We start from the raw sequence: 56,277 nt of genomic DNA, 5'->3' as shown, positions 1-56,277 counted from the left end.
CGTCCACGAACGCACGGGCGGTCCCGAAGTGCTCCGGCTCACCGAGCGGCCCGTTCCGGAGGTGCCCGCGGGCCATGTCCGGGTACGGGTGCACGTGTCCGGAGTGAACCCCACCGACCTGCGCAGCCGCAGCGGCCAGTCCTCGGGGATGAAGTTCGCCGAGCAGATCCCCCATCAGGACGGTGCGGGCGTGGTGGACGCGATCGCCGCGGATGTGACCGGGTTCGAAGCCGGGCAGCGAGTGTGGCTCTGGGATGCGGCGTTCGGCAGCCCGGCAGGCACCGCGGCGGATTATGTCGTCGTGCCTGCGAAACACGTGGTTCCGCTGCCGGACGGGGCGAGCTTCGAGCTCGGCGCCTCGCTCGGCATTCCCGCGCTGACCGCGCACCACGCGCTCACCTCGGGAACACAGCGGCTCGCCCCCGGCACGCTGACCGGGACGACGGTCCTGGTGCACGGCGGGGCGGGCGCGGTCGGGCACGCCGCGATCCAGCTGGCAGCGTGGGCGGGCGCGCGGGTGATCACCACGGTCAGCAGCCAGGACAAGGCCCGGCTCGCCGCGGCGGCCGGGGCCCATCACGTGCTCGACTACCGCGCCGAGGATGTGCCCGCACGCGTCGCCGAGCTCGCACCCGTTGGCGTTCACCACATCGTCGAGGTGGATCTCGCGGCCAATCTCGCCACGGACACCGCGGTGCTCGCGCCTGGCGGCAGCATCAACGTCTACACCTACCGGTCGGGCGAACTACTCCCGATCCCCTCGCTCGAACTGCTCGTCAAGAACGCCCGGCTGGGCTTCACGTACACCTACACGGTCGACGCCGCCGCGAAGGAAGACGCAATCGCCGCGGTCCGCGCCGCCGTGGCGGACGGGGTCATGGGGGTCGGCCCCGAACACGGGCTGCCGCTCGGGCGGTACGAGCTCGCCGAGACCCCGGCCGCGCACGCCGCACTGGAGCAGGGCTTCGTCGGGAAGGTGCTCATCTCGGTGGTGCCCGGAACGACGGAGTAGACTCATCGACGTTCGTCGAATATCGAAGGAGTCATCATGGAGTTCCTGGTCCGCGTCGATGCCTCGCGCGCCTATGAGTTGCCCGACGAGGAACGCGCCGACCTGATCGAGCGGGAACGCGCCCGCGGTCGTGAGCTGCTCGCCGACGGCACGATCCAACGGTTCTGGCGTGTTCCCGGTCGCCGCGGCAATGTCGGCATCTGGTCCACTCCCGATGCCGACACGCTCGCCACGGTGCTCGCCGAGCTGCCGGTCTATCCGTACGCCGACATCGAGGTCACCCCGCTCGCCACGCATCCGATGACGCACTAAGCCAGCCCGTCCAGGCGCGCGAAAGTGGCCGCGTCCAGCCGGATCCGCCCGGCGGCCAGGTTCTCCTCCAGGTGCACCGGATTCGCGGTGCCCGGGATGAGCAGGGTGTTCTCGTACTCGGCGAGCAGCCAGGCGAGACCGATCTGCGCCGGGTTCGCCCCGAGTTCCGCGGCCACCGCGCGCACCTCGGGGTGTTCGGTGACCTTCGGATGACCGGAAAACGCGGAGCCGAGCGGAAAGAACGGCACCCACGGAATCCCGTTCTCCCGGCAGATCCGCAGCAGCGCGGCACTCTCCCGAGACAGCAGGCTGTGCGCGTTCTGCACGCAGGCGATCCCGGCCGGAAGCGCGATACGCAGCCGTTCGGCATCGACGGCACTGAGCCCGATCGCGCCGATCTTGCCCTCGGTACGCAGGGCGATGAGTTCGGCGAGCTGATCCTCGATGCCCACCCGCTGATCTCCCTCGGCGACCAGGCCGGGCCCCACATCCAGGCGGCGCAGGTTCACCACGGGCAACCGCTCGATGCCCAGACTGGCGAGATTCGCCTCCACGCTCGCGCGCAGCTGCCCCGGTTTCTGCGCCGGGACGAGCCCATCGCGGTGTTCCGCACCGACCTTGCTCACCAGCACCAGATCCTCGGGATACGGATGCAGTGCCGCGCGGATCAACGCGTTGACCGCACCGTCGCCGTAGAACTCGGCGGTGTCGATGTGGTTCACCCCGTTGCCCACCGCCTTACGCAGCACCTCGGCGTCCTGCGCACCCAGCTGCATCGCGCCAAATCCGATCCGGGCCACCCGCCGACCGGCGAGCAGCGCCGTTCCACCTGGACTGTCCATCTCCGCACTCTCCTGACTCGGCCGACACGAAACGGAGGATCCTCCGCTCTGTCCAGAGTAGCAGAACTGGAGGACCCTCCGTTTTTGCTCGGGGTGCGGCGAGCCCTCAGATGCCGAACCCGGGGAACGGCGTGCATTTCGGCGGACCGGCATGCGCCGGATCCAGGGATCGCTCGATCTCGTCGAGCACGTTCGGATCGATCGCCTGTCCGAGGTGCCCGGCCGCGTCACTCGGACACCGGTCCTGCAGCACCACATTCGTGCTGTTGGGCGCGTCGATCAGGCCACTGGTGTACGGCGTGACCACCTCGTCGATCTTGCTGACGATATTGGTGTACGTGGGCCCGGGGACCGCGATGCCGCCCTTGCCGAGGTCTTCGAGGAACTGCGAACCGGGAAGAAAGTCATGGCAGGCGCCGCAGCCGATGTCCGCGAGCGGTTTGTCGATGCCGAGTTTCTTGGCGAGCGTGCCGAGCCCGTGCAGCGTGGTCCCCCGGTAGTTGGCGCCGAAACCGACGTAGTGCTTCACCTTGGCCGCACCGCCGAGCATCTTCATGTAGTAGGCGGGGACGGTGCTCCCTTCCGAATGGCCGACCAGGTCGACCTTCCCGGCACCGGTCTGTTCCCGGATCCGGTCCACGTACTGACCGAGCGCCCCGGCGCTGCCCGCGAGCGGATCGAGTCCGCCGATAAAGGGGCCGAGCGGTCCCGCGCCGTAGGTCGTGGAGAACACGCAGTACCCGGCATTGGAGAGCGCGGGCGCGATCGTGGCGAAATTGACCCGGTCATTGGCGAACATGCCGTGCACCAGGATGACCGGTTCCGGGTGTTCGGCACCGGGTTTGCAGTCGTTGTCGTTCCATCCGGAGGTTCGCGCCCCGGACTGTTGTGCCGCGTCCGCCGAAACCGTGCCGGCGAGGACCGCTGCGAGGCTCAGTACCAGGACGGCACCGAGACGTGCGAGACGAGCAAGCATCGCGACTCCTTTGTTCGCGCTGTTTGAGTCGGATCAGTAGAACACGATGCCATGTTATGAACAAGGTGCCTTGTTCATATTGCCCCGCGCGGAGGAGGGGCAATCTCTAGGATCGGTGGGATGAGCACGACCAAGCGGAACACGCGCACGGTGCGCGGGCGGGATGCCGAGCAGCGAAGGGCTCAACGGCACGCCGACTTGCGCGCGGCGGCACTCGACCTGTTCGCGGACCAGGGCTACTACGGGACCTCGATCGAGGAGATCTGCCAGCGCGCCTATGTCGGCACCAAAGGGTTCTACGAGCTTTTCGAGAACAAGGAGGCTTGTTACCTCGACCTGTTCCGCCATGTCACGGCGAACCTCTTCGAGCAGGTGCGCGCCGGACTGGAGACCATGGCCGCCGACCGGTTCGCGCTACCGGACCTGATCGCCACGTTCACCCGCGGCCTTGTCAGCGATGTACGGGTGCTCAAGGTGGCCTTCGGCGAAGCGGCGGCGATCTCGACCGCGGTGGAACGGGAACGCCGGAAGAACCGGCGCAACGCCGCCATCCTCGTGGAGGCCGCGTGGCAGCGGGCCGGGGTGGAACTCGACGAGCATCGGACCCGAACCGTCACGATCGGGCTGATCGGCGGCTTGTTCGACATCCTCGCCGATTGGCTGCACGAGCAGGAACCGGACGATCCCGAAGACATCGAGGAGTTGACCTCCTGCATGATCGGCTTCCACGACACGGTGCTGCGCGGGCTGACCGGCTAACTCGTCCACCCCTCGACGAGGTGCGCACTCGTCTCGGTGAACTGCCGCATCCGGGCCTGCACTTCGGGCGAGCGCTCGAGCACCCCGGAGACCAGCGCGTCCACCACGGCCATGGCGGGGATGATCGATTCGACGGCGGTCGGTACCGCGCTGCGCGAGGGCAGCACGACATCGGCCAGCTGGGCCACCGGGGACAGCGGCACATCGCTGAACAGGATCAGCTTGCAGCCCCGCTGCTTGGCGTCCGCGGCGAGCTGGCGGGTCATGCCCTCGTGCCGGGCGTAGTCGAACACGCACAGCACATCGCTGCCCTTGAGGTCCACGAGTATGCCGACCCTGGTGCGCGGATCGGGCTCGATGTGCCTGGTGTCCTTGCGAACCTGTTGCAGCAGCGCGATGAACGCCTGCGCGAGCAGATCGCTGAACCAGCCACCGACGGCGTACACCCGCCGTTTGCGGTCGGCGAGCAGTTCGATCGCCGCTTCGTACTGCCGCGCGGGCAGACCGGCGAGGGTGCTCGCGACGGCCTCGCTCAACTCCCCGGCGTAGGTGCGCAGCCGCTGCCCCGAATCGCCCTGCCCGCTCGGGGTGTAGCGCTGATACATCTCGGCGGGCGAGGCGATCCGCCCGGATACCGTGCCCCGCAAGACTTCCTGGAACTCGGCGTAGGTCTGGTGGCCGAGCCTGCGCACGAACCGGATCACGGTCGGCGCGGTCACCCCGATCGCCCGGGCGAGCTCTCCCGATGAGGTCAGCCCGAAGGTCTCCGCGTTGTCCAGCAGCGCGATCGCCACCCGCTTCTCGGCAGGGGAGAACTCACCGAGCCGGGCGCGGATCTCCTCGAACACGCCTGATTCACTTGTAACAGCATCTTCATTATCGCCTGATTTCTGCATGAAGTGATACAGTCTCTCTCGTGACGTCCTCTGTTCTGCCGGTGGCCAGCGTAGCCCCGGAGCACCCGCCGTACCCGCAGCTCGCCGAGGCCATCGGCACCCCGGCCTATGTGCTAGACCCGACCGCCATCGATGCCGCCGCCGATGCCGCCACCCGTGCGTTCGGCGAGCAGTGGATCCGTTCGTACTCGCTCAAGGCGAATCCCCTCCCTGAGGTCGTCTCCCGGCTGCACGCCAGGGGCTGGGGCGCGAACGTGGTCTCGCTCGGGGAATGGGAGGCCGCGCGCCGGGCCGGGGTACCGAACACGGAGACCACCATGGAGGGCATCGGCAAGACCGATACCGAACTGCGCGCGGCCATCGCGGCGGCCAGGGACGGGGATCCGCTGCGCTGGGTGAGCCTGGAAACCCTGGACGAGGCGCGCCGCTGCGCGCAACTGTGCGGGCCGGTTCCACTGGACGTGCTGCTGCGGATCAATCCCGCGGTGCGCCCGGAAACCCATGCCGGGCTCGCGGTCGGCAGCGCGGAGAGCAAATTCGGCCTGCGCGGGGCGGAATTGCGCACCCTGCTCCACACGGATCCGTTCGCGGGCACCGGAATCCGGGTGCGCGGGGTGCACGTGCACGTCGGCTCGCAGCTCGGCGAGGTCACCGCGTGGCGGGATGGCGCGCTCGCCGCACTGGAGACGCTCGATCTGGTGCGGGCCAAGCATTCCGGGGCGGACACGGTGGATTTCGGCGGCGGCTTCCCGTCCATCGACGCACCGTCCATCGACGCACCGTCCGAGGCCGGTCCATCGGCCGGGCACTTCGCCGCCGTGCTCGCGGACCGGACGCTACCCGCACGATGCGCCATCGAACCGGGAAGGACCTTGGTCGCCGAGGCCGGATCACTGCTCGCCTCGGTGTTGCACGTGCGCGATCTCGGTGGCACACAACAGGTCGTGCTGGACACCGGGATGACCGAACTCGTCCGGCCCGCCCTCTACGGCGCCCGGCATCCGGTGCGCGCGCTCACCGCACCGGACGCTCCCGTGCTCCCCACCGAGCTGCACGGCCCGGTCTGCGAATCCGCCGACCGGATCGGGCACTACGAACTGCCCTCGCTGCACCGGGGCGATCTGGTGCTCATCGGCATGGCCGGGGCCTACTCCTCGGTGCTGGAGACCACCTACAACGGACGGCCGCGCGCGCCGAAGGTGCTGCTCGACCCGGAAACGGGGCCGCGGGTGGTACAGGACCGTGAACGGCTGGCCGCGCTGCGTTTCTGAGTCATAATCCGACGATGTTGAGCAATGTGCGGTTGCGGGTCCTGCTCGAAGTGTTCCGCGCGGGCAGCATCGCGGGCGCGGCACGCGAACTGGAGCTCTCCCCGTCCGCGGTTTCGCACCAGCTGGCGAAACTCGAGCAGGAAACGGGCGTCGGCCTCGTCGAACGCGGCGCGCAGCGGCTGCGGTTCACCGAGGCGGGCGCCCAGCTCGCCAGGCGCGCCCAGGAAGTGCTCGATCTGGTCGCCTCGGCCGAGCAGGACCTGCGCGTGCAGGCCCGGGTGGACCAGGGACGGTTGCGCATCGGGTTCTTCGGCTCGGCGGGTTACCGGCTGGTGCCGCTCGCCCTTTCCCGGTTCAGCGAACGACATCCGGGAGTGGAACTGGACCTGCGCCTCGGTCAGCCGCACGAACTCCTCCCCGAACTGGCCGGTGGAACCCTCGATGCGCTGGTGGTCTTCGAACACGCGCTGGAACCCCGACACCTGCCCGATTCGGTCGAGGTGACCCCGTTGCTCACCGAGCCGCAGATGCTCGTGGTCCCGCAGGGACACCGGGTGGCGGGCCGCGCGAAGGTGCGGCTGTCCGAACTGTCCGGGGAAGCGTGGATCACCACCTTCGGCGCGGACACCTCGGTCTCGGTGTTCGAACGGGCCTGCGCGGTCGCCGGGTTCACCCCGCGGATCCGCTGCCGCAGCGACTACTACGACGTCACCATCGGACTGGTGCGCGCCGGCCTCGGGGTCGCGGTCGTGCCCTGCCTCGGCATGCAGGACGCGGCCGGGGTGCACACCTGTGCAATCGAGAACCGGGGACTCCAGCGCACGGTCGGGGTCGCCGTGCGGCCGACGAACCCGAACCCGGCGCTGCGCCCGTTCGCCGCGCACCTGCGGGCCAGCGCGGCCGCGATGCGCGACTCCCTGGAACGGCTGCTGCCCTGAGCCTGCGGACCCGCGGAAAACGACTTACCGGCAGACTGTTGACCATGGCAAACATCATTCAGGTGAAAGGCGTGTGATACGGGTCTCGTAGGCGATATTCAATCTCGAAACGGTAACTACTCGATTATGTTTCTATGACCAGGATAAATGTGCCCATCGCGTCACCCGTTTCACCGTTACCGTGACGACGGTTACATGGCCGGACCCCTTTCGTTTACCGATTCGTTGCGTACCGTCGCTTCTGGTCGGTCCGCTAGCAGCGGATACGGCCCCGAGTGTCCAAGCGCCACCCCTGCCCGATGGACACTCGGAATAAACCCCGAGCGATTGGCCGCTACCGGGCAGGGCGAGACGTACGCGCTCGATGGCGCGGTAGGTGATTGAGCAGAAATATGTCTACTCACCGCAAGCACTCTTCCGTGGTCAAGCACATCGCCAAGATCGGCATCGCCGCCGCCGTCATCGGCATTCCGTCGGTCGCCATTTCCGTCCCGGCGAGCGCGACCAACTGGGACTCGGTCGCGCAGTGCGAGAGCGGCGGCAACTGGAGCACGAACACCGGCAACGGTTTCTCCGGTGGTCTGCAGTTCACCCCGAGCACTTGGAAGGCCAACGGCGGCAGCGGAAGCCCGCAGGGCGCCTCGCGCTCCGAGCAGATCCGCGTGGCCGAGAACGTGAAGGCCTCCCAGGGGATGGGCGCCTGGCCGAACTGCGGCAGCAAGGGCGGCAGCTCCTCGAGCAGCTCCAGCTCCTCGTCGAGCTACAAGAGCAGCCACAGCTCCTCCTACAGCAGCAAGAAGTACAGCTCCTCCTCCAGCCACTCGTCGAGCTCCAGCTCCAGCTCCAGCAAGGCCAAGGCGAGCACGACGACCACCGTCAAGACCGGGCACGGCGACTACACGGTGGCCCCGGGCGACACCCTGTCCAAGATCGCCACGGAGAAGGGCGTCAAGGGCGGCTGGTCGCAGCTCTACAAGCTCAACAAGGACACGCTCACCAGTGCCAACAACTTGTTCCCCGGGCAGAAGCTCGAGACCAAGTAAGCGCGTTCTTCGCCTGCGGCGCCGCAACGGGAAACCGTTGCGGCGCCGTTCTGCGTCAGCCCACCCATCCCGCGGCGTGCCGGGCGATCGCGAGCCCGGTCTGGCGCGCCGCGGCCACCAATCCCGGCTCGGTGCCCGGTTCCCCGACGGCCAGCACCGCATAGGCGATGCGATTGGCACTGTGCATCACACCGACATCGGCACGCACCCCGTCATCGGTCCCGGTCTTGTTCGCGATCCAGATGATACCCGGGAACGGGCGCTCCTGGTACGGATCGTGCGGCAACAGCGCGGGAACGAGATCGTGATCGGTGTTCGTGCGCATCCAGCGCAGCAACCGCGCCGCTCCGGGGAACCCGTTCTCGGCCACCCGCGCGGCCAGCAGTGCCAGATCGGCCGCGGTACCGAGCGCGAAGGTCGGCGCGGTCCCCGGACCACGCACATCCCGGATCCGGTCCAGCAACCTGGTCGCGGTGAGCCCGAGCCGGTCCGCGGTCCGGTTCACCGCCTCGATACCGAGCACCCGCAGCAGCGCGTTGGTGGCGATGTTGTCGCTCACCGCTGCGGTGAACAGGGCGAGATCGCCGAGGCTGTACGTGTCCGCGGCGAGGTGCTGGAGCAGCCCGGTTCCCCCGCAGTGGTCCTCGGGTTCGATCGGTACCGGCGTGGTTTCCGCGCGCTCGCCCTGTTCGATCGTCCTGCCCAGCTCGGCGAGCAGAGCGAGTTTGCCCGCGCTCGCCAGCGGAAGCTCGGTGTGTTCGTGGTGCCCGTACCCGCGTTCACCGGGCCCGTGCACCGCGACCGCGAGCGTTTCCGGTCCGCGCCGTTCGATGGCCTGCACCGCCGTGTCCAGTCTGTCGAAGTCGGTGCTCATCCGGTGGCCCCGCTCCGCGAAACAGTATCCGATCCCTTATGGCGCATAATTTCCATTATTCGCTCGCGAGCACCCGCCCGGGCCGCGCTCCGGTGTCCGTTCCCGCGCGCAGCACCTCGGTTCCGCCGACCAGTACGTGGTGCACGCCGTCCGGGGCGAGCAGCGGATCGGTGTAGCTCGCCCGGTCGATGATGGTTTCCGGATCGAACACCATGAGATCCGCGTGCGCCCCTTCGGTGAGCACTCCCCGCCCGGCGAGCCCGAACCGAGCGGCGGTGGCCCCCGTCATCTTGTGCACGGCCGTTTCCAGGGAGAACAACCCGAGTTCGCGGTGATAATGCCCGAGCACTCGGGGAAAGGTCCCGGCCAGCCGCGGGTGCGGGTGGCCGGGTTTGGGCACCCCGTCCGAGCCGATCACCGACAGCGGACTGGCCAGCACCCGCTGCACATCGTCCTCGCGCATGGAATGACTGATCACCATCACCGCCCCGCCGTCGGCGCGCAGCAGGCTCGCCGCGACGGAAAGCGGATCGGTGCCCCGATGCGCGGCGAGCTCGGCGAGACTGGTCCCCTCGATTCCGGGTTCGCTTGGCGCGCAGGCGATATCCACCCGATCCCAGCCACCGTTTCCCACGGTGTTCTCCCAGCCGGGAACTCCGTTCTCGATGCCCGCGCGCATCCGGTCCAATTGTTCCGGATCACCGAGACGTTCGATCAGTGCCGCCGTTCCGCCCTCACTGGCCCATGGCGGAAGCATCGCGGCCAGCCCGGTGCTGCCCGCGGTGTACGGGTACACATCGCAGCTCACATCCAGGCCGCCCGCGCGCAGTTCGTCCAGCAGCGGCAGGGTTTTCCCGGTGCGGCCCCAGGCGAATTTCCCCGCCGTCTTGTGATGCGAGACGTGCAGCGCGGCACCGCTTCGTTCGGCGATCTCCACCGCTTCCGCGAGCGCGGTCTCCACCTGTGACATCTCGTCCCGCATATGGGTCACGTACGGTTTTCCGTGCCGTGCGGCGATTTCGGCCAGAGCGACCACCTCCCCGGTGTCCGCGTAGGTTCCCGGCGGGTAGATCAGCCCGGTGGACAGCCCGGCCGCACCGGCGCGCAGTGCCGCGTCCAGCGCGGCGCGCATCCGGTCGAGCTCATCGGCTTCGGCCGGGCGGTCGGCGTAACCGAGCACGCTCGCGCGCAGCGTGCCGTGCCCGACGAGTGAGCTCAGATTGGTGCTCCGCGGTACGCGCGCATGCCCCGCGGCGAACGCCGGGAAATCCGCGAACACCCCCACATCCCCGCCGAACTCCACCCGCGCCTGCGCACGCATCTGCCCGGCGGCCGGACCGCCGGCGGGGAACATGCCGAATCCGCAGTTGCCGCAGATCTCGGTGGTCACGCCCTGGCGCACCGGGGCGAGCGTGAGTTCGGGTCGCGCCGGATCGAGCAGGTTCGCCCCATCGGAATGGGTGTGCGCGTCGATGAAACCGGGTGCCACGGCCAGCCCGGGAACATCCAGCACCCGTTCGGCCTCCGCACCGGGACCAGGGAAACACAGCCGCCCGGCGCGCACCCCGATATCGGCCTCACGGGCCGGTGCCCCGGTGCCGTCCACGAGCAAACCACCGCGCAGCAACAGATCCAGCCGCATCACCCCACCTGCCCGAGGAAGGCCCTCGTCCGTGCCTCGCGCGGCTGTTCGAGCACCGCACGCGGATCGCCCTGTTCCACGATCACCCCGTCGTCCATGAACACGAGATGATCGCCCGCGTCTCTGGCGAAGCGCATCTCATGGGTCACCACCATCATCGTCATCCCCTCCCGGGCCAGATCCCGCATCACCGCGAGCACCTCGGCGACCAATTCCGGGTCGAGCGCGCTCGTCGGTTCGTCGAACAACATCACTTTCGGGCGCATGGCAAGGCTTCGCGCGATCGCCACCCGTTGCTGCTGGCCGCCGGACAGTTGCGCGGGATAGTGCTCCGCACGGTCGGCCAGCCCTACCCTTTCCAGCAGTTCACGCGCCTGCTCGATCGCCTCGGCGCGCGATTTTCCTTGCACCGTAACGGGTCCCTCGATGACGTTCTCCAGCGCGGTGCGGTTGCCGAACAGGTGAAAGCCCTGGAACACCATGCCGATCGCGGCGCGCTGGCGGCACAACTGCTTCTCCCCGAGCACCCGGAGGCCGTCGGTGTGCTCGGTGTACCCGATCAGTTCCCCGTCCACCCTGATCCGCCCGGAATCGATGGTCTCCAGCCGGTTCACACAGCGCAGCAGGGTGGATTTTCCCGATCCGGAGGGGCCGATGACGCACACCACGCTGTTGCGCGCCACATCCAGATCGATCCCCTTGAGTACCTCGAGATACCCGAATCGTTTGCGTACCTTCGAGATCCGCACCATCGGTGTCACGATTTCCTCCTTCGCACCACCGGGAGCAGATCGCGGCCGAGGCGCCTGCGCAGCGTGATCTGCCCGCGGTTGAACCGTTTCTCGATGAAATGCTGTCCGACACTGGCGATCGTGGTCAGCACCAGATACCAGATCGAGGCCACGATCAGCAGGGCGATCACCTCGAAGTTGTCCAGATAGATGTGCTGGGCGACGGTGAGCAGGTCGGCCCCAGCGATCACCGAGACCATCGAGGTCGTCTTGAGCATGGAGATGAACTGGTTCCCGGTCGGCGGGATGATCACCCGCATCGCCTGCGGGAGCACCACCCTGCGCAGCACCGCGCGGTTCGGCATGCCCAGCGCCTCGGCGGCTTCGCGCTGCCCGTGCGCGACCGAGGAGATCCCGGCGCGCACGATCTCGGCCATATAGGCGCCCTCGTTGATGGTCAGCCCGAGCAGACCCGCGACGAACGGAGTGATCAGCGCATTGGTCTGCCATTCCACGAGCTGCGGCCCGCCGAAGGGGACACCGAACCCGACCGTGGGAAAGATCAGCGCGAGGTTGAACCAGAAGATCAGCTGCACCAGCAGCGGGGTACCGCGGAAGAACCAGGTGTAGAGCCCGGCCGCGGCGCGCAGCACCGGATTCGCGGACAGTTGCATCACCGCGACGAGCACCCCGAGCACGATCCCGACGACCATCGAGGTCACCGCGAGCGCGATGGTGACCCCGAGCCCGGCAAGAATCCGGTGATCGAACTGCTGGTCCACCACGATGTCCCAGTGCAGGTTCGGGTTCACGATGATGGTGTAGGCCAGCCAGACCAGCACGAAACCGGCGAGCACGGCGGCGATCCAGCGCCCGGGCCGGGGCGGGTGTTTCGCGTTGATCGGCAGTTCCTCGGCCGCGCTCATTTGGTGTTCACCTTCGGCGTGGGGATCGCGTTCGCCTCGACCCCGTAACGACGCAGGATCGTGGCGTACCGGCCGTCGGCGATCAGTTCGCCGAGTGCTTTCTGCACCGCGTCGCGCAGTTCGTCGTTGTGTTTGCTCACCGCGATTCCCCACAGTCCGGCCGTGTGCTGGCCGCCGATCAGCTCGTATTTCCCGGTTTTCGCGTAGTCGATGCCCGCCGGATAATCCACGATGGTCGCGACCGTCCTTCCGGAGTCGATGGTGAGCAGCCCGCTCGGCGCGTCCACGCTCTGCGAGATCCGCATTCCATCCCGGCAGCGCGCGTTCTGCTCCTGGCCGATCTTCAGATTCGAGGATCCCTGCGCCAGCACGACGGATTTGCCGCACAGGTCACCGAGACCCCGGATGTGTTCCGGATTTCCCTTGCGCACCAGGATCACCCCGCCCGCACGGAAATAGTCCACGAAGTCGACCGCGGCCCGGCGCTTGGCCGAATCGCTGAGCGAACTGAGCGCGAGATCCCAGCGCTGCCCCTGTACGCCGGGCACGATCCCGTCGAAGGCCGCGTTGGACAGTTCGAGGCGCAGACCCAGTTCCTCGGCGATGGCGTGGGCCAGATCGGGGTCCACTCCGGTCAGTCGCGTCGTTCCGGGCGCGTACATCTCCATCGGTGGGTACCCGACCGAGGTCACCACCTTGAGCACGCCTTCCTCGCGATAGCGCCCGGGGAGCAGTTCCCGCGCGGTGTGCGCCGCATCGACCCGGGCATAGTTTCCGCCGCCCGGGCTCGAATCCGAGCGCCCGCATGCCGTGAGCGCGGCGGCCAGTACCACCACGATCACCAGCGCTCGCCGCATAGCCGGCCCCTTCCTGCCACATTGCCGGATCGCGGCGAAGCCTGCCCGAACCGGGCGGCGCACGCAGCACTCGTGCACGGTCTGCATGCCGAGCATCGAAACCCTCGATGCTCGACGGACGGGGGCGGATGAGCGCATCGGGAACCGCCGATTATCGTCATTCCCGATGTGGCAAGGGATGCCACATGAGGAGGTGTGCTGGAGTGCACAGGTTCATCGCCCTGCTCGCCGCTGCCGTGGTCGGCGCGACCTGTTTCGGAACCGCCCCCGCGGGCGCGCGGCCGTCCCCATCGCCCGGTTTCGCGGATGTGCTGAACCGGCAGGGAACACCGCAGAGCGCGCAGGTTCCGTCGGCGAACCCGGTCAACGTGTTCTCCGATGCCGGGGCCTGGCATGCGTACGCATTGCCCGTGAAGGGCGATACATCCGCTTACGGCGGGTTCACCGGGCCGCTGTACCTGGCCCAGGAAGGCCCCTGGTACCTGAGCAAGGCGTTCACCAAGATCGCACTCACCGATGAGAGCGGGCACACGATCCCGCTGCCCGCACCGAGCGTGCACTCCTATCCCGGCCGCCTCGGCCAGACCTACCGGTTGCCCGGCCTGGAACTCGACCTCGATCTGCGCTTCGTCTCCGCGCGCACCGCCCTGGTGCGCGCGCGAATGCACAACCACTCCCCGCGGCCGCGCACCCTCGGGGTGTCCTGGCAGGGGCGGCTACTGCGCCCGGACAGCGAGCCGATGCGCTCGGCGCCGAGCCTGCACCCCGGTCCGGACGGGGTTCGGGTGGACTTCGCGAAGGTGAACAAGCCCGAGAAGTTCGTGACCAGCGGCACCGAACAATTCCACGTCGGCCATCCGGAACCGGTTTCCACCCAGGTGCACGGGGATTCCTACCGCACGAACCGGCGCGCCCCGCTGCGCCTGGCGCCTGGCGGCAGCCAGGGACTGTCCTGGGGCGAGAGCTACACCTTCACCAAGGCCGAGCGGGACAAGGAAGCGAACGCCCTGCGATTCGCCACCCACCTGCCCGCGCTCGCCGCCGCGCGAGTGGACCAGCGCTGGGCCGATTACCTGCGGCGGGGACTGGCCGGGGTCGCGCCGGGGCAGCGGCGCACCGCGGTGAAGGCGATCGAAACGCTCACCACGAACTGGCGCGGTCCGGCCGGGGACCTGCACGATGCGGGAATCACCCCCTCGCTGACCGAGAGCGATTTCTCCGCGGGCTACTGGCCGTGGGACAGCTTCAAGGAGGCGGTCGGGGTCTCCCGGTTCGCCCCGGAACTGGCCGAATCGGTGCTGCGTTCGGTGTACCGGCACCAGTTCACCGCGAAAACCCCGAACCGGGGCCAGGACGCGGGCATGCTGCCCGATGTGGTCATGTACACCACGCCGAGCGAGGGCACCAACGAGCGCAACACCAAGCCACCGCTCGGCGCCTGGGCGGTGTGGCAGACTTTCCGGCAGAGCCACGACCGCGCCTTCCTGCGCGAGATGTTCCCGAAGCTGCTCGCCCAGCACGAGTGGTGGTACCGCAACCGGGATCACGATCACGACGGGCTCGCCGAGTACGGGGCGACCGTAGATCCGCGTAACGACACCGAAAAGGCTCAGGTCGAGGCAGCCGCCTGGGAGAGCGGCATGGACGACGCGCCGCGCTTCGACAAGGGCGCCGGGCTGCGGGTGCTGAAGAACCGGGACGCGCACGGCACGGTCGTCGGTTACTCGCTCAACCAGGAATCGGTCGATCTCAACGCTTATCTGGTCGCGGACAAGCGCTATCTCGCCGATATCGCCCGCACACTCGGCAAGGCCACGCAGGCGCACCGGTTCACCGAGCAGGCCGATTCGACCACGAAGCTGATCCGCGATCCCATGTACGACATGAAAACCGGGTTCTTCTACGACACCGACCTTGCCACTCGCCGCCCGCTCGTCGAGCGGGGCAAGGGAACCGAGTCGATCACTCCACTGTGGACCACGATCGCGACACCCGAGCAGGCCGCGCGGGTCCGGCAGAGCCTCACCGATCCACAGCAGTTCGACACCGCGATCCCGTTTCCCACCGTGGCGCGGAATTCGGCGAACTTCGACCCGAACGGCTACTGGCGTGGCACCACCTGGGTGGACCAGGTGTACTTCGGAGTGCGGGCATTGGAGAACTACGGTTACCGCGCCGATGCCCGCACCGCACGGTTGAAACTGCTCAGCAATGCGGCCGGGCTCACCGGGGACGCACCGATCAGGGAGAACTACAACTCGGTCACCGGGCAGGGCCGCAACGCCACCAACTTCAGCTGGTCGGCGGCGCTGCTGCTGGAGCTTCTGGCCGAGCCGTGACCGCACGATCGGTGATTCAGCGCAGCCGAGGAAACAGTCCCTCAGCGTTGCCACGGTTGATCGCCGCGAGCTGGCCGGGCCGATATCCCTGGTATTCGTCGAGTTTGGCATCGAAAACGCCACCCCACTGGTCCGGGGCGAAGGGCGCATCGCTGCCGTAGCACACGTGCCCCTCCTCGGCGAAGGCCAGCAGTGCGGGCAGCGCTGTCTCGCTCGCGGAAAGCGCGGTGTCGAAGTAGAACCGCCGCAGATCCGCGAACACCCCTTCCGGGGTGAGACCGGGGTCGACCAGCGCGGCGCCGGTGAACCGGTAGGCGGCGTACGGCAGGAATCCGCCGGCATGCGAGAGGATCACCTTCACCCGCGGATACCGGCCCATGATTCCGGAGGTGACCAGTTGCAGCGCGGTTCGCGTGGTGTCGAAGGGGAAATCGAGCAGCGGGCTCGGCAGCCCGTCGAGCATCGGCAGCGCGGGCGCGTCCGGGTGCACGAACACCGTCGCCTCGCGGGCGTTGAGTTCGGCCCACAGCGGCTCGAACTCCGGATCGCCGAGATAACGTCCCTCCACATTGGACAGCAGGACCACACCGTCCGCATCGAGCTCATCGAAGGCGTGGGCGAGTTCGGCGAGCGCGCCATCCACATCGGGCAGCGGCAGGCTCGCGAACATGCCGAACCGGTCCGGCCGGTCCTTGACCAGTTCCGCCGAGTACTCGTTGACCATGCGCGCCGTGTCCCGCGCGGCCGCGTTCTCGCCGAAGTAGACCCCGGGCGCGCTGACCGAGAGGATGCCGGTGGCGATCGAGCGGCCGTCCATCATGGCGATCGCGCCCGCCGCGTCCCAGTCCGGCATCGGCCAGCCACCCGCCGTCTTCCCGTTCCGGTCGAGCAGCTCGCGGTAGGCGGGCGGGATCAGGTGCTGGTGCACATCGATACGTCCGGACATGACCACTCCATTCATCGCTGAGTTCATTAGCTTGCTAATAATTACCGTGCTAATGTACTCCCATGGCGCGGCAAGGTAAACCGGATGATGCCGAGATCGAGGAACTCTCCCGGATGGCGGACGCCTTGTTCGCCGCGATGCGCCGGGCACGCTCGGCGCAGGCGGTGCACGGCGGCGGGCTCAGCCTCGCCCAGCTCGCGCTGCTCGAACCGCTCGCCGAGGAGACCGAGCTGCCCGTGCGGGTGCTCGCCGAACGGGCCGAGGTGAGCGTGCCGACCGCCACCCGCATGCTGCAGCAGCTCGACACCAAGGGCGTGGTGATCCGCGAACGTGGCGCCACGGACCAGCGCCAGGTGTTCGTGCGCCTGACCGGGCGTGGCGCGCGGCTGCTCGAGGAGATCAGCGCGCACCGCCGCGCCCAGCAAGCGCGCTCCTATGCCGGGTTCACCGCGGCGGAACGCACCCAGCTGCTGGGTTTCCTGCGGCGGTTGCGCGAGCAGATCGACAACGAATTGAGCTAGGGCTTTCTCAGCGAAAGAGCCGACCGAGGTGGTAGTCGATGAGCTCGACGATCTGCTCCGTGGTGCGCAGGCCCAGCAGGATGTCGGGACCGAGCCCGGGAAGGGCGAGCAGCGTGTCGGCCTCACGCGCGAGGTCGAGCCCCTGCCGAAGCCGCCCGTTGGCCTCGGCGTGCCCGAGGAGTTCGGTGAAGATCGCCTCCAGCGTGGGCTCCTGCTGGGCCCGCAACGCTTCGGCGAGTTCGGGGTCGTTCAGCGCATGGACGAAGTAGGCGATGTGCACCAGGCTGACCCGGCGAGCGGCCTCGTCGCTGGGCAGCATGCTGATGAGCACGTGCCGCAGGACGGCCCGGACCTCGGCCGCCTCCCCATCCGCCGCACCGTCCGCCAACTCGGCGACCTCTGCGGCGATCTGCTGCTCGATCCGCTGCCGGGAGTCGTCGTTGAGGCAGTGCAGCGCGCCGAGCAGCAGGTCCTTGCGAGTGCCGAAGTAGTACTGAACCAGCCGGGTGGACACGGCGGCTTCCGTCGCGACCCGGCGCATCGTGACGCCTTCGAGCCCGATGTCGGCCGCTATCCGCCAGACGGCCTCGGCGATCTGGCGCCTGCGCTGCTCGTGATCGACCCTCTTCGGCATTCCACTGGTGTCCCTTTCAGTTTTCTTGATACGATCGAACCATAACAGGTAGGGTTCGGCTCCTACCCGGCAGTCCACCGGAAAACGAAACATGGGGAGCTCTGCATGTCCAAGACCGGTTACACCACGCTGCAGATCCTGGGGATGGTGGTGACGATCGTGTTCGCCCAGGCGGCGATCCGCAGCCTGTTCGATCACTCCGCGCGCCAGTTGTGGGGAGCGGTCGACTGGGTTCCCGGCGGCTGGGGTGGCCGGCTGGCCGCGCTGCTCGTGGTCACCCTGGTGGGCGTGGTGCTGGCGGGGTGGGCGCACGACCGGGCCAAGGCATCGGAATGAGCACGCCGGCCAGAACACGGCGACCACGGTTGTCGCTGTGTGCGGCCGTGGTGGCGGTGGCGTCCGGCACGACCGGTCCTGCCGTCGCGGTGGACGATGGGCCCGCGGCCGGTACCGCGCCGGTTGCCGCGGTGCGCGACGGGATGGTGCGTGGCGCCGTGCGCGATGGGCTGACCCGGTTCGAGGCCATCCCGTATGCCGCCCCGCCGGTCGGTGCCTTGCGCTGGTCTTCGCCCGCCCCTGTCCCGGACTGGACCGGGGTACGCGATGCCACGGCACCGGCGCCCGTGTGCCCGCAATCCGGCGCGGGACTGGCCCCCGGCACGCGGATGAGCGAGGACTGCCTCTACCTCGACGTCACCGCACCACCTGTGCCATCGAACGGATCGCGCCCGGTCTTGCTCGCGGTCCACGGTGGCGGGTTCCAGAGCGGGGCGGGCAGCGACTACTACGTGGATTCGATGGTCCGGCGCAGCGGCGCGGTGGTCGTGACCATCAACTACCGGCTCGGGATCCTCGGCGGTTTCGCGCACCCGGCCCTGGGGCGTAACTCCGCGTTCGGCCTGCAGGATCAGCAGGCCGCGTTGCGCTGGGTGCGGCACAATATCGCCGCGTTCGGCGGCGACCCGGGCAATGTCACCGTGTCCGGGGAATCGGCGGGGGCGATGATGACCTGCTCACAGCTCACCGCGCCCGCGGCACGCGGACTGTTCCGGAAGGCGATCATCGTCAGCGGCTCCTGTCTGATGAAGCATCCGCGGAACGCGCTCGGTCCGGGCGCACCCGCGGCGAACACCTGGCAGCCCTGGTCTGCCGTGGCGAAGGCAGGCGAGCAGACCGCCACCGAGCTCGGCTGTACGAATCCGGCCACCACGCTGCAGTGCCTGCGGGCGATGCCCGCGAAGGAATTGCTGAAGCGCAACACCGGGTTCATCTCGATCCCCTATGGCAGCACGGTGCTCCCGCACGATCCCGCGGCGGTGATCCGCGCCGGGCAGGCCGCCGCGGTCCCGGTCATCCAGGGCAACACCAGCGACGAACATCTGCTGATCACCCTGTCGGCGCACAAGCGGCTCGCCGGGGATCCGCACGGATATCGGCGCCTGCTCGCGGACACGTTCGGTACCGGTCCCTCCTCCGGAGAACCGGCGATCGCCGCGGCCTTCCCACCGGACGGCCCCGGCGGGGTACTCAAAGCACTCGATCACGTGTTCACCGGCCGGGACTGGATCTGCCCTTCCCAGGCCGCCAACCGCGCGCTCGCCGCCACCACGTCCACGTGGGGATACGTCTTCGCGGACCCGCAGGCGGCCACTCTCGAAGGTGTCCCCATTCCGCCCGGCCTGCGTCCCGCCGCCACCCACGGCTCCGACCTCACCGCGGTCTGGGGCTTCGACGCGCCCGAGGCCCGGCTCAGTCCGGCGCAACGCGCGCTCGGCCGCACCATCGCCGGTTACTGGTCCCATTTCCTCCGGTCCGGCGACCCCAATGGTCCGGGTCTGCCCCCATGGCCCCGGGTCTCCGCGACCGGCCACACCTTCGGCCTGACACTTGCCCCGGAACCCGATGGGATCCGCACCACCGACATCACCGGCACACACCACTGCGAACTCCTGTCGCCCACCGGCTGAGGCCGACGGCATTCGGGGCCGGGGAACAATAGTCTGGGGAGGACGTCGATGTCTCGGATAGAAATCTTGTCGCTCGGCCCGTTCGAGCTCCGGATCGGCGACGATCCGGTTGCCCTGCCGAGCCGCAGGCTGCGCGCCTTGCTCAGCGTATTGGCGATGCATGCCGGTTCCAGCGTGTGGGCGGACACGCTCGTCGATCGGCTCGCTTTCGAACACCCTCCACATTCGTGCGGAAATATCGAGCCGAGCCTACTTTTGCGCGCTCTCAACAGGATTCAACCGCGATCCCACGAAGCTTTCACGGCGCTCTCGGCCATCACCCCTTGGTGGCGCCGCCGGTCATGTTACCGACGAAAGACCGCTGCACCACGGCGAACAACAGGATCACCGGGACCATCATGACCGTCGACGCGGCCATCAGCAGTCCCCAGTCCACCGAATGCTGGCCGATGAAACCGAGCAGCCACAGCGGAGCGGTCTGCTGCTCGGGACCGGTCAGGAAGATCATCGAGAAGATGAAATCCTGCCAGGACATGAAGAACACGTACACCGCGACGGAGAGCACGCCGTTGCGGGCGAGCGGCACGGTCACCCGCCAGTAGGCACGCGCCTGGGTCAGCCCGTCGAGCTGGGCTGCCTCCTCCACCTCGATCGGTGCCCCGGCAAGGAAGCCGCGCAGCAGCCAGACCGCGACCGGCAGGTTGACCGCGAGCATCGCGAGCACCAAGCCATGCCTGGTGTTCAGCAGCCCGAGGTCGCGGGCGAGCTCGTAGATCGGCAGCAGCAACACGGCCTGGGGCACCAGTTGGGAGACGAGCGCGGCGCCGAGCACCTGGGGCCCGCCGCGCAATCGCGTCCTGCTGAGCGGATATCCGGCCAGCAGCGCGAGCAGGGTGCACACGACGGCGGTTCCGGCACAGACCAGCGCGCTGTTCAACAGAGACGAGGCGAAATCCCCGTCGAGTACCGCGGCGAAGTTGCGCGCCGAGGGCGCGTGCGGCCACCAGGTGGGCGGATCGCGGAACACCTCGTCCGGCGTTTTCACCGCGGTGAGGACCATCCACGCGAACGGACCGATCAGGAACACGGCCAGTGCGAGCCCGGCGATGTAAAACCCGGTGTTCCGGGCGACCCCGCTCATCGCAATCCTCCTTCGGCGCGCACCTGGCGCAGGTACAGCGCGGAGAACACGCCGAGCACGAGCACCGCGATCACGCCGTACGCGGCGGCGGCCCCGTGGTCCACGTCCAGGAACGCGGTCCGGTAGATGTGTCCGGAGAGCACCTGGCTGGACACCCCGGGGCCGCCCTTGGTCATCACGTAGATCAGGTCGAAACTGTTGAACGTCCAGATCGTGGTGAGCAGCACCGTTGTGCGGATGGTCGGCGCCATCGCGGGCAGGGTGACATGCCAGAACACCCGCCACGGCCGCGCCCCGTCCACCCGCGCCGCATCGCGCAGTTCCTCGGAAACGGTGCGATAGGCGGCCAGATACATCAGCGCGGACATGGGGAACCCCTTCCACACGGCCGCGAGGATCACCCCGAACAGCGCGGTGCCCTGATCACCGAGCCAGGCCGGTTCGCCGCTGATCAGCCCGAGCGCCTTGAGCACCTGGTTGACCGGACCGAGATACGGGTCCTCGAGCATCTTCCACACCAGACCCGCGGTGATCCCCGGCATCACCCAGGGAATCACCAGCAGCACCCGCAGCACGGCGGCCCCGCGGATGCGTTTGCTGAGCAGGATCGCCGAGCCCAGGCCGAGCAGGAACTGCAGCAGCACCACCAGCACCGTCCACACCAGGGTATTGCGCAGCACGGTCAGCAGCGCGGAATCGGTGAACGCGTCGGCGAAGTTGCCGAGGCCGATGAAATCCGGCTCGGGATGGATCAGGCTGCTTTTCGTGGTGCTCAGCCATAACACGTCCAGCACCGGGTAACCGATGAGTACGGCGAGCAGGATCAGCAGCGGGGCGAGGCAGGCGAACCGGATGAGGCTTTCCTTACGGGTGCGCATCCTCACTGCCGCCCGATGGCTTCGTGCATCTGCCCCGCGGCGGTGGCCACGGCGGAACCGACCGGTTCACCGTCCAGAATGGACTGCACGGCGTCCTGCTGCGCCCGCGAAACCTTGCTGTACACCGGGGTCACCGCGCGCGGTTCTCCCTGTGCCAGCAAGGAAAGCATGTCCTCCGGGGCGCTGCGGCTCGCGCGCACGTAGCGGCTACCCGCCTCGCGGAGCGCGGGAACCGAGTCGTTGCAGGCGATCTGGTGGCGCACCGAGGTGGTGGCGAGCTTGGCGAATTCGAACGCGTTCCGCCGCTGCGTGCTTGCCGCGTTGATCGCCAGGTTGTAGCCGCCGAGCGCGCCGACGAACCGCCCGCCCTCGGGCCCTGGCGGGCGCGCCACCCGCCAGGGAAACCGTGCCGATTTCCCGATCGTGGCCTCCTGCCAGCCTCCGGCGAGCACCATTCCCGTCTGTCCCGCGGTGAACTGGGCGAGCGAATCGGTATCGCAGGCCCCGGCGAGCCCGGCCGGTGCGTACTCGGCGAGCCGGGCGAACATCCGGTAGGCGCGCCGGGCCGGTTCGCTGTCGAAGGTCACCCGGTCGCCGTGCAGCACGGACCCGCCCGCCGAGTACAGCAGCGAATCGGTGAGCACCGAGCTCGCCTCGTCCCGGCAGCCGATCAGCCCGATACCGGATTTCCCTGGCAGCGCGGCGATCCGTCGGGCCGCGTCCAGCCACTGCGGCCAGGTACGCGGTGGCCTTCCCGGATCGAGACCGGCCGCGCGGAACAGCGCGGTGTTGTAGAACAGCCGCTCCCAGACATCGGCGTTGAACGGGAGCCCCCACAACCGGCCGTGCCAGCGATTCGAGTCCCAGGCGCCGGGAAAGTAGTTCCTCCTGGCCAGTTCCGGGCTGTGCGCGAGGAATTGCCCGACCGGTTCGATCAGCCCCGCCGCGGCGAACTGCGGGGTGTTGATCTGGTCCAGCTCCAGCACATCCGGGCCGGTACCACCCTGCATCGCGAGCACCAGCTTGTCCTGGTACTCCTGATACGGCAGCTGATCGAGTTCCACCCGAACCCCGGGGAACCGCCGCTGGAAATCCGCGAGCAGCGCCGCATAGCCGTGGCCGATCGACTCGTTGTTCGCGGTGAGCAGCCACACCCGCAGCGCTTCCCGGCCGGCACCGCTCGCGCAACCGGCGAGCAGGACGATCACGAAGGCACAGCAGAGCCCGCGCAGGAACCGGTCCATCCGAATTCCACCTCCATTGCTGGAATCACGGCCATGTCAGGACTGCTCGGTGCTCCTCAGGACCACGAAGGCGCCTCCCGGAACGGAAAATGCCGCCCTTCGGTGTACCGCGGTTGCGGCTGGTATTCGTTGACCGTTCCCCGATCGCCGCGCAGCCAGAAGGCGCTCGGATAGGGCTGCTCCTCGGTGATCAGCGTGGAAGTGGGGATATAGCGGATGGTCAGCCCGCAGCGCCGGTTCGGCGAGGTGTTCGGCCCGCTGCCGTGCACGATGTTCGGGTGGTGCACCTCGACATCCCCGGGGCTCAGCACCATGTCCACCGCCTCGGACTCGTCCACATCCACCGCGATCTCCTTGCCGAGCACGTTGTCCACCCCGGTGGAATCGCGCATCTCGCTGAAATCCTGCTTGTGGCTGCCCGGAATCACCCGCACACAACCGTTTTCCGGGGTGGAGTGATCGGCGGCGAGCCACAGGGTGACCACCCGCATCGGTTCCAGCGGCCAGAATGCGCCGTCCTGATGCCAGAGCACTGCCTGCCCGGCGTACGCGGGCTTGAGGATGTAGTGCGAGGCGAACAGTGCGATGTCCCCGCCCACGAACAGCTCCGCGATGTCCAGCAGCCGATCGTCCGAAACCAGGCGCACCCAGAACGGGTCATCGGCGAGCAGTTCGTGGCCGAGCTGTTCGGGCCGCAGTTCGGGATGCTTGCGCTGTAACCATTCCACGTGCCCGTGCACTTCCTTGATCAGCTCGGCGTCGAGCACGTCCCGGAAGATGACGTACCCGTCCCGGTCGAAATCCTCGAGTACCCTGTGTTCCGCCGCGGTCGATCCCGTCATGTCATGCCTCCTCGAGCCGGTGGTTTCCGACCATCATCGGGGCGGCGCACCGGTCCGGGATAGCAGCAGGGTTGCGCGCCCATGCATTCTGTTGACATGACTGCGAAGCTGCTGCGGTTCGCCGAGCACGCCGTCGGCGAGCCCTATCACGCCGATCTGGTCACCCAGCCGGTCGCGGCGGGCGTGTCCGAAACGCACGGGCACGCGGATTTCTTCGAGTTCATGAGCATCATCGAGGGAAACGGTCTGCATCACCTCGACTCCGGTGCGCAACAACTGCGGGCCGGGGATGTGACCTTCGTGCGGCCGCGAGACGTGCACGCCATGCAAGGCCTCGCCCCACGGGGAATGCGGTTCGTGAACATCGCCTTTCCCGCCGCGGCCTGGCACGGTTTCGTGGACATCGCCCGCATCGGCACCTGGGAGGACGCCACCGCGGCGCCATTGTGGCGGTTGTCCGGGTCCGCGGTGCGGCGCGCGCGTGAGGTGTTCGGGCGCGCGCTCGAACGGTTCCACGCACACCCCACCATGCTCGACATGATGCGGTTCTGGACCGATCTGGTGGAACTGCTGCAGCAGCAACCGGGCTCCGGCGCGCGGCCGGGCACCCGGCCACCGGCCTGGCTGGCGCGGGTGCTCGAACAGATGCACGCGGAGCCCCAGCTGCGCGGCGGGGTTCCGCTCATGGCCCGGCTCGCCGCGGTCAGTCCAGCGCACCTGTCCCGCACCATGCGCGCCCACTACGGCACCACGCCGACCGAGTTCATCACCGGACTGCGCCTGGAACGGGCCGCGCAGCTGCTCGGTTCCACCGATGAACCGGTCACCCAGATCGCGTATCGCTGCGGGTTCGCCAGCCAGTCCTATTTCACCCGCCGGTTCGGTACCGCGTACGGCCTCTCCCCGACCGCGTACCGCAGGCGCACCTGGCAGTCCTTCGTGCCCGGCTAGAGCTTCCGCGCGGACACACCCGGTGCCCGCGCGGGCGCGCGCAGTCTACCGCGGATCACGATTCTCTCCTCCGTCTCGAAGCAGGTCACCCGTGCCCGGCCGTGCCATCATGACGCCATTATATCTTGAAATGGCGTCATAAATGTGCCATCTTGGTGCCATAGATGAGCTGCGCACACTTCCGATGACGCGCCCGCCTGGCCGCCCGTTCGACCCGCCCGCGGACCTGGCCGGACTGTGCACCGAACGGCCGCTGTGCCGGTTCGTGCACCCGGACGGCACCCGCGGCTGGCTGGCCACCAGTCATGCGATGGTTCGCGCGATCCTGGCGGACAACCGGTTCAGCATCCGGCCCGAACTGATGACCTCGCCGTTCCCGGAGACCGCTGGGCTACGAGCGTCACCACCGCCACCGGGCGTGTTCACCGATATGGATCCGCCCGAACACACCCGCTACCGTCCGCTGCTCACCGGCCAGTTCACCGTGCGCCGGATGCGCGCGCTCACCACGCGGATCGAGGAGATCGCCGCCGAACAGCTCGATGTGGTCGAGCACAACGGATCCCCGGCCGATCTGGTCGAGTTGTTCGCGAATCCGGTGCCCGCGCTGCTGATCTGCGAACTGCTCGACATCCCGGCCACCGAGCGGGTGCGTTTCCAGCGGCACGCGCGGACCCTGGTCGCCGGGATGGACGAAGAGGCGATGACCGGGGCCTGGGGCGCGCTCGAGGAAGCACTGCGCGAGCTGATCCTGGCCAAACGCGCCGATCCGGGCGAGGACATGCTCTCCCAGCTCGCCGACAGCGACCTCAGCGATGCGGAACTGGTGAACATCGGCATCGTACTGCTCGGTGCGGGGCTGGACACCACGGCGAACATGCTCGGGCTCGGCACCTTCGCACTGTTGTGCCACCCCGAGCAGTTCGCCCTGCTGCGCACCGAACCGGAGATCGCCGACCGGGCCGTCGAGGAACTGCTGCGCTATCTGAGCATCCTGCCGACCGGGGCGCGCGCGGCACTCGAGGATGTGGAACTCGGCGGGCAACTGATCAAGGCCGGTGAGACGGTGGTGCTGTCCATGCAGGCCGCCAATCGCGATCCGGCGCGGTACCCCGATCCGGACACCCTGAACCTGCGGCGGGACGGCAGCGGGCAGCTGAGCTTCGGGCACGGGCTGCACCAATGCCTCGGCCAGCAATTGGCCAGGGTCACCCTGCGGACGGCGTTTCCCGTGCTCGCCGCCCGCTTCCCGAAGCTGCGGCTCACCGTTCCCGTGGAACAGGTCCCGGTACGCGATCAGGCGCTCATCCACGGAGTGCACGAGCTGCCCGTCGCCTGGGACTGAGAGCACGTACCGTACCCGGCGTGGACATCGCCTGGTTGCAGAGTTTTCTCGCGCTCATCGAACACGGTGGGTTCACCGCCGCCGCGCAGGCACAGCGGCTCAGCCAGCCCGCGTTCAGCCGCCGGATCCGCAGCCTCGAGCGATGGGTCGGCACCGAACTGATCGACCGCGCGACGCATCCGCTCACCCTGACCGCGGCGGGCGAAGACCTGCGGGTGCAGGCGAACCATACGCTGACCGGGTTGTTCGGGGTGCGCGATCAGGTGCGCAGCGCCCAGCTCACCCCGGAGCGCGCGGTGCGCATCGGTTGCGGGCACACGCTCGCCACGCATTTCTTCCCGCGCTGGTGGCAGCGGTTCGCCCCGGGCGAGCACTGTGTGCTGGTCGCCGCGAACACCCTGGACGCCTACGATTCGCTGTTGCACGGCGGCTGCGATCTGCTGCTCGCGCACGCCGATCCGGGCAGCCCGCTCGGTGTGGAGCACGAACTCGACTGGCGGGTGCTCGCCACCGATCGCCTCGCCCCGTACGCCCGGAACGGCAGCTCCGGCCCGGAATTCGGTCTGCCCGGCAGCGCCGGTGATCCGGTGCCGTTCGTCAGCCACGGACCCGGCGCCTTCCTCGGCAGGATCACCGACCGGCTGCTCGGCGCGGAGCGCGCGCATCTGCGTCCGGTCGTGCAGAGCGATCTGACCGCCACACTCGCCGAGCTCTCCGCTTCCGGGCTCGGCATCGCGTGGCTGCCCGAAATCGTCGCCGCAGGGTACCCGGAACTCACCGAGCTCCACGGGGCGAGCACGGAATTGGAGATCCGGCTCTATCGCACCCGCAAACCGCTGCGGGAGCAGGCGGCCCGGGTGTGGCTGGCTACCGCAGACAGTTCCTGACCACCGCGCGGGCCAGCAGCTCGGTCGGATCCAGCAGCCGGGCCGCGTTACCACTGCCGCGCAAGGCGATCGGCAGTTCGGTGCAGGCGAGCACGAGTATCCCGGCATCCCCCATGGCGCGCACCGCCCGTTCCCCGGCGAGCAGCGCGCCGGCCCGGTCACCGGATTTCACGCGGCGGATCGCCAGGTCGATGTCCTGCTGCACGGCGTCCTCGGCCGCGCGGACCTCGATTCCCGCCGCGGCGAACCGGGTGCGGTAGAGCTCCCGGCTCGCCCGGGTGGACAGCAATCCGACCGGGCCGAGACCGCGTCCGGCGATCGAATCCACCGTCTCGGCGACCATGTCCAGGAACGGTGCCCCGGTGTCGGCGCGCAGCCGGGGCAGGAAATGGTGCGCGGTATGGCAGGGCATGGCCAAGACCGTGGCGCCCGCGTCCAGCAGCATCCGGGTCCCGGCGAGCAAGGCCGGATACGGATCGGGGTGTCCGTGCAGCACCGCACCGACCCGGTCGGGCACCGTCGGATCCGACCAGATCACCACGCGCAGATGGTCCTGATCGCGCTCGGCCGGGGTGAGTTCGGTGAGCCGGGCGTAGAAGTCCGCACTCGCCGCGGGCCCCATTCCGCCCAGTATCCCGACGAGCTCCCCGTGGTCCACCGTCACGAGAACGTCTCCCGGTAACCGAACAGGGCCGCGCTTCCCCCGGTGTGCAGGAAAACCACGTGTTCTCCGGCGCCGAACCGGCCCTCGGCGATGCCACCGAGCAGACCGGCGAAGCCCTTCCCCGCGTACACCGGGTCGAGCAGGATCCCCTCGGTGCGCGCGAGCAGCCGGACCGCCTCGACCATCGATTCGGTCGGCACCCCGTACCCCCCGCCGACCCAGCGATCGTCCACGTGCACGGAATCGCGGGGCAGCGCGTCCCGGCAACCGAGCAGTTCCACGGTGCGCGCGCCGAGTGCGTGCACCGCCTCGATCTGGTGCTGCTCCGGCTGACGCACGCTGACCCCGAGCACCCGGGCGCCGGATCCCATGACGTGCAGCCCGGCGAGCAGTCCGGCCTGGGTGCCCGCACTCCCGGTGCCGTGCACGATCCAGTCCACCGGAATCTCGGCCGCCTCCAGTTCCTGCGCACAGCCCACATAACCGAGCGCGCCGGTCGGATTCGAGCCACCGCCCGGGATCACGTACGGCCGCTTCCCCTGTACCCGCGCCTGTTCGGCGACCCGTTCCATGGCGGCGGTCATATCGGTGCCCGCGGGGAACCGCTCGGCGATCTCCGCGCCGAGGATGCCGTCGAGCAGCACATTGCCGGAGTGCTCGTACTCGTCATCGCGCACCTGGCGGCGTTCGAGCAGCAGCGTGCAGTCCAGCCCGGCGAACGCCGCGGCGGCCGCGGTCTGGCGCGCATGGTTGGACTGGGTGGCGCCCTGGGTGATCAACAGGTCCGCATCCTCGGCGAGCGCGGCGCCGAGCAGGAACTCCAGCTTGCGGGTCTTGTTGCCGCCGGTGGCAAGACCGGTGCAGTCATCGCGCTTGATCCACAGGTTCGGCACCTGGGAATGCCGCTCGCGCAGCTGCGCGGTCAACCGGTGCATCGGCTCGAGCGGGGNGGGGAAATGCCCGAGCCGATAGCGCGGGAAACGGGACAGCTGCACCATGAGCATCACCTTTCGGTCGTCGGATCACCAGCACAACTACACCGGTATGGCCCGCCGATGTCCAATGCACATATCCGGCGTGGGCATGCAAGATTCACATGGGGCTGTGCGGCGCTCCCGCTCGCACCTATATTGCTCGCCATGCCGGTGCCACGAGGCCGAACGGACGAGTCCCAGGACCTGCCGAGCCGACGCCGTTTTCCCCCGCTGTGGGCCCAGATCGTCATCGCGCTCGTCCTCGGCGTACTGCTCGGGTTTCTCGCCCCCGGGTTCAGCGAACACATCGAGATCGTCGGCGAGGCCTTCATCCGGCTGATCCAGATGAGCCTGATCCCGCTGATCTTCCCGCTGATCGTGCTGGCCATCGCCCGGATGGATTCGGCGAAGACCCTCGGACGCCTCGCCGGAAAGAGCATCCTCTACTTCGAGGTCGTCACCACGGTGATCGTGGTGTGCACGGTCGGGGTCGCCGCGATCGCCGGGTTCGGCTCGGATGTGCACCTGCCCGCCCGGGATGCCGCGGACACCAAGGGAATCACCAAATCCCTGGACGCCGGACAGTTCATCCTCGACATCATCCCGAAGAACATCTTCTCTGCGCTCAGCGAGGGAAACCTGCTCGCGGTGCTGTTGTTCGCCGCGTTCTTCGGGGTCGCGCTGGCCAGGATCGGCGAGAAAGCGCAGCCGGTGCTGAACGTGCTCGACGGCGTCGCCGAGGCGATGTTCCGGGTCGTCGGCTGGGTCGCCCGGCTGGCCCCGATCGCGGTGATCGCCTATGTCGCCTACAACACGGCGCACTACGGCTGGGATGTGCTGCTCGACCTCGCCCTGTTCGTCGTCGTGTTCTACGCGGCCTGCGTGCTCGTGCTCGGGCTGATCCTTCCGGTCGTGGCACTGGTCTGCCGGGTGCCGTACTTCCGGATGCTCGCCAAGGTCGGCGACCTGGTGCTGCTGTCCTTCGTCACCCGCAGCTCCGAGGTCGTGCTCGCCCCGCTGATAGCACGGCTCGAACGGTTCGGGGTGAGCCGCAGGATCTCCTCGTTCACCATGCCGCTCGGCTACTCCTTCAACGCCGACGGGGCCACCATCTACGAAGGGCTCGCGGTCGTGTTCCTGGCCAACGCCTACGGGATCGAGCTCACCCCGGGCAGACTGATCATGGCGATCCTGGTGCTGATGCTGCTCACCAAGGGCATCGCCGGAATCCCCTCCGCCTCGGTGGTCGTGCTGTTCTCCGCCGCCACGATCATCGGACTGCCCGCCCAGGGAGTGGCGATCCTGCTCGCCGTGGACTTCGTCGTCGACATGGCCCGTACCGCACTCAACGTGACCGGTAACGCACTGGCAGCCACCGTGATCGCCAAGTCCGAGAAGGCGTTCCTCCCGGAAAACACACAGTCCTCTGTCGGACCGATCGGTCCAACATCCTGTTAAGCTCGACCTGTGGCAGGCAAGAAGCAGTTCGATGTGGAACACGCCCTTGACGAGGCGATGCGGGTGTTCTGGGAGCGCGGTTATGCCGACGCCTCCCTCGATGCCCTCGGTTCCGCGACCGGGCTCGGGCGCGGTTCGCTGTATGGCGCATTCGGCGGTAAGGACGCGTTGTTCCGGCAGTGCCTGGATCGCTATTCGGCGATCTACGGGCAGCGGTTCGAGCAGGCGCTGGCGGACCATCCGGACGACCCGGTCCGCGCGGTGGAGGCGTTCTTCGCCGCGATTCTGGACCGCATCACCGATCCCGCGGTCCCGGACGGCTGCCTGGTCGCCCAGTCGGCGGCGCAGTCCCCGATGCTCACCGTGGAAAGTCGGGCTCTGGTGCACGATCTGCTTGCCAGGCAACGGGAACGGGTGCGCGGCGCGCTCACGGGCGCGGTGCGCGACGCTACGGGGCTCGATGAGCTCGTGGGGTTCGTCGTCGGGCTGAACCAGTCGCTCGCGGTGCTCTCCCGTGCCGGAGCGGCCGAGGCGGAATTGCGCTCGATCGCCCGGCTGGGCAGCGCGACCGTGGCCCGGTCAATCATGGACACGGACGCTGGCGAACGCGTGTGAGACCTCTTTGAGCCAGCTGACCTCGGCGGCGAACGTCTTCGCATCCCGCTGTTCGAAACCGCCGCGGCTCGGCGCCGGGATGCTGCGCGGGTCGTCACGCTTGATTTGCAGTGCCTGCTTGATCTTCCTGGCTTCCAGCCGGACCTGATCGGCCGGTGCCTCGGACTCGGTCGCGGAATCCATATAGGGCCGCAGCGCGCGCCAGCCGTCCCGGATCTCGACCACCCTGCGGTAGAGCCGGTAGTGCAGATCCGAGATCGAGGAACTCGGCGGTTCGAGCGCGATCTCCGGCGTTGCCTCGTACAGCGAATGCCACAGAGGGTAGAGCGCGCGATAGGAACGGTAGTCCCGCAACCAGCCGAGCGCGTTCGTGACGTGTCCGCCCCAGGATGGCATCGTCAGTGCGATCGACATCACCACGATGCCCGCCGCGCTGAACAGATTGGGCAGCAGCTCCCAGATCCCGGGCTCGATGTGCAGCACCGGGCTGAGGATGTTCACGGTGCGCGTCACGCAGTACAGCACGAGCAGCACCGCGGCGATCGAAAGCAGCCACAAACCCCTGCGCAGCCAGGGATTCCCGGCCGCGCGCGCATAGGGGATGCACTGGATGGCGATCTTCACGCAGGGCACCAGCTGGGAGGCGATGAACAACAGCAGATAGGTCAGGATGAGCGGATCGGAACTGCCGACCGTGAGATCCGCGCGCGGCAGATACATCGCCCCGCCGACGAAGAACAAGACCACGAGCAGAGTGATGAGCACCAGGCCGGTGTAGAGCCACCCCCGGATGCGCCCGCGCACCTTCTCCAACGGATTCGCCCACAGCAGCAACAGAATCTGCGCGCTGATGCAGAGCGCGACCGCGACGAGGTGCAGCACGAGGATGCCGAGATTGGGCACCCCGAACAGGCTTGCCGAACTCGCCGAGACCACGCCCATCGCGAAGGTCAGGAACTGCCAGGCGAGTGTGACGGTCAGGCTCACATAGACCACATCGCGCCAGTTCCGGTGAATCTGCACGAGCTTGTACAGGAATGCCGCGGACGACGCGATCGCCGAAAGCAGAAAGGCTACCGCCGCGATACCGTTCACCGTTGGCCTGTCCGTTCCTCGTGCTCAGCGTTCTCCCGGTATCCCCCGCGCGGGTAGGGTTTCAGGCCCCTTCCACCGTGAGGCCGAGCCCGCGCACCGCGGCCGCGATCGAGTAGTCGAAGAAGGCGGACTGATCGGTCACGCTGTCGTGCGTGCGGCTGAACAATTCGAAGACCAGCAGCCCGACCAGGTTGCTCCAGAATCCGACGCCGCGTTCGATCAGATCCTCGTAACCCGGATCCGGCTCACCGCCGAAGAGCGCGATCGACTCCTCGGTGACCAGTGAAGGACTGGGGTACGGGCGCGGAATCTGTGCCATCGCACCGCTTTCCATCGCCGAACGCAGGACGCGCGCGATCGCGGCCGGGGTGCGCGATGCGGGGCCGACCGTGTCCTCGGGTGCGTGGTAACCGGGGATCGGGGAACCGTAGATCAGGGTGAACGCGGCGCGATTCGCCAGCGACCATTCGCGAAGCGCCCTGGTGATCGCGAGCATGCGGGCACCGGGCCGCGCCGATGGATCGTCCGCGCGCTCCATCGCCTCCCCCGATGCGTTGTAGGCATCGATGATCAGTGCGGTGAGAAGTTCGTCCACCGAGCCGAAAACACTCCCGACTTCGTCAGACGAACGTCCATCCGCGGCCGCGACGGACTCCACATCCAGTCCGCCCGCCCCCGCGGCTTCGACCAGGCGCAGCGCTGCGGCCTTGATGGACTGTGCGAGATCGTCAGAGGTCATAGCCATCCTTCATCCGAGCCGTTACAGTGAGCGACTGTACACCAAGCAGGCCATCCCGCATCGGTGAAGCGAACGGCTCGAAACACTGTTTTTTCCTTCCGTTCACCAGGCGGCCTTCCGGTGCCGCACGATGGGGGCGAAACAACGACAGTAAGGGGAGATATGAGTCAGCACCTGGTGATCGGTCACGGACCGGCGGGTGCGGCCACCGCGCGGCTACTTGCCGACCAGGGCGAATCGGTCCGGATCGTGGGCAGGTCCGAGCGGGTAGCCGAATCGGGCATCGAATACGTGCGCCTCGATGCCTCGGAGGTCGAGGCACTGAGCGAGGCGGCCAAGGACGCGGATGTCATTTACCACTGTGCGTGTCCGCCGTATCACTTGTGGCAGCGGGATTGGCCGAAACTGGCCACCGCGATGCACGCGGCCGCCGAATCCAGCGGAGCCACCCTTGTCGTATTGAGCAATCTCTATGGATACGGCCCGGTCGATGGATCGATGACCGAGGATCTGCCGCTGTCCGCGAACACCGTCAAGGGACGGGTGCGCGCGCAGGTCTGGGAACGCACCCGGGAACTGCACGAGCAGGGCCGGATCCGCGCGACCGAACTGCGCGCCTCGGACTTCTTCGGGCCCCGGGTCACCGATGGCGGCCACCTCGCCTCCCGCGCGATTCCGCAGCTGCTCGCCGGAAAACCGGTGCGGGTGCTCGGTGATCCGGACAGCCCGCACAGCTGGACCTACCTTCCCGACGTGGCAAAAGCTCTGGTCCAGGCGGGGGCGAGCGAGGACGTGCTCGGCCGCGCCTGGCACGTGCCGACCGTGGCGCCCCGCTCCAGCAGGCAGATGCTCGAATCGCTCGCCACGCTGGCCGGGAAGAGCGGGGTCAAGGTTTCTCCGATCCCGCCGGCGATGCTGCGCGTGCTCGGACTGTTCGTCCCGCTGATGCGGGAACTGCGCGAGATTCAGTACCAGTTCGATCGTCCGTTCACTGTGGACTCGAGCGCGTTCACCGAGAAGTTCGGTGTCTCGGCCACACCACTCGAGGAGCAGCTCGAGTCCACCCTGGAATGGTGGCGGTCAAGGCCGGCTGCATAGGAAGGTCCGCATGACGAACTGGCCTGGGGGCAAGGAAAACGCGGGTGACATCGCCATCGTGGGGATCGGTTGCCGGTTCCCCGGTGCCCGCGATGTCAACGAGTACTGGCGTCTGCTCCGCGCTCCCCGGCCCCAGTTCCGCCGTGTCCCGGATTCCCGATGGCGCCAGGAATCCTTTGTCAGCGACGATTTCCGTGATCACCGCACCAGCTATACCGACCGGATGGCGCTGCTCGGCGACGTCTCGGAGTTCGACGCGGCGCACTACGGCATGCCGCCGCGGCGGGCGCGTTCGCTCGATCCGCAGCACCGCCTGCTCATCGACACCGCGCGCGAAGCGATCCAGGACGCGGGCTGGGAGACCCGGGGGTTCGACCGGGAGCACACCGCATCGATCATGGCGGTGAGCGAGAGCGGGTACCGCGAGATCAGCCTGATGCACGTGCGGGCCCGCCAGCTCGCCGGTGGTGAGTTCGGGAATCCGGTGCCGGGCGCGGAATCCGGGGTGACCGGGGTCGGCGCGCTGCACGGCACGGCACTCGCCGGGCTGTTGATGAACATGGGGCCGAGTTCGGTCAGCTCGGCCTTCGAACTGCACGGGGAGAGCTACTCGCTGGACGCCGCGTGTTCCGGCGGGCTCGCCGCGATCGCCGAGGCGGTGCAATCGCTGCGTTCGGGGCGCTGCCGGATCGCGCTCGCCGGGGCCGCGCAGCTCGTGCTCACCCCGGATCTGCTCGTCGGGCTCTGCCGGGTCGGCGCGATCTCCCGCTCCGGGATGTGCCGCCCGTTCGACGCGCGCGCCGACGGTTTCGTGCTCGGCGAGGGCGCCGGAGTGCTCGCGCTGCGCCCGCTGGCCGATGCCCGCGCCGAAGGTGACCGGGTCTACGCGGTACTGCGCGGGGTCGGTATGGCCAATGACGGCAAGGTCGTCGGCAATATGCTGCCCCAGCACCGCGGTCAGATACTCGCGCTGCGGCGCGCCTATGCGGACGCCGGGGTGGATCCCGGTGCGCTCGGCTATCTCGAGGCGCACGGAACCGCGACCGCGGCCGGGGATCCGGTGGAGATCGGGGCACTGCGCGAACTACGCGGACCGGTCACCCGGCAGACCTATCTCGGGGCCGCGAAGGCGATCCTCGGCCATTCGATCGGCGCTGCCGGGGTCGCCGGGATGATCAAGTGCGCGCTGAGCGTCTACCACGGGGAGATCACCCCGCAGCCGGGATTCGAGCAGGCCGAGGGGCTCGAACTCGGCACCGCCGGATTCCGGGTGGCCACCGAGCCGGTGCCGTGGCCGGAGAACCGGGAGCGGCTCGCCGGGGTCAGCGCCTTCGGCTTCGGCGGAACGAACGTGCACATCGTGCTTTCCGGGGCCGATGAACCGGTGACCGAGACCGCGCCGGCCGAACCGCAGTTGCTGCTCGTCTCCGCCAAGGACCGGGCCGGGCTCGCCAGGCACGCGGCGGAACTGGCCGGGACGCTGCGGGCGGAGCGCCCGGCACTGCGCAGTGTCGCCGCGACACTCGCCTCGCGCACCCCGTTGCCCGAAGCTCTCGCCGTCATCGCGTATTCGAGCGCCGAGGCCGCGGCCACCCTCGAGGAATCCGCCCGGCTGGTGGGCCTCGGCGAGACCGGGGAACTCGGCCCTACCGCGCGCACCGGCAGCACGGAACCGGGAGAGCCCGTGGTGGCAAGGGATCCGGTCAGCGATCGGCCGGACGAACTGCGCCGGCTCGCCGTACTGGCCACCAGTGGAACCGGGCTGCGCCTGGAATTCCCGCGCACTGCGCCGTGCACGCTCCCGCCGAACCCGCTGCTCCCGAAGCGGCACTGGATCCTGGACGAGGTCATCGCGGCCGCGCAACCGGCCCCCAGGACCGCACAACCGGCCCCTACGGCCCCGCAACCGCTCGCGGCCGAGACACCGGAGACCGATCCGCGCACCGTGATCCTCGAGGAGATCGCCCGCACCAGTGCGCTGCCGATCACCGAACTCTCCGGAACCCAACGGCTGGCCAGCAATCTCGGTTTCGATTCGCTGATGCTGCACGAACTGCAGACCAATGTGCGCGATCGACTGCCACTGCTGCCGTTCGCCCTCGCCGAGCACGGCGATCCCACCATCGACAGCCTCATCCCGGACGGCGGCGTCCCGGACGGTGTCGGTGAACGCGAACCGGCACCTGCCGCGCGCTACGATCCGGACACCGCGCGTATCGAAAGCTTCCCCGAGGTCGCGGCCATCGAGCGGCGGCTGAGCGAGATATCCGGCAACGGCATGCCGAACCCGTATTTCCGTACCCACCAAGGGAATCTGCGGGACACCACCGAGATCGACGGGCGCCGGTTCTACTCGTTCAGCAGCTACAACTACCTCGGCTTCTCCGGTGATCCCGAGGTGAACGCCGCGGTCTGCGATGCCGTTTCCCGGTACGGTTCCTCGGTTTCCGGCAGCAGGCTGCTCGCCGGGGAACGCCCGGTGACCAGGGACCTCGAGCGGGAACTCGCCGGTCTGCTCGGCACCCAGGCCTGTCTCACCCTGGTCAGCGGGCACGCCACGAACGTCAGCGCGATCGGTCATCTGTGCGGGAACCGGGATCTGATCCTGCACGATTCCCTTGCCCACGACAGCATTCTGCAGGGCTGCGCGCTCTCCGGGGCGACGCGGCGGCCGTTCGCGCACAACGACATGGAGCAGCTGAGCTATCTGCTGGAGCAGACCCGCGGACGGTTCCGCAGGGTGCTGATCGTGGCCGAGGGCGTCTACAGCATGGACGGGGACCTCGCCCCGCTTCCGGAGCTGATCGAGCTCAAGCGCCGGCACGGCGCCCTGCTGCTCATCGACGAGGCGCACAGCATCGGCACCGTCGGCTATCACGGCGGCGGGATCGGCGAGCACTTCGGCGTGGACCGCACCCAGGTCGACCTGTGGATGGGCACCCTCTCCAAATCGCTGGCCAGTTGCGGCGGCTACCTCGCGGGTTCCGCGCGCACCGTGAACTGGCTCAAGTACACGCTTCCCGGGTTCGTCTACAGCGCGGGAATGACCCCGCCGAACGCCGCGGCCGCGCTCGCCGCGCTGCGCCGGATGCACGCGGAACCCCAGCGGCTGCACCGCTTGCGGGACAACGCCGCGCTGTTCGGCAAGCTCGTCGCAGACGCCGGGATCGCCACCCGGCCAGAGATACCCACCCCGGTGGTCCCGGTCATCCTCGGTGATTCGGCCCTCACACTCCGGCTCGCGCACCGGCTCTACGAACGCGGCATCCTCGCCGATCCGATCCTGCATCCGGCCGTCGAGGAACGGCAGACCCGGCTGCGGTTCTTCATCACCAGCGAGCACACCCAGGAGGAGCTGGAGTACACGGTGGCGGTACTGCGCGAGGAACTGGGCACGAGCTGACGGCGCCGCGATGAGTTTCGCCCACCCGGGAGGTCACACCCTTCGACACGACGAAGGGAACGATCATGGCCGCGCTACTGCGGGTGCAGAATTTCAACGTCTCCAGCGATGGAATCGGGGCCGGTACGGACCAGACCCTGGAACGGCCGTTCGGCCATGCCGAGCCTGAGCGGCTGTTCTCCTGGGCCGGTGCCACGGCGAGCTGGCCGATGCGCACCGACCCCGGAGGCACCCGGGGCCTCGACGATTACTTCACCAGGGACTACGCCCGCGGTATCGGTGCGGAGATCATGGGGCGCAACAAGTTCGGGCCCCAGCGCGGCCCCTGGCCCGATCACGAATGGCGCGGCTGGTGGGGCGAGCGACCGCCGTTCCGCACCCCGGTGTTCGTGCTGACCCACCACGAACGCCCCTCGTTCACGCTCGCCGACACCACCTTCCACTTCGTGGCGGGCGATCCGGTCACGGTGCTGGGCCGGGCGCGGGAAGCGGCCGGGGGCCTGGATGTGCGGCTCGGCGGCGGAGTCAGCACCGTTCGCGAGTTCCTGTACGCCGATCTGGTCGACACCATGCACATCGCGGTCTCCCCGGTACGGCTCGAATCCGGGCTGCGGCTCTGGGAGTCCCCGGAGGAACTGCTCGACCGGTTCCACCTCGAGGTGGTGCCCAGCCCGAGCGGGGTGACCCACCACCTGTTCTGGCGGCGGTGATCCGGATGATCGCTAGACCAGGGTGCGTTCCACGCGGTCGATCGCGCGCTCGCGTTCCGGGCTGCTCGGGTTCGCCCTGGACCGCCCCTTGATGAGTTCCGCGAGCAGATAGGCGGTGATCTCGGCCTCCTGCTCCTGCACATCGTCATAGGTGGCACGACTGAGCATGTCGCGCACGATCTGCGGGTCGATGTTCGGGAACAGTGCCCGCGCACTCTCGTCATCGAGTATCCCGGAACCCCGGTGACAACAGATGACATGCCCCAGCTCGTGCAAGATGATGTGCTCCTGGTGTGCGCTCGTCGTGTTGGCGTCGTAGAAGATGACGTCTTCGTCGCTCGCGGCGACCCACATCCCGCACGGATGCGAGGCGGGCAACGGGAGCGGGACGAGCCGGATGGGCCGCCCGCGCAGCTCGACGAGGTGATCGCACAACGCCCGCACATCCCGGGCCTCGTGCAGGTCGAGTTCGGCGATCCGGCCCGCGCATTCCTCGCGGATCCGCCGTAACTGTTCGTGCCGCTGCTCGGGGTCGGTCATGTCATCACTCCGAATCGGTCACCGGAGGCAGGCCCTGCATCTGCCGATACTGGTCCATGATCGTGGTGATGGCCTCGAGGTTCTCCTCCCGCAGCCCCGCCGCGCGCATGGCCACCGCCCTCACTCCAGACTGCCGCATCGTTTCCACCGCCGCCAGCTCACTGAGCACCGAATCGGCGAGTTCCTCGTCGAAGAAGTAGGCGACGGACACCCCGAAGAACTTCGCGAGCGCGCTCAACAACTCCTGGGACGGGTTGGTCCGCTTTCCCGTGCGGATCTGGGAAAGATATACCGCACCAACCTTAATTTCAGGTGAAATGCGTTTGAGCTCGGCCACGACCTCCGCGTTGGTCCAGCGCTTTCCTCCAGGGCGAGCGGTTCGAAACAGCTGGTCCAGCCTCGTCGCCAACACCGGCCGTTCCTGGTCTTCCTCGGCCACGCCCGCACCTCCCGTCTTCACTCGATCACCGACAGCTAATTCTAAGTATTACAGATTTGCTGGCAGTTGACAAAGTACCCTGGTTCGGTAAGACTCGGCCCCATCGAGGATAGCTGTCAGTTAACTTCATTGCTGAGGGTTAGCGACCGGCGTGGCTGGGCTGGGTGGCTCTAGGGGTGTCACTCAACCCGGCATCTGATCCACCGGCCGCTCCGACCCACAGCACACCGAGGCTGACCATCGCACGAGGGGTACGGACGTGAAGACTGATATCGGACTCACCGGCAATACCGACGTGGTCTATCGAACGATGCTGCGGCACTCCCGCTGGAGCCCCGGGGAACTCTCGGACGCGCTCGGCTGGCCGCTGCCCGAGGTCACCGACCACCTCGGCCAGATGCGCGCGGACGGCCTGGTGACCGCATCGGTGGACAAGGCGGGGGCCTACCGCGCGGTGGAACCGGCACTCGCCCTTCCCACGCTCGTGCTGCGCTGTTTCCGCAAGCTGGACGAGGATGTGATGCGCTCCCGGTTCGGCGGGGTGCAGGGGGTCATCGCGCTGCGCGACCGCTACGCCGAGCAATACCGGCACAACAAGGGACTGCGCGGCTTCGATGAGATGGCGGCCACCGTGGAACGCTACGCGACCGGGGCCGACGAGGAGATCACCTTCCTGGTCCCGCGTTATGTCCCTGGCGCGGTGGAGTTCTCCGCACAGCTCGCCGAATCGGCACTGCGCAGGAATGTCACGCTGCGCTCGATCTGGGCCGCCGAGCTGATGCGGCTCGGTCCCGCGGAGGACCACGCCCGCTGGCTGGACAACCGCTGCGCGGCCCCCCGGTTCGTCGCCAAGGTGCCCGCCTGGGCGGTACTGATCGACAAGCGCGTCGCGGTCACCATCGACAGCGCCGGGGTCGTGGAAGTGCAGTGGGACGAGCGGGCGCTCGGCACCCTCTACACGGCGGCGGAACGGTTGTGGTGCCAGGGCGCGCGGACCCGCGGTGCGGTGCCCACCGCCGGGATGGACGGCGGCACCGACCGCCTGGAAAGCGTGCTCTCGCTGCTCTCCGACGGACTCACCGATGACGCGGTGGCGCGCCGGCTCGGGGTCAGCGTGCGCACGGTACGCAATGACGTCGCCTCCACCATGAAGGTGCTCGAATCCCGCAGCCGGTTCCAGGCCGGTGCCACCGCGGCACGGCTCGGCCTGATCTAGGCGTCATCGCGGATGGGCCGCCCTGCTCCCCTTGGCAGGGCGGCCCTTTCACATCCGTGGTCAGCCACAGCCGCCCGCGTGCCCGCCGTCGAGCGCCAGCTCCTGGCCTGCGGGCGCGGGCACGACCTCCGGTTCCGTCGCGGTATCCGCGGCCACCATGGCAGCGAAGGCGCCGAGCCGTTCCACGCCCCAGAATTTCTCCCTGCCGTAGAGGAAGAACGGCACCCCGAACACACCGTCGCGCTCCCCGGCCGCGAGCAGTTCCACGCCCCGTTCCCGCAGGCGGTCCTCCTGCGCGGCACCGGCGATCGCCGCCGGGTCCAGGCCGAGCTCACCGGCGATCTCGGCGAGCACCTCCGCCGAGCAGATGTCCCGTCCCTGTTCCCACCGCGCGCGGTAGGCCGCATCCACGAATTCCACGCCACTACCCGCTTCCTGAGCCGCGAGGTAGCCCAGATGCGGTAGCTCCCAGCAGGGATTCCGGTCCACCGGCCACGCGATCTCCAGTCCGCGCGCCCGGGCGGTGCGCTTCGCGTCCTGCAGGATGTAGAGATTCTTGGCGCGCGGCATCTCGGTCAGGGCGAGCTGAATGCCTCGTTCCGCGAGCAGTTCACTGGTCCGCGCATCGGGTTCCCAGTAGGGCAGCCATTCCATCCGGTCCAGCAGCCACGGGTACTCGGCGCGCAGTTCCCGGTAGGCGAACCAGGAGTACGGGCTGCGCAGGGAGAAATACCAGCGCACCTTCTTCTTCGGCATGAGGGCTCCTTCAGTCAGTTCAGCTCGGCACCGGGACGGAACGCGAGCACCGCCTGGCCGATCTCGAGCACGGTCTGTCCCGCGCACTCGGTGTGCCCCTCGAAGAGCACGGTCTCCCCGAGGTCTCGGGCGATCCGGACGTGATGTTCGAGGGTTTCGCCCACCGCGACGGGGCGGTGGAAGCGCACCTTGGACATGCCGCCGAACAGCAGCACCGTGCCCGGGCCGAGACGGCCCTGTTCGAGCGCGGCGAGCAGCGCGGCGGACTGTCCCCACGACTCGATGAGCAGCGCTGCCGGATAACCGTTCGCGCAGTCCCACGGTTCGTTCGCGGTGACGGCCTTTTCCGCGCGAAGCCAGGCTCCCGGCACGAGCTCGGGCACCCGGTCCACGAGCTGGATCGGGTGCCGGTGCGGCAGCAGTTCCCGGATCCGCTCGGCCCCGATCACGACACACCCCGGTAGCTCAGCTTCATCTTCGCCGCCTGTTGTTGTCCACTGTGGACTGTCGCGCTCACCTGCTCGCCCTTCCACTGCAGCGTCACGGTCACCGTGTCACCCGGATACACCGCCCCGGTGAACCGGCAACTGTCCACTGCGGACAGTTCGACCGGGCCCGGTGCGGTTTCCCGCACCACCCGGTGCACGCAGTCGAACAGCAGCACCCCGGGCAGGATCGGGAAATCCGGGTAGTGCCCGGCGAACACGGGTTCCTCCGCGCCGATGGCGAAGCTCGCCACGACGCGATCCCCGGTGTGTTCCCGCAGCACCAGCGGGGCCTCCAGCAGCTCGCTCATCACAGCGTCCGCAGCACGGCGCAGCCGACCGCGCCGTCCCGGTCGACGCTGGTGAGCACGGCCAGCTCGCCTATGTCCCTTCCCGGTGTGGCAAGCAGTGCGGCGAGCCCGAAGGCGGCCGAACCCGCCCCCAGGTCCCCGAACCCGGCGAGCGCAGGCACCCGGCCGCGCGCCTGCTCGGTGAACAGTTCGGTGAGCGCGGCCCGTTCGGCCCGGCCGGTGAGTCCGGTAGCACCAGAGGACACCACCGCGGCAATCTCCTCGGGCCGGGTGCCCGCTTCCTCGAGGGCGCCACGCAAGCAGGCGAGCAGCGCGGTGCGCGGATCGCCGTCCAGCACGACCCGGGAGCGCACCGAAAGGATCTCGGCGAGCGCGTTCTCGGCCTCGCGGCACACGGTGAACAGTGCGGCGCCCTCGCCGAGCGGTGCACCGTATTCCGGGGACTGCTCGAGGGACCGCGCATGCCGTTCAAGCCAGGCACGGGCACGGGAGTATTCCTCGGCCGCGCCGCACAGCACGGTATCGGCCCGGCCGGCGGCGAGCAGCCGCACGGCGTACTGCAGTCCCTGCAGCCCCGCGGCGCGCCCACCGGCGACCGTGGTGTTCGGCCCCTTGATGCCGTACCAGATTCCGCACCGGCCCGCGGCGCAGTTCATCACGACATTGGGCATCAGCGCGGGATCCACGTGGAAGGGTTCCGCACCGGTAAGCGAGGAACCGGTGAACTCCATCATGCTCTGCGCGCTTCCGGTGGTGGTGCCGAGCACGATCGCGGTGCGCTCGGCATCCAGTGGCCGCTCGGTGAGTTCGCGCATCGCGGTCACGGTCAGCGCGGTCACCCGGTCCATGGAACGGGTGCCCTTCTTGCCGAGCACCGCGCGCGCGTCGAACTCCGCGAGCACTCCGGCGCGCTCGTCCGGGGAATCCCAGTCAGCGGCGAGCTCGCGCACCGGATCGGTGCCCGCACGCAGGCCCTCGGCGAACGCGGTGCGCCCGATCCCGAACGGGGACACCGCCGACCAGTCCGCGATCACCGCAGTCATCGGTTCACTCCCTCGAACGCGGCCACCGTCTCCTCGTCGAAGGTGACCATCTCCCAGACCCCGGTCTTCCGTTTGGTCATATAGCCGTGGGTGATGTGCCCGGTCGCGACCGGCACGACCGCTCCATCGCGCACCACGTAGCAGTCCATCCGGGAGGTGTAGAGCAGCCCCTTGAACACATCCTCGACGGTGTAGATCGTGTACAGGTCCTCCTCCATGATCACCTCGTCCAGCAGCCGCACATCGGACTTGGTGACCACCGGGATCCAGTGGCGCCCATCGAGCACCCGCTTGATGTCCAGTCCTCGGTCGGCGAGGAAGAGATCCACGACCTCCTCCATCTGCCGCAGGAACCCGGACATCTGCACGCGCTCGCTGAAGTGACAGTAGAAGTACGGGATGCGCCAGCGCCAGCCGAAGGCGTTCTGTCCCTGGGTGAGTTCGGCGAGCACCGGGTCGGTGCTCGTGCCGCGGCCCGCGGAAAGCTCGCTGCGCGGAGCCGGTTCCGTGGCGAGGGGACGCGGCTCGGCGCCGCCGATGCGGTCGGCGACGAACGGGTGCAGTCCGTCCGGAACGGGTGCGGTGGCACCGGAATCCCGTCGCAGCACGGCGGAGACCGTGGATGTCGAGGTGGTCACCTCGGCGCCCTCGCGCTGCACGGTGGCCACCACCTTGAATCGCAGCCCGCCCTTGCGGGTATCGGGGGTCACGGTCAGCTTCGGCACGTCATCGATGTGCAGATGCGCGGGCAGGCGGGTGGCGATCTCGACCACGTCGAGCCCGAGCCCGAAGCGGTCGTACAGCCCGCCCGCGGGCAGCCCGGCCGCGCGGAAGTGTTCCAGCACTGCGGCCTCGACGAGGTAGTTGATCTGTTTGAACCCGAGCGAGGTGCTGATGTTGCAGCCCTCGTACGCGGGCCGCAGCTCCGCCGAACTCTGCTGTTCGAGCAGGGCGCGCACCTTGTCCTCAGAAACCGGCGTGTCCATAGTGGTCATTCAGCTCACTCCACAGGCGACTGTCTGGTATTGGTTCAGGAATTCGCACACCGCGGCGCGGAACTCCCCGGGGAACTCGATCATCGGAAAATGCCCGCTTTCCGCGAGCACCCGCACCGAACCCGAGGGAAGAGCCTCGGCGAGCCGCTGCCCCTCGGCTGCGGGCGCGGTCTCGTCCCGCCCACCGCTGAGCACCCGCACCGGGATCCGGATGGCGGAAGTGCGCAGCCACGGCGTGTTCAGATACATCGTGAAGAACCGGAACCAGGCATACGGCCCGGCCTTCGCGCACACCAGCCTGCCGAGTTCGGCGATCCGATCTTCCGGGATGCGTCCCGCGGCGTGAGTGCGGATGCCCTCGGTGATCGTGTGTTCGAAATTGGCGATCGAGCGCTGCACCGCGGGCCAGGCGAACTCCTCCGGGTCCGCCCGGAAGAACGGCGCCACCAGGACCACTGCCCGGTATCCGGCTTCGGTTGCGCTGAGCAGTTCCAGCACCGCGTTGGCCGACATCGAGTGCGCGACGAGCACATCGGTGCCGCCCGGGACTCGCGCCGCGGCCTCGTCGATCCACTGTGCACAGTCGGACTGCCAACTCCAGGATCGCGATCCGGTGCCCCGCCACGGCAGATCGGCAGCCCATACCTCGACGCCGTCCGGCCAGCCGTCCGTGACAGTCCGCCAGATCGCCGCGCTGTTCGCGAGCCCGTGCAACAGCAGCACCCTGGTGTGCGGGTTCTCGTTGGTGCGAAGGCAATGGAGCTCGACCGGTTCACTCATCGGCGCCACCGATCAACAGGCCCGCGGTGGCGTCCGCGGTTTCCGAACCCGAGATCGCGTGCACGCTGCCCCGCCCGCCGGCGGAGAACCAGCCGATCGAAGCCGCGCACTGCAACACCCCGAGCGCGCCGGAAGACGCGCCGAACCGGGCATCGAGATCGAACGGCGCGCTCTCCCCGCTGCCGAGGCGCAGCGCCGGTTCCGTGCCGAGTTCGCGGGCGCAACCGGCCGGATCGGCGGCGCGCACACAACGGCGCAGCACCGCTTTCCCGGCCACTCCACGGTTCCGGGCCGCGCCCGGTGATTCGAGAAGTACCCCGGCCCCGCCGTCGAGCACCCGGGTATTCCCGGAGAGCTCGCGCACCACCGGATTGTCCGGCTCCACCCCGATCACCAGCATCCGCGCGGCCCGCCCGGCACGCACCAGCGAATCGGCCCAGCGGACCGCGTCGGCGCCGGAGGTGGATCCGTTGCACAGCATCAGGTTCGGTCCGCGCAGGCGAAACCGGATGGCGATCTCCGAGGCGATCACATTGGAGGAGGCGTTCGCCGTGTCCATCGGGCTCACCCCGCGGGTGGTCTCCTCGGCGATCGTGTTCGCCACCCGGCACACGGTGTCCACATTGCCGAAGTTGGAGCTGACCAGCACACCCATTCTCGGGTCGGTGCAGCGTCCCTCGCCGTCGAGCAGGTTCGCCTCGGTCAGCACGAGTTTCGCGGCAACCAGGCCGAGCTGGGTGGCCCTGTCCTTGTAGCGCAGGCCTTTCTTGCCGAGTACCGCGGCCGGATCGACCGGTTCGGTATCCCGTGGTGCGCTCAGCAGTCCGGCGCAGTCGGCGATCCCGGGCAGGACCGGCTGGGCCGCGGTGAGCAGACTCATGACACCTCCAGTGATTTGCGGGCTCTCTCTTGTGGGACACCCACACCCGAGCAACGCACCCGGTCGGCTTTCACGAACAGGGCTTCGCGATCGTCGTTCATGACACCTCCAGCATCGCCACCGCGTTCACGCCGCCGAACCCGAATCCGTGCACCTGCGCGACGGTCGGGTTCTCCTGCTGCGCGGTGCCGAGCACGACCCGCATTCCCTCGGTCTCCTCGATCCGCTCGGCGACGCCGGTGATCGGCGGGACGAGCCCGGTCTCCAGCGAGCGCACCGCGGTCACCAGGCTCAGCGCGCCTGCCGATCCCGAAGTGTGCCCGGTCATCGACTTGATCCCGGTCAGCAGCGGGGTTTCCAGCGCCTCACCGAACACCTCGCGCACCGCACCCGCCTCGACCTCGTCGTTGAGCGGGGTTCCGGTGCCGTGCAACAACACGAGGTCCACATCGGAGGGTTTGATCCCGGCGCGTTCGTGCGCGGAGCGGATGCTCGCGCTCACCCCGGCCGGATCGGGCGCGGTGGCGTGGTAGGCATCGCAGTTGATCCCGACCGAACGCAGCCGGGCCCGTCCCGGATTCTCCGGCGCGCGCAGCACGATCGCGCCCGCGCCCTCACCGAGGATCGTGCCCTTGCGGTGCACATCGAGCGGGCGTACCCGGTCCGGTGGCACCGGCTGGAACCGGTCGGAGAGGCCGAACATGCTCTCGGTGACCACATCCACCCCGGCCACGACCACGGTGTCGTGTTCCCCGGCCGCGATCAGATCGGCGCCGAGCGCGAGCGCGTACAGCGAGGCGGAGCAGGCACCGGCGAAGGTGTGCGTATCGGCGGCTCCGAACTCGCGCCGCAGCTCGGAGCCGAAATGCAGGTCACCGGCCTCGAACGGGGCACCATCGCGCCACCACAGCTCCACCGAGCGCAGCTCGCGCAGCCCGGTACCGATCAGCACCGGGTTCCCGTCCAGGTCCGGGCCGAGCCCCGCATCGGCGAGCGCCTCCCGGATCGCGGTACCGAGCAGGGCGGTGGCGCGCTTCGGCACGTCCACACCCTCCGCGGGCCGATTGTCCACTTCGAACAATTGGCGGGCGTTGTATTTGGCGTGGTCGAATCCGCGCATCGGCGCCAGGCCGCTGCGGCCCGCGCACAGGTTGTCGAACAGTTCGCCGACGTTCCCGCCGATGCTGGCGATCGCGCCGAGCCCGGTGATGGCCGCGGTCATCGTCCCTCCCCCGTGTAGCTGCCGAGCACCACGACGGCGTTGTTCCCACCGAAGGCGAGCCCGTTGTTCTGCACGATCCGCAGCCGCGCGGGCACGGATTCATTGGGCACACAGTCGATCTCGCATTCCGGATCGGTGCGCACATGGTTGATCGTCGGCGGGATGAAGCCTTCGGTGATAGCCAGCGAGCAGGCGATCGCGGCCAATGCGCTCGCCGCCCCCATGGTGTGCCCGAGCATCGACTTCAGCGAAACGGTGCGCGGCGGCTGCTCCCCGTACACCGCACGGATCGCCCTGCTCTCGGTGATGTCATTGGCCTTGGTTCCGGTGCCGTGCGCGGAGATCAGGTCGACCTCGTCGGGTTTGACGCCCGCGTTCTCCAGCGCGAGCCGCATGCAGCGGCCGACGCTCTCCTCGTCCGGAGCCACCTGGTGGTAGGCATCGCAGTTGAGCCCGTAGCCGAGGATCTCCGCGTAGATGCGCGCTCCCCTGGCGAGTGCGGACTCCAGGCTTTCCAGCACGAGCACCCCGGCGCCCTCTCCGGTGAGGATGCCCTTGCGCTCGGCGTCGAAGGGCTGGCAGCACTCGGGGGCGATCGTGCCGAGCCGGTAGAACCCGGCGAAGGTCTTGCGGCACATGGCGTCCGCGCCACCGCACAGCGCGTAGTCCACCTCGCCGGAGCGCACCGCGTCGAATCCGTAACCGATGGTGTAGTTGCCCGCAGAGCAGGCCGTGGCCAGCGTCACCGGCTCCACATCGGAGAGCCCCAGTTCCTGAGCAATGGCAAGGGAAAGCCGGGCGGGCGAGACACGCGCGGCTAGTTCGGGATCCATCGCCCCCGGGCCGTCTTCGAGCTCGCTCTCGATGAGCCGGTCCAGTTCGGCCGAGGCACCGTCGGTGGTGCCGATGGAGATCATCCCGTGCCGCGCGTCGAGCGTTTCCGGCTCCGGGCCCGCGTCCTGCACGGCCATCCGGGCGGCGCTGACCGCGAGCGCGGTGGCGCGGCCGAGATTCTCGGTGTCCAGGTTGTGGATGGAGGTATCCGGATCGAAACCGGTGACCTCGCAGCCGGTGGAGTGGGCGAACCCGCTCGCGTCGAACACCGAGATCGGCTTCGCCCCACTACGGCCCGTGCGCAGCCCCTCGGTGAACTGAGCCACACCGATCCCGATGCTGGAGAGCGCGCCGAGCCCGGTGAGCACGACCCGGTGCTGCGGTCGCGTTGCGGAGTTCGAGGACATGCCAAACACCTTTCGTCTCGGTACCCCGAGAATCGCACGGATTTCCGGGCCCGTGGAATTGCGTTGCATGAACCTGCGAGCGACCTTGGCAATCGGGCCGGTGACAAAAACAATGGACTCAAATACGACAAAGCCAACGAATCAAGGGAGCGCGAATATGACTACCTCCGTAGGCGAGCGATACGCCAAAATCCAGGAGATCGTGTGCGAGATCCTGGAGATCGAGGAGGACGAGGTCACCGAGACGAGCCTGTTCATCGAGGACCACGACGCCGATTCGCTGCGCGCCATCGAGATCCTCGCCTCGCTGGAGAAGAAATTCGGCATCACCATCGACCAGGCGGAGCTGCCGAAGATGGTCAACCTCAGCGCCGTGAACGAGGTCGTCGACCAGGCTGTCGCCTGACCCCTGCGGCCGCGAGAAAGCCCCGGAACCACCCGGTTCCGGGGCTTTCCGTTGTGTCCGAGCCAACCGTACAAATCGGGATTTTCAGCGGTGCAGCCGCTTCACCACCCACGCAACCCGCACCCAAGCTCCCTCACAAAACGAGCCCGGAGAACAAATTCAGCGGCGGTGCATGCGGAGCATGGCCAGGCCGAGGGCAATACCCCAGACGAGGAACCACGGGTCCCAGAGGTAGAGGTGCCAGCGGAAAGCCAGCGTTTCGGTTCCGGCGGCCCCGCCGATCGCGAGCACCGCCTCGGAGATGGTCAGGAATCCGCCGTAGAGCACCAGAACGGCCGTGCCCAGCCAGCCGAGCACGAGCAGCAGTTTCCTGGGGAACACCCGTCCCCAGGGTTGCACGAGGGCGAGCGCGAAGACGGCGCCGACCAGTTTGATCACCGTCACCAGCACCATCACCGCGGTCATCCCGGCATTCCCGGTGCGCACGGCTTCTTCGATCACGCCGCCCACGGTGTCCAGGCCCAGTTCCCCGCCGACCGTCCAGTACAGGCTCACCAGCGCGAAGAGCAGGCCCACCACGAACGCGGCGATCGCCGGCCAGCCACGTGAATAGCCGGTGCGCACCTGCTCGGTCATCATCACTCCTGTCCTCCGTTCGCGAGTGCCCTGGCCAGCGCCGCGAGTATCTCTCTGCGGATCAGCGCGCTGCCCTTGCCCACGATCCGCCAGTACACCGAGAAGATACGTCGGGTGCGCGGATCGGTACTGCGCACCCTCGTCTCGGTGCGTACCAGGGTGGTATCAGCCTGGGCGGTGAACGCGAAATTCATCGCCACCTTGCTCCAGCCGGGCGTGTCGAAGGCGGCGAATCCGGCCACATCGGACGGTGGCTCGCGGGGCCGTTCCGGGTGCAGCGCCGCGTACCGCGCGATATCGCCGAGCAGCAGTTCCCGCCCGGGTCGTTCGGCGATCCGGCGCGGGGCGATCGCGTCGAGCGCCCGCATCCGGCCCGCCTCGCCGAGACCGATGAACCAGTTCGACGGTCCGCCGCGCAGCCGCAGCAGCGCGGCGGTGACCGGGAGATCCGCGATGCGCAGTCGTTCGAGCGCGGCGAAGGCGGCTTCCGGGCTCGCGGGCACCCGCTTGCTGTGCCGCTCGACCGCGTCGTACCGCGGCAGTGCCTCGTCGATCAGACTCACAGGGTCATTCCGCCGTCGATGCCGAACACCTGGCCGGTGATGTAGGCGGCCCGTTCGCTGGTCAGGAAGGCGACCAGGTCGGCGACCTCCTCCGGGGTGCCGAACCGGCGCAGCGGAACCGAGGCGAGCGACTGCTCGCGCACCGCAGCGGAGAGCGAGGAGGTCATATCGGTCTCGATGAATCCCGGAGAGACCACGTTGACCCGGATGCCGTACGGGGCGACTTCCTTGGCCAGCGCCTTGCTCATCCCGTTGATCCCGGCCTTCGCCGCGGAATAGTTCGTCTGGGTCGCGTTTCCATATGTTCCGGCGATCGACGACAGATTCACGATCGAACCCGTTTTCTGCTTCATGAATCCGAATACCATTCGGTGGCAGAAATGGAAATAACCGCTCAGGTTCGTGTCGATCACCTCATTCCATTCCTCGATCCCCATCCGCACCATCGGGTTGTCCCGCACCACTCCGGCGGAGTTCACCAGCGTGTCGAACGGGCCGACCTCGGCCTCGGCGGATTTCAGGAAGGCGGCGACCGACTCCGGGTCCGCGACATCGCAGGGCGCGTGGTAGACGCCGACACCGTACTGGGCGAGGCGTTCCGCGGTCTCGTGTGCCGCATCGGATTCGGTGCGGTAGCAGTAGGCGATGTCGAAGCCGTCCGCGGCGAGGCGTTCGGCGACGGCGCGCCCGATTCCCCGCGAGCCGCCGGTGATCACAGCATTCTGGTTCGCCATCTGCGTTCACCGCCCTTCCATCGCGGCCACGAGCGAGCGCGGGCGCATATCGGTCCAGTTGGTCTCCACGTGCTCGAGGCAGGTGGCGCGATCCCCGCGGAAGACCTGTTCCCAGCCCTGCGGTACCTCGGCGAACTCCGGCCACAGCGAGTACTGGCCCTCGTCATTGCGCAGCACGAGGTAGTCGATATCGGTGCGGTCGAACGGATTTGTGCTCATTCGGTTTCTCCTTCTGTCATCCGGGCCGCGAGCAGCGCGCCGATCGCGGCGAGCGGTTCGGCCATGGTCAGGTCGTTGTGCCTGGCGGCGATGGGGTGTTCGTGCACCTCGCCGAGCAGCCCGGCCCAGCGGTGCGCGCCGATCCGGTCCGGTTCGTGTTCGGCGACGAACAGCAGCGCGGTTCCGTCGAACGGGCGCGGGGTGTGCCGGTCGGCGACCGCCACGTTGTTCGTGAACACCGCGTGCAGCCTGCGCAGGGTGTCCGCGTCCGCCTCGGCGAACAGCCCGCCGCGTTCGGTGAGCAGCTCCGCGGCTCGTTCGGCCCCGACCGGTTCGGTGCCGAGGCTCGACTGGTCCACGCCGACCAGGTCGAGCAGCGAGCGGTACAACTCGTCCTCGGCAAGCACAGTCTCGGCGAACACCTCGTCCCGGACACCACCCTCGTGTGGTGCCGCGTCCAGCAGGGCGAGCAGTTCCACCTCCTCACCCGCCTCACGCAGCGCCGCCGCGATCTCCTGGGCGACCAGCCCGCCGAAGGACCAGCCGAGCAGGCGGTACGGACCCTGCGGCTGCACCGTGCGGATCTGTTCGAGGTATTCGGCGGCGATCCCGGCGAGGCTGCCCGGCAGTTCGGTCTCGGTGTCCAGTCCGCGCGATTGCAGGCCGTATACCGGGATGTCCTTGTCCAGGTGACGCAACAGTCCGGCGTAGGACCAGGAGAAGCCGCTCGCCGGGTGCACGCAGAACAGCGGGGTTGCTGCGCCGCGCGGACGCAGACCGAGCAGCATGTCATAGCCACCGGTGGGTTCTCCGGTGCCCAGCCGTGCGGCGAGCCCGGCGACGGTCGGTGCCTCGAACAGCGCCCGCACCGGAAGGTCCACGCCGAAGGTGGCGCGCACCCGGCGCAGCAAGGCGGTGGCCAGCAGCGAGTGCCCGCCGAGTTCGAAGAACCCTTCGTGCACCGAGACCTCACCGACCCCGAGTGTTTCGGCGAACAACCGGCACAGCTCGCGTTCGGTGTGGTCGCGCGGGGCCTCGATGGCCCTGCTCCCATCAAGCTCGGGGGCGGGCAGCGCACCGCGATCCACCTTCCCGCTCGGGGTACGCGGCAGCTCCGGCAGGGCGACCACCGCGGACGGAACCAGGTGCGCGGGCAACCGTTCCGTGAGTGCCGCGCGCAGTGTCCCGGCATCGAGTTCCGGTTCCACATAACCGACGAGCCGCTGATCCCCCGGACTGTCTTCGCGGACGAGTACCGCGGCCCGGCCGACATCGCCGAGCCCGGAGAGCACGGCCTCGATCTCGCCCGGCTCGATACGGAATCCGCGCAGCTTCACCTGTTCGTCGGCGCGGCGCAGGTAGCGCAGGTTGCCCTCGTGATCCCAGCGGACCAGGTCACCGGTGCGGTACATGCGCTCGCCCGCGACGAACGGGTCGGCCACGAACGCGGTAGCGGTCTGGCCCGGCCGGTTCAGATACCCGCGGGCCAGGCTCTCCCCCGCGAGGTAGAGCTCGCCGGGCACCCCGGTGTCCACCGGCCGCAGCCGGGCGTCCAGCACGTACACCCGCGCGTTGTCCATCGGCCGCCCGATCGGCACCGGTCCGTCCGGCAGCTCCGTGCCCGGTTCGACGCGGTACTGCGTGACGTTCACCGTGGCCTCGGTGGGGCCGTAGGTGTTCAGCACGGTCAGCTCCGGGTGTCCGGCGCGCAATTCGCGCACCGCCTCACCGGTGAGCTGTTCCCCGCCGAGCAGCAGTTGCTCGCTCGGCACCGCGCCCGGTCCGGCGGCGGCGAACATCGGCAGATGGCTCGGTGTGGCCTTGACCAGGGTGGCCGGGGCGGAGCCCAGTTCGCCGACGTGTACTGTGCCGCCCGCGGTGAGCGGGGTGAGCAGCGCGGTGACCGAGAGGTCGAAGGACACCGAGGTGTGCAGCACGGTCTTCCCGGTCATGCCGGAGTACGCAGTGCGCGCGAAGCCGAGGTAGTCGCTCAGCGAGCGGTGCTCGACCACCACACCCTTGGGACGTCCGGTGGAACCCGAGGTGTAGATGACATAGGCCGGATCCCCGGGCAGCGGCGTACCCTCCGGTGCACTGTCCGGATAATCGCTGAGCTCGCCTGCCACGTCGATGCCCTCGATGGCGCTGCCTTCGCCTGCGAGCACCGCGACCGGGGCCGAGTCCTCGAGCATGTAGCGCACCCGCTCGTCTGGGTACTCCGGATCGATCGGCACATAGGCCGCGCCCGCACGCAGCACGGCGAGCAGCGCCACCACGAGTTCGGTACCCGCGGGCAGTGCGACGGCCACGAATGTCCCTTGCCCCGCACCGTGTTCGCGCAGCAGGTGGGCGAGCCGGTTCACCCTCGGCACCAGCTCAGCATAGCGGTAGCTGCGCCGAGCATCGGCGAGCGCTATCGCATCCGGGGTGTGGATCGCTTGCGCGGCAAGCAGTTCCGGAAGACTCGCGGTATCGCGGTCCACCCGCGGTCCCGCGACGAGCAGGGCGTCCCTGCGTCCGGGCGCGAGCAGCTCCAGTTCGGTGACCGGGCGCTGTGGTTCGGCAACCGCCGCGGACAGCAGCCGTTCCAGCGCGGCGGCGATGTGTTCGGCGCTCGCCCGGTCGAACAGCTCGGTGCGGTAGTCGAGCCTGCCCTCGATACCCGCGGCCGCACCCTCCTCGGTGAACGCCTCGGCCAGGTGGCAGGACAGATCGAACTTGGCCGCCCCGTTGGTCAGCGGCAGCGCCTCGACGGTAAGCCCGTCCAGGCTCGCCGAGCCGGTTTCCTGGTTCGCCAGCACGAGCATCACCTGGAACAGCGGATGCCTGGCCAGTGCCCGCGGCGGATTCAGTTCCTCCACGAGCCGTTCGAAGGGCAGGTCCTGGTTGGCGTACGCGGCCAGGTCGGTGCGCCGCGCCCGGTCCAGCAGCTCGGCGAACGAGGGATCCCCGGACACATCGGTGCGCAGCACCAGGGTGTTCACGAAGAACCCGACCAGCTCGTCCAGCGCCGCATCGGTACGGCCCGCGATCGGCGAACCGATCGGCACATCCTCCCCGGCACCCAACCGGGACAGCAGCGCGGCCAGTCCGGCGTGCAGCACCATGAACAGGCTCGCGCCGTGTTCCCTGGCCAGCGCGGCCAGTCCGGCGTGCAGTCCGGCGGGCAACCGGATCGGCACGGATTCCCCGTGCATGCTGGATTCGGCGGGCCGTGGCCGGTCGGCAGGCAACGCGAGCTCATCCGGCAGGCCGTCCAAAGTGGACCGCCAGTGGTCGAGCTGACCCGCGAGCAGGCTTTCCGGATCGTCCTCGGCGCCGAGCACATCCCGCTGCCAGAGCGCGTAGTCCGCGTACTGCACCGGAAGCGGGGCCCAGCCCGGCTCGGCACCCGCGGTGCGTGCGCGGTACGCGGTGGCCAGATCGGTGGCCAGCGGCACCGCCGAGCCGCCGTCACAGGCGATGTGGTGCACCAGCAACAGCAACACGTGTTCCCCGGCACCGAGGCGGTAGAGCCAGCCGCGGATCGGCAGTTCGGCGGTCAGGTCGAAACCGGTGCGCACCGCCTCGTCCAGTTCGCCGGGCAACCGGTGCTCATCGGTTTCCACGAACCGCAGCCGGGGCCGGGCGAGTTCGGCCTCCACGATCCACTGGTGCGGTTCGTCGTCCTGCTGCGGGAAAACCGTGCGCAGGCTCTCGTGCCTGGCGAGCAGGTCGCCGAGGGCGGCCCGCAGCGCATCCGCGTCCAGTTCACCGTGCAGCCGCAGCCCGATGGGCACGTTGTAGGCACCGGTCGCCGCGTCCATCCGGTTGAGGAACCACAACCTGCGCTGGGCGAAGGAAAGCGGAACCCGTTCCCCGCGCTCCCGGGCACCGAGCCGGGGCCGCGTGGTGCCGGATTTCTCCGCGAGCAGCCGCGCGATCCGCGCCACGGTCGGGTTCGCGAACACCTCGCGGATCTCCAGTTCCGCGTCGAGCGCGACCCGGATCCGGTTCACCAGCCGGGTGGCGAGCAGCGAATGCCCGCCGAGCGCGAAGAAATCCTCGTCCACTCCGGGCTCCGCGCGGCCGAGCACCTCGGCGAAGATCGTGCACAGGATCTCCTCCTGCGGGGTGGACGGGCGCCGCCCACTCGTCGCGGTGAGCTCGGGCTCGGGCAGCTTCGCGCGGTCCACCTTGCCGTTGGCGGAAAGCGGCAGCGCGGGCAGCGGCATCAGCACGGCGGGCACCATCGCCTGGGTGAGCGTGGTCTCCAGTGCCGCGCGCACCACCTCCGGTGCCGTTTCCCCGGCGTAGTAACCGATCAGCCGCTCGTGTCCGCTGGCGACCACGACCGCGTCGCGCACCCCGGGCACGCCGCGCAGCGCGGACTCCACTTCGGACAGTTCGATGCGCTGACCACGGATCTTGACCTGGTGATCGTTGCGGCCGAGGAATTCCAGTTGCCCGTCCGCGCGGTAGCGGGCCTGGTCCCCGGTGCGGTACAGCCGGGCGCCGGGAACCTCGCCGAACGGATCGGGCACGAAGGCGTTCGCGGTCTTCACCGGATCGCCGAGGTAGCCATAGCCGACACCGATTCCGCCGACGCACAGTTCGCCTGCCACCCCGAGCGGAACCGGGTTCAGCTGCTCGTCGAGTACGTAGAGCTGGGTATTGCGCACCACGGAACCGATCGGCACCCGCGCGCCGTCGAGTTCCGTGTCCGCGGTCAGCCGGGCGTGCGTGACGTCATCCGAGCATTCGGTCGGCCCGTAGGCGTTCACCATCGGAATGCCCGGGTAACGCTCGAACCAGCGGTCCACCAGGTCCGCGGGCAGCGCCTCACCGGTGACCATCAGCCAGCGCAGCGTGCCCAGACCGGGCGTGGCCGCACCGGTTTCCCAGCTCTCCAGCGCGGTACGCAGCAGCGAGGGAACCACTTCGAGACCGGTGATCCGCTCGCTGTCCACCAGACCGAACAGCCGCGCCGGATCGGCCGCGTCCTCACCGCCCACCACCCGGGTGGTGGCGCCGACGGTGAAGGCGCACAGCATCTGCCAGATGGAGATGTCGAAGGAGAGCGGGGCGTTCTGTACCACGGTGTCCGTGGCGCACAGATCGAGCTCTTCCACCTTGGCGAGCAGGTGGTTGAGCATGCCGCGCCGGTGCACCAGCGCGCCCTTGGGTTTTCCGGTGGAGCCCGAGGTGTACAGCACATAGGCGAGGTCCCCGGTCTTGCCGACGCCGCGCGCCAGGTCCCCCGGTTCGTCACCGCGGCGCTCGATCGGCAGCACGAGCGCCTGCCCGCCCAGGGTTTTCGCGTGTGCCACCAGATCCGGCGCGGCGAGCACCAGCTGCGCGTCCGCGCGTTCGAGCATATCGGCGATCCGGGCGTCCGGGCTCGCCGGATCGAGCGGCAGATAGGCCGCGCCCGCGCCGAGGATCCCGAGCACCGCGACCGGCACATCGGTACCGCGCGGCGCGTACACCCCGACCACCGAGCCGCGCCCGGCCCCTGCGGCGAGCAGGGTGCGGGACAGCGCCGAGGCACGCCCGGCCAGTTCCGCGTAGCTCAGCGCCTCAGTGTCATCGCGCAGCGCGATCGCCTCCGGGGTGCGCGCGGCGAATTCCTGCACGCAGGCGACCAGATCGGTGCAGGATTCCGGGCGGGCGCTGGCGTTGAACTCCTCGAGCAACCGCGCGCGTTCCCGCGCGCCGAGCACATCCACCGCACTGAGCCGGGTTTCCGGCTGCTCCGCGATCGCGTGCAGCAGGCGCAGGAACCGCTCCACGATGGTGCGCGCCGTGCTCGCGTCGAAGAGCTCGGAGCTGTAGTCCAGCCGCCCGGTCACCCCGCCTTCGGTGCGCTCGGTGAGGTCGAAGGACAGGTCGAACTGCGCGGCGTAGGCGCCGACCGGCTGCGGGCGCACGCTCAGTTCCGGGAGTTCGAGCTCGGCGCTGACGTTGTTCTGCACCACGAGCATCACCTGGAACAGCGGATTCCGGCCGATCTCGCGCACCGGATTCAGCACCTCGACCAGCCGTTCGAAGGGCAGGTCCTGGTTCGCGTACGCGGCGAGATCGGTGTGCCGCACCCGTTCCAGCAGTTCGGTGAAGCGCGGATCCCCGGCGGTGTCCGCGCGCAGCACCAGGGTGTTCACGAAGAACCCGACCAGCTCGTCCAGCGCCGCATCGGTACGGCCCGCGATCGGCGATCCGATCGGCACATCCTCCCCGGCACCCAGCCGGGTCAGCAGCCCGGCGAGCGCGGCCTGGAAGAGCATGAACATGCTGACCTGTTC

General features: G+C 68.6%; 54 protein-coding genes (2 of these 54 only partly in view). 20 read left to right on the top strand and 34 right to left on the bottom strand.

All coding sequences use genetic code 11. From position 1 onward, the window contains the following. Both A37U_RS0111070 and A37U_RS0111065 read left to right on the top strand, forming a co-directional pair. Positions 1-1,012, top strand: the 3' portion of a protein-coding gene (locus A37U_RS0111070) for an NADPH:quinone reductase (RefSeq protein ID WP_020496710.1). The gene continues 11 nt to the left of window position 1, outside the view; 1,012 of the gene's 1,023 nt are visible here — the last part of the coding sequence; its start codon lies beyond the left edge, outside the window; the stop codon is at positions 1,010-1,012. Positions 1,013-1,048: 36 nt separating this feature from the next. After that, positions 1,049-1,324, top strand: a complete 276-nt coding sequence (locus tag A37U_RS0111065; protein ID WP_020496709.1) for a muconolactone Delta-isomerase family protein — start codon at positions 1,049-1,051, stop codon at positions 1,322-1,324. On the opposite strand, the gene A37U_RS0111060 is transcribed toward A37U_RS0111065, so the two are convergent. Next, entirely contained in the window at positions 1,321-2,166 is an 846-nt protein-coding gene (locus tag A37U_RS0111060; RefSeq protein WP_020496708.1) for an aldo/keto reductase, read from the bottom strand. The genes A37U_RS0111065 and A37U_RS0111060 overlap by 4 nt on opposite strands. Positions 2,167-2,272: 106 nt before the next feature. Further along, positions 2,273-3,142: a lipase family alpha/beta hydrolase gene (locus tag A37U_RS0111055; RefSeq protein WP_020496707.1), complete on the bottom strand. Its 870-nt coding sequence runs from the start codon at positions 3,140-3,142 to the stop codon at positions 2,273-2,275. 120 nt (positions 3,143-3,262) lie between these two features. On the opposite strand from A37U_RS0111055, the gene A37U_RS0111050 reads away from it, so the two are divergent. After that, on the top strand, positions 3,263-3,901 hold the full coding sequence (locus tag A37U_RS0111050) for a TetR/AcrR family transcriptional regulator (RefSeq protein WP_020496706.1): 639 nt from the start codon (positions 3,263-3,265) through the stop codon (positions 3,899-3,901). On the opposite strand, the gene A37U_RS43155 is transcribed toward A37U_RS0111050, so the two are convergent. Beyond that, complete coding sequence (locus A37U_RS43155) at positions 3,898-4,749, bottom strand: MurR/RpiR family transcriptional regulator (RefSeq protein ID WP_020496705.1); 852 nt, start codon at positions 4,747-4,749, stop codon at positions 3,898-3,900. The genes A37U_RS0111050 and A37U_RS43155 overlap by 4 nt on opposite strands. A 68-nt stretch (positions 4,750-4,817) precedes the next feature. Here A37U_RS43155 and A37U_RS0111040 point away from each other — a divergent pair, with 68 nt between their 5' ends. From A37U_RS0111040 to A37U_RS54385, 3 genes are all read left to right on the top strand, one after another. Beyond that, on the top strand, positions 4,818-6,068 hold the full coding sequence (locus A37U_RS0111040; RefSeq protein WP_083933375.1) for a diaminopimelate decarboxylase family protein: 1,251 nt from the start codon (positions 4,818-4,820) through the stop codon (positions 6,066-6,068). 14 nt (positions 6,069-6,082) lie between these two features. Then, positions 6,083-7,006 carry a LysR family transcriptional regulator gene (locus tag A37U_RS0111035; protein ID WP_040587288.1) on the top strand — a complete coding sequence of 308 codons (924 nt, stop codon included), beginning with the start codon at positions 6,083-6,085 and terminating at the stop codon, positions 7,004-7,006. Positions 7,007-7,398: 392 nt separating this feature from the next. Continuing rightward, on the top strand, positions 7,399-8,049 hold the full coding sequence (locus A37U_RS54385; protein ID WP_026197090.1) for a LysM peptidoglycan-binding domain-containing protein: 651 nt from the start codon (positions 7,399-7,401) through the stop codon (positions 8,047-8,049). Positions 8,050-8,104: 55 nt separating this feature from the next. Here A37U_RS54385 and A37U_RS43150 read toward each other — a convergent pair whose 3' ends face one another. Genes A37U_RS43150 through A37U_RS0111005 form a run of 5 tightly spaced genes read right to left on the bottom strand, consistent with a single transcriptional unit; the run spans position 8,105 to position 13,079 of the window. Further along, complete coding sequence (locus A37U_RS43150) at positions 8,105-8,923, bottom strand: serine hydrolase (RefSeq protein ID WP_020496701.1); 819 nt, start codon at positions 8,921-8,923, stop codon at positions 8,105-8,107. 55 nt (positions 8,924-8,978) lie between these two features. Next, positions 8,979-10,565 (bottom strand): N-acyl-D-amino-acid deacylase family protein, encoded by a 1,587-nt coding sequence (locus tag A37U_RS0111020; RefSeq protein ID WP_020496700.1) that lies wholly within the window; start codon positions 10,563-10,565, stop codon positions 8,979-8,981. Then, complete coding sequence (locus A37U_RS0111015) at positions 10,565-11,326, bottom strand: amino acid ABC transporter ATP-binding protein (RefSeq protein ID WP_020496699.1); 762 nt, start codon at positions 11,324-11,326, stop codon at positions 10,565-10,567. Before A37U_RS0111015 ends, A37U_RS0111020 begins: the two co-directional genes overlap by 1 nt. After that, entirely contained in the window at positions 11,323-12,222 is a 900-nt protein-coding gene (locus A37U_RS0111010) for an amino acid ABC transporter permease (protein WP_020496698.1), read from the bottom strand. The genes A37U_RS0111015 and A37U_RS0111010 overlap by 4 nt, the downstream gene beginning before the upstream one ends. Beyond that, a complete protein-coding gene (locus tag A37U_RS0111005; protein WP_020496697.1) occupies positions 12,219-13,079 on the bottom strand; it encodes an ABC transporter substrate-binding protein in 861 nt (286 codons plus the stop codon). Before A37U_RS0111005 ends, A37U_RS0111010 begins: the two co-directional genes overlap by 4 nt. Positions 13,080-13,282: 203 nt before the next feature. Here A37U_RS0111005 and A37U_RS0111000 point away from each other — a divergent pair, with 203 nt between their 5' ends. After that, positions 13,283-15,418 carry an MGH1-like glycoside hydrolase domain-containing protein gene (locus tag A37U_RS0111000; protein ID WP_020496696.1) on the top strand — a complete coding sequence of 712 codons (2,136 nt, stop codon included), beginning with the start codon at positions 13,283-13,285 and terminating at the stop codon, positions 15,416-15,418. A 16-nt stretch (positions 15,419-15,434) separates the two neighbouring features. Here the strand turns inward: A37U_RS0111000 and A37U_RS0110995 are convergent, their stop codons facing one another. Continuing rightward, entirely contained in the window at positions 15,435-16,364 is a 930-nt protein-coding gene (locus A37U_RS0110995) for an amidohydrolase family protein (protein ID WP_020496695.1), read from the bottom strand. Positions 16,365-16,426: 62 nt separating this feature from the next. Between A37U_RS0110995 and A37U_RS0110990 the strand changes: the two genes are divergently transcribed. Continuing rightward, positions 16,427-16,885 carry a MarR family winged helix-turn-helix transcriptional regulator gene (locus A37U_RS0110990; RefSeq protein ID WP_020496694.1) on the top strand — a complete coding sequence of 153 codons (459 nt, stop codon included), beginning with the start codon at positions 16,427-16,429 and terminating at the stop codon, positions 16,883-16,885. Between the two features lie 7 nt (positions 16,886-16,892). Here A37U_RS0110990 and A37U_RS0110985 read toward each other — a convergent pair whose 3' ends face one another. Continuing rightward, positions 16,893-17,519 (bottom strand): TetR/AcrR family transcriptional regulator, encoded by a 627-nt coding sequence (locus A37U_RS0110985; protein ID WP_020496693.1) that lies wholly within the window; start codon positions 17,517-17,519, stop codon positions 16,893-16,895. 105 nt (positions 17,520-17,624) lie between these two features. Here A37U_RS0110985 and A37U_RS0110980 point away from each other — a divergent pair, with 105 nt between their 5' ends. Next, positions 17,625-17,855 (top strand): hypothetical protein, encoded by a 231-nt coding sequence (locus A37U_RS0110980; RefSeq protein WP_020496692.1) that lies wholly within the window; start codon positions 17,625-17,627, stop codon positions 17,853-17,855. A 56-nt stretch (positions 17,856-17,911) separates the two neighbouring features. Next, positions 17,912-19,486, top strand: coding sequence for a carboxylesterase/lipase family protein (locus A37U_RS43145; protein ID WP_157182746.1), 1,575 nt, complete (start codon positions 17,912-17,914; stop codon positions 19,484-19,486). A 316-nt stretch (positions 19,487-19,802) separates the two neighbouring features. Here the strand turns inward: A37U_RS43145 and A37U_RS0110970 are convergent, their stop codons facing one another. Genes A37U_RS0110970 through A37U_RS0110955 form a run of 4 tightly spaced genes read right to left on the bottom strand, consistent with a single transcriptional unit; the run spans position 19,803 to position 23,591 of the window. Continuing rightward, the gene (locus A37U_RS0110970) at positions 19,803-20,627 is read right to left on the bottom strand and encodes a carbohydrate ABC transporter permease (RefSeq protein ID WP_020496690.1); all 825 of its coding nucleotides are present in this window, start codon (positions 20,625-20,627) and stop codon (positions 19,803-19,805) included. After that, positions 20,624-21,505, bottom strand: coding sequence for a carbohydrate ABC transporter permease (locus A37U_RS0110965; RefSeq protein ID WP_020496689.1), 882 nt, complete (start codon positions 21,503-21,505; stop codon positions 20,624-20,626). The genes A37U_RS0110970 and A37U_RS0110965 overlap by 4 nt, the downstream gene beginning before the upstream one ends. A 2-nt stretch (positions 21,506-21,507) precedes the next feature. Continuing rightward, on the bottom strand, positions 21,508-22,749 hold the full coding sequence (locus A37U_RS0110960; protein WP_020496688.1) for an ABC transporter substrate-binding protein: 1,242 nt from the start codon (positions 22,747-22,749) through the stop codon (positions 21,508-21,510). A gap of 56 nt (positions 22,750-22,805) precedes the next feature. After that, positions 22,806-23,591, bottom strand: a complete 786-nt coding sequence (locus A37U_RS0110955) for a phytanoyl-CoA dioxygenase family protein (RefSeq protein ID WP_020496687.1) — start codon at positions 23,589-23,591, stop codon at positions 22,806-22,808. Positions 23,592-23,687: 96 nt separating this feature from the next. Between A37U_RS0110955 and A37U_RS0110950 the strand changes: the two genes are divergently transcribed. The 3 genes from A37U_RS0110950 to A37U_RS0110940 all read left to right on the top strand — a co-directional run bounded on the left by A37U_RS0110950 (position 23,688) and on the right by A37U_RS0110940 (position 26,774). Continuing rightward, positions 23,688-24,542 (top strand): AraC family transcriptional regulator, encoded by an 855-nt coding sequence (locus tag A37U_RS0110950; RefSeq protein WP_020496686.1) that lies wholly within the window; start codon positions 23,688-23,690, stop codon positions 24,540-24,542. 184 nt (positions 24,543-24,726) lie between these two features. After that, positions 24,727-25,887 carry a cytochrome P450 gene (locus tag A37U_RS0110945; RefSeq protein WP_020496685.1) on the top strand — a complete coding sequence of 387 codons (1,161 nt, stop codon included), beginning with the start codon at positions 24,727-24,729 and terminating at the stop codon, positions 25,885-25,887. Between the two features lie 20 nt (positions 25,888-25,907). Then, complete coding sequence (locus A37U_RS0110940; protein ID WP_020496684.1) at positions 25,908-26,774, top strand: LysR family transcriptional regulator; 867 nt, start codon at positions 25,908-25,910, stop codon at positions 26,772-26,774. On the opposite strand, the gene cuyB is transcribed toward A37U_RS0110940, so the two are convergent. Continuing rightward, on the bottom strand, positions 26,755-27,438 hold the full coding sequence (gene cuyB, locus A37U_RS0110935; protein ID WP_020496683.1) for a cysteate racemase: 684 nt from the start codon (positions 27,436-27,438) through the stop codon (positions 26,755-26,757). The genes A37U_RS0110940 and cuyB overlap by 20 nt on opposite strands. Then, entirely contained in the window at positions 27,435-28,436 is a 1,002-nt protein-coding gene (gene cuyA, locus A37U_RS0110930) for a D-cysteate sulfo-lyase (protein WP_040587333.1), read from the bottom strand. The genes cuyB and cuyA overlap by 4 nt, the downstream gene beginning before the upstream one ends. Before the next feature lie 141 nt (positions 28,437-28,577). Here cuyA and A37U_RS0110925 point away from each other — a divergent pair, with 141 nt between their 5' ends. Next, positions 28,578-29,870, top strand: a complete 1,293-nt coding sequence (locus A37U_RS0110925) for a dicarboxylate/amino acid:cation symporter (protein ID WP_020496681.1) — start codon at positions 28,578-28,580, stop codon at positions 29,868-29,870. A gap of 9 nt (positions 29,871-29,879) precedes the next feature. After that, positions 29,880-30,485 carry a TetR/AcrR family transcriptional regulator gene (locus tag A37U_RS0110920; protein WP_020496680.1) on the top strand — a complete coding sequence of 202 codons (606 nt, stop codon included), beginning with the start codon at positions 29,880-29,882 and terminating at the stop codon, positions 30,483-30,485. Here A37U_RS0110920 and A37U_RS0110915 read toward each other — a convergent pair. Beyond that, positions 30,450-31,580, bottom strand: a complete 1,131-nt coding sequence (locus A37U_RS0110915; RefSeq protein ID WP_020496679.1) for an MAB_1171c family putative transporter — start codon at positions 31,578-31,580, stop codon at positions 30,450-30,452. The genes A37U_RS0110920 and A37U_RS0110915 overlap by 36 nt on opposite strands. A 61-nt stretch (positions 31,581-31,641) precedes the next feature. Beyond that, positions 31,642-32,319 (bottom strand): TetR/AcrR family transcriptional regulator, encoded by a 678-nt coding sequence (locus A37U_RS0110910; RefSeq protein WP_020496678.1) that lies wholly within the window; start codon positions 32,317-32,319, stop codon positions 31,642-31,644. A gap of 162 nt (positions 32,320-32,481) precedes the next feature. Here A37U_RS0110910 and A37U_RS0110905 point away from each other — a divergent pair, with 162 nt between their 5' ends. From A37U_RS0110905 to A37U_RS0110895, 3 genes are all read left to right on the top strand, one after another. After that, a complete protein-coding gene (locus tag A37U_RS0110905) occupies positions 32,482-33,417 on the top strand; it encodes an NAD-dependent epimerase/dehydratase family protein (RefSeq protein ID WP_020496677.1) in 936 nt (311 codons plus the stop codon). Between the two features lie 10 nt (positions 33,418-33,427). After that, the gene (locus A37U_RS0110900; RefSeq protein WP_020496676.1) at positions 33,428-36,820 is read left to right on the top strand and encodes an aminotransferase class I/II-fold pyridoxal phosphate-dependent enzyme; all 3,393 of its coding nucleotides are present in this window, start codon (positions 33,428-33,430) and stop codon (positions 36,818-36,820) included. A gap of 65 nt (positions 36,821-36,885) precedes the next feature. Further along, complete coding sequence (locus tag A37U_RS0110895; RefSeq protein ID WP_020496675.1) at positions 36,886-37,530, top strand: dihydrofolate reductase family protein; 645 nt, start codon at positions 36,886-36,888, stop codon at positions 37,528-37,530. Positions 37,531-37,542: 12 nt separating this feature from the next. Here A37U_RS0110895 and A37U_RS0110890 read toward each other — a convergent pair whose 3' ends face one another. Beyond that, the gene (locus A37U_RS0110890; protein ID WP_020496674.1) at positions 37,543-38,070 is read right to left on the bottom strand and encodes an ImmA/IrrE family metallo-endopeptidase; all 528 of its coding nucleotides are present in this window, start codon (positions 38,068-38,070) and stop codon (positions 37,543-37,545) included. 4 nt (positions 38,071-38,074) lie between these two features. Beyond that, positions 38,075-38,509, bottom strand: a complete 435-nt coding sequence (locus A37U_RS0110885) for a helix-turn-helix domain-containing protein (RefSeq protein ID WP_020496673.1) — start codon at positions 38,507-38,509, stop codon at positions 38,075-38,077. A gap of 259 nt (positions 38,510-38,768) precedes the next feature. Between A37U_RS0110885 and A37U_RS53525 the strand changes: the two genes are divergently transcribed. Next, positions 38,769-39,725, top strand: a complete 957-nt coding sequence (locus tag A37U_RS53525) for a LuxR C-terminal-related transcriptional regulator (protein ID WP_020496672.1) — start codon at positions 38,769-38,771, stop codon at positions 39,723-39,725. Positions 39,726-39,785: 60 nt separating this feature from the next. Here A37U_RS53525 and A37U_RS0110875 read toward each other — a convergent pair whose 3' ends face one another. The 9 genes from A37U_RS0110875 to A37U_RS0110835 all read right to left on the bottom strand — a co-directional run bounded on the left by A37U_RS0110875 (position 39,786) and on the right by A37U_RS0110835 (position 47,438). Then, positions 39,786-40,481, bottom strand: a complete 696-nt coding sequence (locus A37U_RS0110875) for a 2-hydroxychromene-2-carboxylate isomerase (RefSeq protein WP_020496671.1) — start codon at positions 40,479-40,481, stop codon at positions 39,786-39,788. A gap of 14 nt (positions 40,482-40,495) precedes the next feature. Further along, entirely contained in the window at positions 40,496-40,930 is a 435-nt protein-coding gene (locus A37U_RS0110870) for a 3-hydroxyacyl-ACP dehydratase FabZ family protein (protein ID WP_020496670.1), read from the bottom strand. Continuing rightward, positions 40,927-41,277, bottom strand: a complete 351-nt coding sequence (locus A37U_RS43140) for a 3-hydroxyacyl-ACP dehydratase FabZ family protein (RefSeq protein ID WP_020496669.1) — start codon at positions 41,275-41,277, stop codon at positions 40,927-40,929. The genes A37U_RS0110870 and A37U_RS43140 overlap by 4 nt, the downstream gene beginning before the upstream one ends. Next, positions 41,277-42,320, bottom strand: a complete 1,044-nt coding sequence (locus A37U_RS0110860; protein WP_020496668.1) for a beta-ketoacyl synthase N-terminal-like domain-containing protein — start codon at positions 42,318-42,320, stop codon at positions 41,277-41,279. Before A37U_RS0110860 ends, A37U_RS43140 begins: the two co-directional genes overlap by 1 nt. Beyond that, a complete protein-coding gene (locus A37U_RS0110855) occupies positions 42,317-43,315 on the bottom strand; it encodes a hypothetical protein (protein WP_020496667.1) in 999 nt (332 codons plus the stop codon). The genes A37U_RS0110860 and A37U_RS0110855 overlap by 4 nt, the downstream gene beginning before the upstream one ends. After that, complete coding sequence (locus A37U_RS0110850; protein ID WP_020496666.1) at positions 43,316-44,095, bottom strand: alpha/beta fold hydrolase; 780 nt, start codon at positions 44,093-44,095, stop codon at positions 43,316-43,318. Further along, the gene (locus tag A37U_RS0110845; protein WP_020496665.1) at positions 44,088-44,975 is read right to left on the bottom strand and encodes a beta-ketoacyl synthase N-terminal-like domain-containing protein; all 888 of its coding nucleotides are present in this window, start codon (positions 44,973-44,975) and stop codon (positions 44,088-44,090) included. Before A37U_RS0110845 ends, A37U_RS0110850 begins: the two co-directional genes overlap by 8 nt. Positions 44,976-45,072: 97 nt before the next feature. Next, positions 45,073-46,197: a beta-ketoacyl synthase N-terminal-like domain-containing protein gene (locus A37U_RS0110840; RefSeq protein WP_020496664.1), complete on the bottom strand. Its 1,125-nt coding sequence runs from the start codon at positions 46,195-46,197 to the stop codon at positions 45,073-45,075. Continuing rightward, complete coding sequence (locus A37U_RS0110835; RefSeq protein WP_020496663.1) at positions 46,194-47,438, bottom strand: beta-ketoacyl-[acyl-carrier-protein] synthase family protein; 1,245 nt, start codon at positions 47,436-47,438, stop codon at positions 46,194-46,196. Before A37U_RS0110835 ends, A37U_RS0110840 begins: the two co-directional genes overlap by 4 nt. A gap of 157 nt (positions 47,439-47,595) precedes the next feature. Here A37U_RS0110835 and A37U_RS0110830 point away from each other — a divergent pair, with 157 nt between their 5' ends. Continuing rightward, on the top strand, positions 47,596-47,844 hold the full coding sequence (locus tag A37U_RS0110830) for an acyl carrier protein (RefSeq protein ID WP_020496662.1): 249 nt from the start codon (positions 47,596-47,598) through the stop codon (positions 47,842-47,844). Between the two features lie 159 nt (positions 47,845-48,003). Here the strand turns inward: A37U_RS0110830 and A37U_RS43135 are convergent, their stop codons facing one another. The 5 genes in view from A37U_RS43135 to A37U_RS0110805 are tightly spaced (at most 6 nt apart) and all read right to left on the bottom strand, a layout consistent with a single transcriptional unit that may run on beyond the window. Continuing rightward, complete coding sequence (locus A37U_RS43135) at positions 48,004-48,480, bottom strand: DUF3995 domain-containing protein (RefSeq protein ID WP_157182744.1); 477 nt, start codon at positions 48,478-48,480, stop codon at positions 48,004-48,006. A gap of 2 nt (positions 48,481-48,482) precedes the next feature. After that, positions 48,483-49,043: a hypothetical protein gene (locus A37U_RS0110820; RefSeq protein ID WP_020496660.1), complete on the bottom strand. Its 561-nt coding sequence runs from the start codon at positions 49,041-49,043 to the stop codon at positions 48,483-48,485. After that, positions 49,040-49,777 carry a 3-oxoacyl-[acyl-carrier-protein] reductase gene (fabG, locus tag A37U_RS0110815; RefSeq protein ID WP_020496659.1) on the bottom strand — a complete coding sequence of 246 codons (738 nt, stop codon included), beginning with the start codon at positions 49,775-49,777 and terminating at the stop codon, positions 49,040-49,042. Before fabG ends, A37U_RS0110820 begins: the two co-directional genes overlap by 4 nt. A 6-nt stretch (positions 49,778-49,783) precedes the next feature. Continuing rightward, on the bottom strand, positions 49,784-49,996 hold the full coding sequence (locus A37U_RS0110810) for an MbtH family protein (protein ID WP_020496658.1): 213 nt from the start codon (positions 49,994-49,996) through the stop codon (positions 49,784-49,786). Beyond that, positions 49,993-56,277, bottom strand: the final stretch of a protein-coding gene (locus tag A37U_RS0110805; RefSeq protein WP_020496657.1) for a non-ribosomal peptide synthetase. Its footprint extends 8,292 nt past the window's final position; 6,285 of the gene's 14,577 nt are visible here — the last part of the coding sequence; the start codon falls outside the window, past its right edge — the gene reads right to left on this strand; its stop codon occupies positions 49,993-49,995. The genes A37U_RS0110810 and A37U_RS0110805 overlap by 4 nt, the downstream gene beginning before the upstream one ends.

This window comes from Sciscionella marina DSM 45152 (genome assembly GCF_000379465.1).
GTDB classification, from domain to species: Bacteria; Actinomycetota; Actinomycetes; order Mycobacteriales; family Pseudonocardiaceae; genus Sciscionella; species Sciscionella marina.
Note: the sequence above shows the minus strand (reverse complement) of the source record. Positions and strands in the feature narration are given on the sequence as shown.

Coding starts and splice junctions, on each gene's coding strand:
- A37U_RS0111065 (WP_020496709.1), top strand. CDS start 1,049: ATGGAGTTCCTGGTCCGCGTCGATGCCTCGCGCGCCTATGAGTTGCCC.
- A37U_RS0111060 (WP_020496708.1), bottom strand. CDS start 2,166: ATGGACAGTCCAGGTGGAACGGCGCTGCTCGCCGGTCGGCGGGTGGCC.
- A37U_RS0111055 (WP_020496707.1), bottom strand. CDS start 3,142: ATGCTTGCTCGTCTCGCACGTCTCGGTGCCGTCCTGGTACTGAGCCTC.
- A37U_RS0111050 (WP_020496706.1), top strand. CDS start 3,263: ATGAGCACGACCAAGCGGAACACGCGCACGGTGCGCGGGCGGGATGCC.
- A37U_RS0111035 (WP_040587288.1), top strand. CDS start 6,083: ATGTTGAGCAATGTGCGGTTGCGGGTCCTGCTCGAAGTGTTCCGCGCG.
- A37U_RS54385 (WP_026197090.1), top strand. CDS start 7,399: ATGTCTACTCACCGCAAGCACTCTTCCGTGGTCAAGCACATCGCCAAG.
- A37U_RS43150 (WP_020496701.1), bottom strand. CDS start 8,923: ATGAGCACCGACTTCGACAGACTGGACACGGCGGTGCAGGCCATCGAA.
- A37U_RS0111020 (WP_020496700.1), bottom strand. CDS start 10,565: ATGCGGCTGGATCTGTTGCTGCGCGGTGGTTTGCTCGTGGACGGCACC.
- A37U_RS0111010 (WP_020496698.1), bottom strand. CDS start 12,222: ATGAGCGCGGCCGAGGAACTGCCGATCAACGCGAAACACCCGCCCCGG.
- A37U_RS0111005 (WP_020496697.1), bottom strand. CDS start 13,079: ATGCGGCGAGCGCTGGTGATCGTGGTGGTACTGGCCGCCGCGCTCACG.
- A37U_RS0110995 (WP_020496695.1), bottom strand. CDS start 16,364: ATGTCCGGACGTATCGATGTGCACCAGCACCTGATCCCGCCCGCCTAC.
- A37U_RS0110990 (WP_020496694.1), top strand. CDS start 16,427: ATGGCGCGGCAAGGTAAACCGGATGATGCCGAGATCGAGGAACTCTCC.
- A37U_RS0110985 (WP_020496693.1), bottom strand. CDS start 17,519: ATGCCGAAGAGGGTCGATCACGAGCAGCGCAGGCGCCAGATCGCCGAG.
- A37U_RS0110980 (WP_020496692.1), top strand. CDS start 17,625: ATGTCCAAGACCGGTTACACCACGCTGCAGATCCTGGGGATGGTGGTG.
- A37U_RS0110970 (WP_020496690.1), bottom strand. CDS start 20,627: ATGAGCGGGGTCGCCCGGAACACCGGGTTTTACATCGCCGGGCTCGCA.
- A37U_RS0110965 (WP_020496689.1), bottom strand. CDS start 21,505: ATGCGCACCCGTAAGGAAAGCCTCATCCGGTTCGCCTGCCTCGCCCCG.
- A37U_RS0110960 (WP_020496688.1), bottom strand. CDS start 22,749: ATGGACCGGTTCCTGCGCGGGCTCTGCTGTGCCTTCGTGATCGTCCTG.
- A37U_RS0110955 (WP_020496687.1), bottom strand. CDS start 23,591: ATGACGGGATCGACCGCGGCGGAACACAGGGTACTCGAGGATTTCGAC.
- A37U_RS0110950 (WP_020496686.1), top strand. CDS start 23,688: ATGACTGCGAAGCTGCTGCGGTTCGCCGAGCACGCCGTCGGCGAGCCC.
- A37U_RS0110945 (WP_020496685.1), top strand. CDS start 24,727: ATGACGCGCCCGCCTGGCCGCCCGTTCGACCCGCCCGCGGACCTGGCC.
- A37U_RS0110925 (WP_020496681.1), top strand. CDS start 28,578: ATGCCGGTGCCACGAGGCCGAACGGACGAGTCCCAGGACCTGCCGAGC.
- A37U_RS0110910 (WP_020496678.1), bottom strand. CDS start 32,319: ATGACCTCTGACGATCTCGCACAGTCCATCAAGGCCGCAGCGCTGCGC.
- A37U_RS0110905 (WP_020496677.1), top strand. CDS start 32,482: ATGAGTCAGCACCTGGTGATCGGTCACGGACCGGCGGGTGCGGCCACC.
- A37U_RS0110900 (WP_020496676.1), top strand. CDS start 33,428: ATGACGAACTGGCCTGGGGGCAAGGAAAACGCGGGTGACATCGCCATC.
- A37U_RS0110895 (WP_020496675.1), top strand. CDS start 36,886: ATGGCCGCGCTACTGCGGGTGCAGAATTTCAACGTCTCCAGCGATGGA.
- A37U_RS0110890 (WP_020496674.1), bottom strand. CDS start 38,070: ATGACCGACCCCGAGCAGCGGCACGAACAGTTACGGCGGATCCGCGAG.
- A37U_RS0110875 (WP_020496671.1), bottom strand. CDS start 40,481: ATGCCGAAGAAGAAGGTGCGCTGGTATTTCTCCCTGCGCAGCCCGTAC.
- A37U_RS43140 (WP_020496669.1), bottom strand. CDS start 41,277: ATGAGCGAGCTGCTGGAGGCCCCGCTGGTGCTGCGGGAACACACCGGG.
- A37U_RS0110860 (WP_020496668.1), bottom strand. CDS start 42,320: ATGACTGCGGTGATCGCGGACTGGTCGGCGGTGTCCCCGTTCGGGATC.
- A37U_RS0110855 (WP_020496667.1), bottom strand. CDS start 43,315: ATGACCACTATGGACACGCCGGTTTCTGAGGACAAGGTGCGCGCCCTG.
- A37U_RS0110850 (WP_020496666.1), bottom strand. CDS start 44,095: ATGAGTGAACCGGTCGAGCTCCATTGCCTTCGCACCAACGAGAACCCG.
- A37U_RS0110845 (WP_020496665.1), bottom strand. CDS start 44,975: ATGAGTCTGCTCACCGCGGCCCAGCCGGTCCTGCCCGGGATCGCCGAC.
- A37U_RS0110840 (WP_020496664.1), bottom strand. CDS start 46,197: ATGACCGCGGCCATCACCGGGCTCGGCGCGATCGCCAGCATCGGCGGG.
- A37U_RS0110835 (WP_020496663.1), bottom strand. CDS start 47,438: ATGTCCTCGAACTCCGCAACGCGACCGCAGCACCGGGTCGTGCTCACC.
- A37U_RS0110830 (WP_020496662.1), top strand. CDS start 47,596: ATGACTACCTCCGTAGGCGAGCGATACGCCAAAATCCAGGAGATCGTG.
- A37U_RS43135 (WP_157182744.1), bottom strand. CDS start 48,480: ATGACCGAGCAGGTGCGCACCGGCTATTCACGTGGCTGGCCGGCGATC.
- fabG (WP_020496659.1), bottom strand. CDS start 49,777: ATGGCGAACCAGAATGCTGTGATCACCGGCGGCTCGCGGGGAATCGGG.
- A37U_RS0110810 (WP_020496658.1), bottom strand. CDS start 49,996: ATGAGCACAAATCCGTTCGACCGCACCGATATCGACTACCTCGTGCTG.